The organism is Ruegeria marisflavi (assembly GCF_025673445.1).
In the GTDB taxonomy this organism is placed as follows: domain Bacteria; phylum Pseudomonadota; class Alphaproteobacteria; order Rhodobacterales; family Rhodobacteraceae; genus Ruegeria_B; species Ruegeria_B marisflavi.
This window is the reverse complement of sequence record NZ_JAOVQN010000009.1, coordinates 1-54,664: the sequence shown is the minus strand read 5'-3', so window position 1 is coordinate 54,664 and position 54,664 is coordinate 1. Positions and strand designations below refer to the sequence as shown.

Sequence of the window (54,664 nt, the reverse complement as noted above, 5' to 3'; positions counted from 1 at the left end):
AGGCGCAGAACTTGTCACAGCCTTCCTGCACGGTCAGGAACGCTGTCGGACCGCGTTTCGCCTTGGGGCGGCTCTTGAGTTTTTCGAACTTGTCTTCCTCGGGGAAATCGGTGTCGAGCGCCTTTTCCCCGGCGCGCGCCTTGGCCTCCAGTTCGGGCAGGCGGTGATAGCTTTGCGGGCCGACCACCAGATCGACCAGCGGCTGGCGGCGCATGATCTCTTCGCCCTCGGCCTGGGCGACACAGCCCGCAACCCCGATCTTGAGATCGGGTTTGGCGGCCTTCAGCCCCTTGAACCGTCCCAGTTCGGAATAGACCTTTTCCGCCGCCTTTTCCCGGATGTGGCAGGTGTTGAGCAGGATCATGTCGGCGTCTTCGGCGCTCTGCGTCTCGACATAGCCCTGCCCGCCAAGCGCTTCGGCCATACGCTCGCTGTCATAGACGTTCATCTGGCAACCATAGGTCTTGATAAACAGCTTCTTGGGGTCTGACATCGGGCGGGCCTTTGTTTTCGCGGGATCAGCGGCGGCGTCTACAGGGATCGGGCGTCGCTTGCAATGCACGCGCAATTAACCGAAGTTGGCCCAGAATGCCAGACAGGCAAGGGTGGAAGACAGGCATGGAATACGCATCGCTGGACCATTTCCTGAAAACCGGGGCCGAGGCGCTGGCCAAGGGACCGGTGGCGATGATCTTTGTCGAGGACGATGTGGAACTGGCCACCACCATGCGCCATCACATCCAATCCGGGTTCAAATCCGTTCTGGTCTTTATGCCCGATGCATTTGTCCTGCCGAAAGATGTCGAGGCGCGCATTCACCGCATCCCGTACGACTGCGGGCCGCGTAACGCGGTGGTCAATGCGATCAACCGGATCATCGCGGCGGCGCCGGGCATCTGGATGTATTACTGCTACAATGCCGAATACCTGTTCTTTCCCTTCTGCGAAACGCGCAGCGTGGGCGAGATGCTGACGTTCCACGGCGAGGAACGGCGCGACGCGATGCTGACCTATGTGATCGACCTTTATGCCGACGATTTGCAGGCCTGCCCCATGGGCGTTTCGCTGGACCGGGCCTTTCTCGACCGATCGGGGTATTACGCCCAGGCGCGCAAGGACCCGGAAACCGGCCACCCGCGCGAACGCCAGCTCGACTTTTTCGGCGGGGTGCGCTGGCGGCACGAGGAGCATATTCCGAAAGACAGCCGCAAGATCGACCGGATCGCGCTGTTCAAGGCAAAACCCGGACTGAAGATCCTGCCCAATCACACGTTCGAGGATCAGGAGTACAATACCTATGCCTGCCCCTGGCACCACAACCTGACGGCGGCGATCTGCTCATTCCGTACCGCCAAGGCGCTGAAGAAGAACCCGGGCTCGACCTTCGAGATCCACAGTTTCCGCTGGCACAATTCCACGCCTTTTGAATGGCATTCGCGCCAGCTGCTCGATCTTGGCCTGATGGAGCCGGGACAGTGGTTCTGACCTAGAACGACACGTGCCAGCTGTTGCCGGTGCCGATCGAGATGTAACCTGGCCCACAGCTGCGCCCGACCGAGACACCGCCGGTGGCACCGCCGGATCCAACCCCGACGCCGACATTCACATCCGCCGGGGAATTGCATTTCTCACACCCGGCGACGACCATGCCCGCCAGGGCAACACATAGAATTGCACGCATCACAATGTTCCAATCAAATCCGCAGTTCAGACAGGAACCGATGATGCGTGCTCAGCGCCGGGGCGTCAATCTTGGGCGCCGCGCCGGAACAGGACTGGGAACCAGTCCTCGCGCAGGCGCTGACCCGGCACCATGTCGTGACCAGGATAGGGCGGTGAGGTGCGGCCCGGACGTTCGACATAGCGCGCATCGTCACCGACGAGGCGGAGGGAGAAGGCGCGGCGGCGCGAAGTGCTGGTATTGCCACGCGCGCCATGCAGGGTCTTGTAATTGAAGGCTACGGCATCGCCCGGCTGCATCTCGAACTCGACAATGCGCATGCCTTCGGCCTCGGGGTCTGGGATGGGCATGTACTGCCCCTCGTCGGGGAAAAACCCCTCTTCGCTGACCCAGCGGGTCGGCAACACCTCTTTTTCCCACAGGTGGGACCCGGCGACACAGCGCAACGTCGCCTCTGTCACCGGATCGAGCGGCGACCAGAAACTGATGGTCTGGAGCCCGTCGACAAAGTAGTAGGGCCCGTCCTGGTGCCAGGGAGTCGCCATCGAGGTGCCCGGCTCCTTGACCAGAACATGATCGTGAAACATCTGTGCGGTCCGCGATTGCATCAGCTCGGCGGCGATCTCGGCGGCGGGTGAAGTTTCGATCACCTCGCGAAACTCCGGGATGCGATCCCAGTTGCAATAGTCGTCAAAGAAGAGACCCTTATGCCCTTGTTTGCGGTTCTCCGAGGCGTAGGGACCGGGTGCCGCCATGTTCGACTCGATCCCGGCGCGCAGGGTGTCGACGTGATCGGCGAACAGGCCTTTGACAAGGACCACGCCGTCGCGCTGGAAGGTTTCGATCATCTCGGGCGTAACAAGCGGGTGCGGCATTTCGGGCTCTCCGGTGGCTGAGGTTTGCCTGTGGTTTTCACCGGAAACACCCCCCTGTTCAAATCATATCTTAAAAACTAATAAATAAACCCATGTTATACCTTACGCTTCGGCAATACGAATATGTCTGTGCCGTGGGCCGCCATGGCAGCCTGTCGGCGGCGGCCGCTGCGCTGCATGTCTCGCAGCCCGCACTTTCGGCGGCGCTGGCCCGGATCGAGGAACATCTGGGCCATCCGCTGTTCATCCGCAGGCGCGGGTCGGCCATGGCCGTCACGCCCGAAGGGCGACATTTCATCGCCTCGGCCGAGGCTTTGCTGGCCGACGCGGCCCGGATTGAGGACCCGGCGCATCCGCGCCCTGGGCAGCAGCGCCTGCATCTGGGATGTTTTGCCGATCTGGCGCCGTTCCTGCTGGCCCCCGCGCTGCGCGCCTTGCGCCAGGCCATGCCTGATGTGACCGTCAGCTATCGCGCCGAGGCGTTCGAAGCGCTGATATCCGGCCTGCTCAAGGGGCAGGTCGATCTGGCCTTGACCTATGACTTGGGACTGGATGCGGGATTTCACCGCGAAGCTCTGTATCACAGCCACCCGCATGCGGTGATAGCACCGGACCATCCCCTGAGCCACGGGGCGGCGCCCAATCTGGCAGCCCTTACCGGCTTTCCCCTGATCCTGTCGGACGAGGGGCTGTCGGCGCAGCACATGTTGGGACTGTTCCGCGACCGGGGCCTGAACCCGGTCGTCGCACACCGCGCCGCCACGCTGGAACTGCTGCGAAGCCTGGCGGCGCATGGCGAGGGGGTGGGGATCAGCTATGCCAACCCGCCGCACACGACCAGCTATGACGGGATGCCATTGCTCAGCCGCAGGATCGCGAACCCCGATCTGGGCGAAGACGTGATCCTTGTGCGCCATGGCACCGGACCGGCGGATAGCACCACCGGGCGGGCATGGCAGGTTCTGGCAAAGCTGTTTCGCGGGCGCTGATCAGGATTTACGCCGCAGCCGGATCACCACATCGACCGAGGCGATCTCGACCCCGTCGGGCGCGTCGGGCAAGCGGTGGATCACCAGTTGATCCGAGGGTGCGTCGGAAAGACGCCCCTCGTCTTCCCAGAAGAAATGCGGATGGTCGTAGGTGTTGGTGTCGAAGTAGCTTTTCGATCCGTCCACGGTGATCTCTTGCAAAACGCCGGCCTCGCAGAAGGCGCGCAAGGTATTGTAGACCGTGGCCAGCGATACGGCTGCGCCACGGGACTTGGCCGAATCGAACAGGCTTTCGGCCGTCACATGACGATGCTTGCCATCGCCGACCAGCAACTCGGCCAGGGCAACCCGTTGACGGGTAGGACGCAATCCCGCGGCAACCAGCCAATCGGTGGCGATCTCCTGTGATTTGGGCGTCATCATGCTGTCCTGTCTACGGCTGAATGCATATATAAGGCCCCCGGGGCATAGAATTCAAATGAATTTCATTCGCATCTTCCCCCGGGGCGTCCGGTCACATCTGCCGCTGCCACCCTTGCGGGACAAGGTTGGGCGATGCTAGAGGGGGCAAGTTACCGCAAGAATACCCATGCAGGAGACCAGGGCAGATGGCGCAATTCCCAAGCAGTTTTGACAAGGACGATCTGCTGAAATGTGCGCGTGGCGAGTTGTTCGGCCCGGGCAATGCACAACTTCCGGCGCCGCCGATGCTGATGATGGACCGGATCACCGAGGTTTCCGCCGATGGCGGCGCCCATGGCAAGGGTCACATTCGCGCCGAATTCGACATCACCCCCGACCTGTGGTTCTTTGACTGCCATTTCCCCGGCAACCCGATCATGCCCGGCTGCCTGGGTCTGGACGGACTGTGGCAACTGACCGGCTTCAACCTCGGCTGGCGCGGCTGGCAGGGGCGCGGCTATGCGCTGGGTGTGGGCGAGGTGAAACTGACCGGTATGGTACGGCCTGACCGCAAGATGCTGACCTACAAGGTGGATTTCACCAAGGCGATCCAAACCCGCCGCCTGACCATGGGTGTGGCCGACGGCATTGTCGAGGCCGATGGCGAGGTTATTTATCAGGTCAAGGACATGAAGGTCGCGCTCAGCGAGAGCTGACCAGCCTTTCGGTCCGCTCCGCCCGCCATTCCCGCAACCGAAAGCACAGCTTTCGGTGACCCTTTACTTGCACCCCGTTGCTCCACTGGCCTAGATAGACGGAAGAAGTAGATAAGGAGTACACGCATGCGCCGTGTCGTCGTCACCGGGTTGGGCATTGTATCGTCCATCGGGAACAATGCCGAGGAAGTCACCGCCTCTCTCAGGGCTGGGCGCTCGGGGATCGAGGCTTGCCCGGAAATGGCGGAACACGGGTTTCGCAGCCAGATCGCCGGAACTCTGAAGATCGACGTCAAGGAACATGTGGACAAGCGCACCTTGCGGTTCATGGGGCCGGGCGCGGCCTTTGCCCATATCGCCATGAGCCAGGCGATTGCCGATTCCGGTCTGACCGAGGATGATATCGTCAACCCGCGCACGGGCCTGGTCGCAGGTTCGGGCGGGCCGTCGACCAGCGCCATGCTGGCGGCGCATCAGGCGGTGTTGAGCAGCGGTGCGACCAAGCGGATCGGGCCCTTTGCGGTGCCCAAGTGCATGTGCTCGACGATTTCGGCCAACCTCGCCACCGCGTTCCGGATCAAGGGCCTGAACTATTCCATCACCTCGGCCTGCTCGACCTCGCTGCATTGCATCGGCAATGCCGCCGAACAGATCATGATGGGCAAGCAGGATGTGATGTTCGCCGGGGGCGGCGAGGAGTTGGACTGGACGCTTTCCTGCCTGTTCGACGCGATGGGCGCGATGTCGTCGAAATACAACGACACGCCCGAGAAAGCCTCGCGCGCGTTCGACCAGGATCGCGACGGGTTCGTGATCTCAGGCGGCGGCGGCATCGTGGTGCTGGAAGAACTGGAACACGCCCTGGCGCGTGGCGCCAAGATCTATGCCGAAGTGACCGGCTATGCCGCGACCTCGGACGGGCATGACATGGTGGCGCCTTCGGGTGAAGGCGGCGAACGGGCGATGCGGCTGGCGGTGTCCACCCTGCCCGAGGATCGCAAGATCAGCTATATCAACGCGCATGGCACCTCGACCCCGGTCGGTGACTTGGGCGAGGTCGAGGCGGTGCGCCGTGTCTTTGGCGAGGGTCGCGTGCCGCCGATCAGTTCGACCAAATCGATGACGGGTCACGCACAGGGGGCGGCGGGCGCGCTCGAGGCGATTTTCTGTCTCTTGATGCTGGAACACGATTTCATCACGCCCTCGATCAATGTCGAAACGCTGGCCGAGGGCATTCGCCCCGGCGAGGTTGCGACCAAATACGTGGAAAATGCCGGATTGGATTCGGTCATGACCAACAGTTTCGGCTTTGGCGGCACCAACGGTTCGATGGTGCTGAGCAAGTTCAGGGGGTAAGGACGCATGTCGGACATACTAAAGGGCAAACGCGGCCTTATCATGGGCGTGGCCAACGATCATTCGATTGCCTGGGGCATTGCGCGGGCAATGCACGAGGCGGGGGCCGAACTGGCCTTTACCTATCAGGGTGAGGCATTCGGCAAACGGCTGGAGCCGCTGGCGGCAAGCATCGGCAGCGATTTCATGGTCGATGCCGATGTTACCAATGACGAGTCGCTTGACCGCGCCTTTGCCGAGCTGTCGGCGCGCTGGCCGACGATCGACTTTGTCGTGCATGCGATCGCCTATTCGGACAAGTCGGAACTGACGGGGCGGTTCCTAAACACCACCCGGGCGAATTTCAAACATTCCATGGACGTGTCGGCCTACAGTTTCATCGAGGTGGCGCGCCGCTCCTATCCCTTGATGCAGGAAAACGGCGGCTCGCTGCTGACTCTGACTTATCAAGGGTCGAACCGGGTTGTGCCGAATTACAACGTGATGGGCGTGGCCAAGGCGGCACTGGAATCGGCGACGCGGTATCTGGCCAACGATCTGGGTCCGGACGGCATCCGCGTGAACGCGATCTCGCCCGGCCCGATGAAGACGCTTGCCGGCGCCGCCATCGGCGGGGCGCGCAAGACCTTCAAGTTCTGCGATCAGAACGCACCGCTCCGTTCAAACGCAACGCTGGAGGCAGTGGGCGGAACCGCGGTCTACCTGGCATCCGACGCGGGCGCCTGCACCACGGGCGAGATCATCCGGGTCGATGGCGGGTTCCATGTTCTGGGCATGCCGCAGCCCGAATCCATGTAGCGCCACAGAGCCGCGTAACAGCCAGAGATGAACAAGGCCCTGCTCTATCCGAGCAGGGCCTTTTGCTTAGTTGATCGACACGATCTCGATATCGAAGATCAGGTCCTGACCGGCCAGCGGATGGTTGGCGTCAAGAGTCACGGTCGCCTCAGTCACCTCGACCACGGTGACCGGGATGATCCGGCCATCGGGGGCCTGCATCTGCAACTGGGTTCCCAGATCCACCGGAATGTCGTCTGGGATACCTTCGCGCGGGATCGCCTGGCGCGCTTCGGGATTGAGTGGGCCATAGGCCTCGACACAGGCGATTTCCACCCGCTTCTTTTCGCCCACCGCCATACCGGGCAACGCCTGATCGAGACCGGGAATGATCTGGCCAGACCCCACCTCAAACTGCAACGGGTCGCGCCCTTCGGAACTGTCGAAGGTGTTCCCGTCGAGCAGGGTTCCGGTGTAGTGGATGCGTACCGTGTCGCCTTGTTTGATCTGGGTCATGCCGTCCTTGCCTTGTATTCGCTGAAAGAACGGCCAGCCTAAGGTTTGTCACACCAATGTAAACCCCGGCCCCTTTTACCCGGTTTCAACCTGTGCAAATCTTCGCCGCAATCAGGAGGAGCCACATGCCGATCACAACCTGCGTCTTCGACGCCTATGGCACGCTGTTCGACGTGGCGGCTGCCGCCCGTCAGGCCGCGTCTGAACCCGCCTATGCCGCGATGAAGGATTGCTGGCCGCAACTGGCGTCGCATTGGCGGCTGAAACAGCTGCAATACAGCTGGCTGCGCGCGATCACCGGGGCGCATACGAGTTTCTGGGAGGTGACCCAGAACGGGCTCGACTGGGCACTGGATGCGGTCAACCTGGCCGGAGATCCGGTCCTGCGCCAGCGGCTCTTGGATCTTTACTGGGAGCTTCAGGCCTATCCCGAGGTGCCGGATATGCTCAAGGCGCTGAAGGCGGCGGGCAAGCAGACCGCGATCCTGTCGAACGGATCGCCTGACATGCTGGACGGCGCCGTGCAATCGGCGGGTCTGGGTGCGGTGCTGGATGATGTCCTGTCGGTCGAAAGCGTGGGCATCTTCAAGCCCGACAGGCGGGTCTATGACCTGGTCGGGCAACGCTTCAGCTGTGCCCCGGACGAGGTGCTGTTCGTTTCGTCAAACGGCTGGGATGCTGCCGCCGCCGCAGGGTACGGCTTTCGCACTGCCTGGGTGAACCGCGCGGGCGAACCGGTGGACCGCCTGCCCTGGATCCCGGACACGATCCTGTCGGACCTGACCGGTGTACCTGCCCTGGCGGAGGTGTGATGCCGGATTTCAGGACCAGCGACGGGCTGCGGCTTCATTTCGAGGATGAAGGCAGTGGGGCCCCCTTGTTGTGCCTGGCCGGTCTGACCCGGTGCAGCCGCGATTTCGAATTCCTGCGCCCGCATGTGCGTGACCTGCGCCTGATCCGGCTGGATTACCGGGGTCGGGGTCGCTCGGACTATGACCCCGACTACATGAACTACAACGTCCTGCGCGAAGGTCACGACGCGCTGGAACTGCTGGATCATCTCGGGCTTGAAAAGGTCACGGTGCTAGGCACCTCGCGCGGCGGAATGATCGCAATGACATTGGCCGCCAGCCACCCTGAGCGTCTGTCCGGCGTCATCCTCAACGATGTGGGACCGGTGATCGAACCGGCCGGAATTGCCCGAATCATGGAGTATGTGGGCCGCAAGCCGGTCTCGAAAACCCATGAACAGGCGGCGCAGGTCCTGAAGGACGCGATGGAGCCGCAGTTTCCTGGCGTTCCGCTGGAGATCTGGCGCAAGCAGGCCGAGATCCAATACGTGGCGACCGAGGATGGTTTGGCGCTGCGCTATGACGACCACCTGCACAAGGCGTTGCTGGAACAGGCGGCGGCGGGGGCGATCCCGGATCTGTGGATGTTCTTCGAGGCGCTGCGCAGTATCCCCACCGGCGTGGTGCGAGGAGCGAATTCCGACATCCTGGGGGCGGCGACCCTGGCAGAGATGCACCGCCGTCACCCGGGGCTGATTTCGGCCGAGGTGCCCGACCGCGGCCATGTACCATTTTTGAACGAGCCGCAATCGCTCGACATCATCCGCCGCATTCTGGAGGCCGCATGTGTTCCATTGAGATGATCGAGGCCGCAGCTGCGCGGCTTGCCGGTCATGTCCGCCGTACGCCGCTGCTCAGTTCGCCTTTTCTGGACGAGATCGCCGGACGACGCCTGCTGGTCAAGCCGGAGTGCCTGCAACATACCGGCAGCTTCAAGTTTCGCGGTGCCTGGTCGGCGATCTCGGCGCTCGACCCCGAGGTCCGAGCCCGCGGTGTCATCGCCTTTTCCTCGGGCAATCACGCGCAGGGTGTGGCCCATGCCGCCACGCTGCATGGCATATCCTCGGTCATCGTGATGCCATCGGACGCCCCAAAGCTGAAGATCGAGAACACCCGCGCATTGGGGGCCGAGGTCGTGCTGTACGACCGGGGTCGCGAAAGCCGCGAAGAGATCGGGGCGAACCTGGCAAGCGAACGCGGCCTGACCCTGATCAAACCCTATGACGAGCCGCAGGTCATCGCGGGCCAAGGAACCGTCGGCCTGGAAATTGCGCAGCAGGCGGCCGAAATAGGCATCAAACGCGCCGAGGTTCTGGTCTGCTGTGGCGGCGGTGGTCTGACTTCGGGGGTTGCTCTGGCATTGCATCATCATGCCCCCGATATGCGCGTCAGACCGGCCGAGCCCGAAGGGTTTGACGACACCCGGCGTTCGCTGGCCAGCGGAACGATCAGCCGCAACGCCAGCGAGACCGGCAATATCTGCGACGCCATCCTGACCCCGCAACCGGGGCAGATCACCTTTCCGATCCTGCAACGTCTCTGCGGACCGGGACTGGCGGTGAGCGAGGACGAGGCTCTGCATGCGATGGCACTGGCATTCCTGCGGCTGAAGATCGTTCTGGAACCCGGCGGCGCGGTTGCACTGGCCTCGGCCCTGTTCCGCGGCAGCGCATTGCAGGGAGATACGGTTATCGCAGTCGCATCCGGCGGCAATGTCGACGCCGGCGTGTTCCGGCAGGCCCTGGACCGCTACGCATGATCCATAGGCTTTCGGCGAATTGACGCCATGCGGCGTCAATTCAACTTTACCTGACCCAAGGGCAATTTGTAGGCTAAGTACCAAGAAACGGGGAGACGAGCCATGCGATTTGCCGATCTGGGTGACATACGGCTGCATTACAGAATCGACGGCGACCCAGACGGCGCGCCGGTGGTGTTTGCCAACTCGCTTGGCACCGACCTGCGGCTCTGGGACCCGATCCTGCCCTATCTGCCCGCCGGGCTGAAGCTCATCCGCTACGACAAGCGCGGCCACGGGCTGAGCGACGCGCCCGCCGCGCCCTATACGATGGGGGCGCTGGTGCGCGACGTCGAGCGGCTGCTTGACATGCTTGAGGTGCGCGATGCCCTGTTCGTGGGCCTGTCCATCGGCGGCATGATCGGTCAGGGATTGGCGGTCAAGCGGCTCGATCAAATCCGCGCACTGGTCCTGTCGAATACCGGCGCCAAGATCGGCACCAAGGAGATGTGGGACCAGCGGATTTCCGCGGTGCAGTCGGGTGGCATCGAATCCCTGGCCGACGCGGTGATGGAGCGCTGGTTCTCGCGCGCGTTCCGCGCCACGCCCGAACTGGGCCTGTGGCGCAACATGCTGGTGCGGCAACCGGCGCAGGGCTATGCCGGGTGCAGCGCGGCGATTTCCGGTACCGATTTCTATACGCCCACCAGCGGGTTGCGCCTGCCCTGCCTGGGTATCGCCGGGGATGAGGATGGCGCGACACCGCCAGATCTGGTGCGCGAAACCGTGGACCTGATCCCGGGGTCGCAGTTCCACCTGATCCGCAAGGCGGGCCACCTGCCCTGTGTGGAACAGCCCGAAAACTATGCCGCGCGGCTGGTGCAGTTCCTGCGCGACACGGGTCATATCTGAGTAGGAGAAGCATACATGGCCGATTTCCTGTTGGTGCATGGATCCTGCCACGGAGCGTGGTGCTGGCGCGACCTGATCCCCGCCTTGCAAGAACGCGGCCATACCGCACGCGCGATCAACATGCCCAGCCACGGGTCCGACGTAACACCAATCGCCGAGGTCACGCTGGAGAGCTGCCGCGACGCGGTGCTGGACGCCAGCACCCCCGATACCTTGATCGTGGGGCACAGCTGGGGCGGCTACCCGATCAGCGCGGCGGCGGAACATGACCCGCAGGCGATGCGCGGGCTGGTTTACTTGTGTGCCTATGTCCCGATCTCGGGCCTGTCGATGGTCGAGATGCGCAAGCGGGCAAAGCGGCAGCCGTTGTTGCAGGCGGTGATGAAATCCGACGATGGCCAGTCCTTTACCATCGACCCCGAGCAGGTACCGGCGCTGTTCTACCACGACTGCCCGCCCGAGCGGGTGCTCTACGCGCAACCGCGCCTCTGCCCGCAGGCGATCAAACCGCAAAGCACACCGCTCACCGTGACCGATCGTTATTACGGGGTGCCCAAGGCCTATATCCGCTGCGCCGACGACCGGACCATTCCCCCCGAATACCAAGAGGAGATGACCACGGACTGGCCATTGGACAGGGTTCATGTCATGAACAGCTCTCACTCGCCGTTCTTTGCCGACCCGCAAGGTCTGGCGCGTCTGCTGACCCGGATCGAAGGACAGTTCTGATGGCCGCATCGGTCTTTGACGGCGCGCATCTAGCACGCCTATTTCCGACCGCCGAAGTCGGGCGCCTGTTCACCGACGGGGCGGAACTGCGCGCCATGCTGCTGACCGAAGGGATGCTGGCCAAAGCGCAGGGCGAGCTGGGCGTGATCCCCAAGGACAGCGCAGGCGCGATCCAGCGCGCGGCGATGGAAATCCACCTTGACCCCGGCGCGCTGGCCCAGGCGACGGGTGCCAACGGCGTTTCGGTCCCGGCGCTGGTGGAGGCCTTTCGAACCGAGATGCAGGCCCCCGAACATGCGCAATATGTGCATTGGGGCGCGACCTCGCAGGATATTCTCGACACCGGCCTGATGCTGAGGCTGCGGCAGGCGGTGTCAGTTGTCGAACGTGATCTGGTCCAGATCCTGACCGCACTGGCCGGACTGGCGGAGACACATGCTGATTTGCCCATGGCCGCGCGCACCTATGGTCAGCATGCGACGCCGACCAGTTTCGGCGCGTTGGTCGCCGCCTGGGGCGAGCCGTTGATCAACCTGTTGGGTGAACTGCCCGAGTTGCGTCGGGCCTGCCTTGTGGTCTCTTTGTCCGGGGCGGCGGGCACCTCTTCGGCACTTGGCCCCAAGGCCGCCAAAACAAGGGCGGCGCTGGCCAGGCTGCTCAATCTCGGCGATCCCGGCCGCAATTGGCACACCGACCGTACCCCGGTCCTGCGACTGGCAGACTGGTTCACCCGCATCGGGCTGGCGCTTGGCAAGATGGGCGAGGATCTGACCGAACTGACCCAGACCGGGATCGGAGAGATTTCTCTTGGTGGTGGTGGTTCGTCGTCCACCATGCCGCAAAAACAGAACCCGGTCGGTCCCGCCGTGATGGTGGCGCTGGCCCGGCAGGGCGCCGGGCTGCTGGCGGTTCTGCATGGAGCGGCAATGCACCGACACCAACGCGACGGGGCGGCATGGTTCACCGAATGGATGTGTCTGCCGCAGATCGTACTGGGCGCTGCGGCGGCGGCACAGACGGCTGTCGAGCTGAGCGAAGGGCTGAAGCCTGACGCACAGGCAATGGCCGATGCCCTGACCGGGGGCCTCGATCTGATCCATGCCGAGACGCTAAGCTTTGCGCTGGCCGCGCTGATGCCACGCCCCGAGGCACAGGCCAGAACCAAGGCCTTGTGCAAGAAGGCTGCCGACACGGGCACACCGCTGAAGCAGATGATTGCGCGCGACTGGCCGCAGCTGGACGCCGAGACGCTAACCGACCCCGCACAGCAGATGGGCAGCGCACCGGAAGAGGCCCGCGCCTTTGCCGCGCGTGCCCGGGATCTGACCCTGGAATAGAGGGTTTGCAACCGCCGGGCGCCCGGCTAGTGTCCGGGAAACTAAACCGGACGGTTCAGAATGCGGCTGCCCTTCCTCTTTATCCTGATCACGGTGATGATCGACGCGATGGGTATTGGCCTGATCATGCCGATCATGCCCGACCTGATCGTCGAGGTGCAGGGCGGCACACTGGCCGATGCCGCGTTCTGGGGCGGTATCCTCAGCACGGCTTTCGCGGCGATGCAGTTCCTCTTTGCCCCGGCGGTAGGCAGCCTCAGCGATGCGGTGGGACGGCGACCGGTGCTGCTGGTATCACTCTTCGTCATGGCGCTCGACTATGTGGTGATGGCGCTGGCCGGGACGATCTGGCTCTTGCTGCTGGGGCGGCTGGCGGGGGGCATCACTGCCGCCACACATTCCACTGCCGCAGCTTACATGGCCGACGTATCCTCTGCGGAGCAGAAGGCCGCCCGGTTCGGTCTGCTGGGCGCGGCCTTTGGCCTGGGCTTTGTTCTCGGGCCGCTGGTCGGCGGGTTGCTGGGTGAGTTCGGCACGCGTGCCCCGTTCTGGGCGGCGGCAGTGCTGGCCGGGCTGAACTTTATCCTTGGTTTGTTTGTGATGAACGAGACGGTGACCGACGCCAACCGGCGGCCTTTCAACTGGTCCAGCGCCAACCCGCTGGGCGCGTTCCGGATGCTGGGCAAGGTGCCCGGCCTCAAGGGGCTGTTGTGGGCCTATTTCCTCTATTCCGTGGCGATCTATGTCTATCCTGCGATCTGGTCCTATTTCTCGCAAGAGCGGTTTGGTTGGTCGCCGCGCATGATCGGCCTGTCGTTGGCGATCTTCGGGTTCCTGATGGCCGTCGTCCAAGGCGGACTGCTGCCACATATCACCCGCCGCATCGGCGAGAGGCGCACGGTGATCTGGGGCCAGGTGTTCGACTTTGCCGGGTTCGGCGCGCTGGCCTTCATCACCAGCGGCACGCTGGCGCTGATCCTGATCCCGATTACCGCGATGGGTGCGATCGTGCCACCCGCCTTGCAGGCGATCATGTCGCGCAGCGTGGCCGATGACCAGCAGGGCGCGTTGCAGGGCGTGATGACGGCAGTGCATGCCCTGTCGATGATCGTCTCGCCCTTGTTGATGGCCAGCGTGTTCGCCCGGTTCACCGGGCCGGATGCGCCGATCTATCTGCCCGGCGCGCCCTTTCTGGTTGCGCTGGCCCTGATGGCGGGCGGGCTGGTGATCTTTCTGCGCACCAGAACTGCCGCCGCGTAACACAAACGTATCTGCCGGTTTCCGCCTTGCGGCATGGACCCCAAGCGTTCACCCTGTCGGCAAAACATTTCGGGGAGAAGACAGGTATGCAGACCATCCGTGCCGCCGTATGCCACGCGTTCAAGGAACCTTTGGTGATCGAGGACATCCTGCTGGCCCCGCCCCGCACCGGCGAGGTCGAGGTGACGCTGGACGCGGTCGCGATCTGCCATTCCGATATTTCCTATGCCGAGGGCGCGTGGGGCGGGCATCTGCCCGCGGTCTATGGGCACGAGGCAGCCGGAACCATCAGCGCGGTCGGCACCGGCGTGCAGGGGTTCGAGATTGGCGATCCGGTGGTGGTGACCCTGATCCGGTCCTGCGGCACCTGCCCCAACTGTGCCGGTGGCAAGCCCACGATCTGCGAAAGCCCCTATGACGGGGTCAAGGGGCCACTCAGAACCACCGACGACCAGCCGCTGCTCCAGGCGATGGCTTGCGGGGCCTTTGCCGAAAAGGTGGTGGTCAGCCAACGCCAGATCGTCAGGATACCCGCCGATATGGGCCGGGACGTGGCCTGTCTGCTCTCCTGCGGAGTGATCACCGGGGTTGGCGCGGCGGTCAATGCCGCGCAACTGCGCGCCGGGCAGGATGTGGTGGTGATCGGTGCTGGCGGTGTCGGGCTGAATGCGATCCAGGGCGCTCGCATCGCGGGAGCACGCCGCATCGTCGCTGTGGACATGACCGAAGAGAAGCTGGAAATCGCCCGCGCGTTCGGCGCCACCCACGGCGTTCTGGCGACCGGTCAGAAACCCTGGCGCGCGGCCTACAAGGCGCTTGGCGGGCGCGGTGCGGACGCGGTGCTGGTCACGGTCGGCGCCGTGCGTGCCTATGACGAGGCGCCCAAGTACCTGGGCTGGGGCGGCCGGGTGGTGATGATCGGCATGCCCCATTCGGGCGGCATGGCGCAATACGAGCCGATGGGGGCCTCTTTCCAGGGCCATGGCTTCATCGGGTCCAAGATGGGCGATGTGGTGATCCAGCGCGATATCCCGTGGATGATCGACCTCTACCAGCAAGGCCGCCTGAAACTGGACGAGCTGATCTCGGGCCGCTGGACGCTGGAGCAGATCAACGAGGCGATTGCCGACACCAAGACCGGCTCGGCAAAGCGCAACGTGATCCTGTTCAACCGCTGAGGGGCGTTATTGCCTGCCGATCAGCGCGGCATAGAAATTGATGCCGCGTTCGATGTTGGCAATCGACAGGCGCTCATCGATCCCGTGGAACCGGGCCAGGTCATCGCCTTCGATCTGGAACGGGTTGATGCGATAGGCGGCATCTGCGGCCTTGGCATAGTGGCGCGCATCGGTTGCCGCGATGGTCAGACCCGGCACCGATGCAATCGGGCCGAACACTTCGCGGATCGATGCCTCGACATCCTTGAACCCGGGGCCTTGCGAATCCGACACCGGCGAGGCGGGCGAGGCCAGGTCACGATCGGCAACAATCTCGATCCTTTCGTCGTCTATCGCGGTTTTTACATGCGCCAGAACGTCGTCGATACTGTCACGCGGATGCAGGCGGAAATTGATCGTCGCCACCGCCCGCGTCGGCAGCACATTTTCCTTGGGCGAGCCTTCGAGCATCGTCGGCGCGGTGGTTGTGCGCAGCATGGCATCGGTCGAGGGCGAACCTGACAGGATGCCTTCGAGCACCGGATCGAACAACCAGCGATTGGCAAAGATGGCGCGTTTGTCGAGGGTGAAATGGCGCCCGAGCGCATCGAAGAACTCGGCCGAAACCCCGGTCAGCCCACCGGGCATCGGGGCCTCCTGCAAGCGCGCCACGGCGCGGGCCAACTGCCCGACAGCGGTCTGACGTGGCGGCATCGAGGAATGTCCGCCCTCGGCATGGGCGACAAGCTGGATGGTCAAATATCCCTTTTCCGCCAGATTGATACTAGCCACCGGCACGTCGAGGCCGGGGATGATCTTGTCCAGCACGAACGACCCCTCGTCCAGCACCCAGGCCAGTTGCACCCCCTGCCCGCGCAGGTGATCGGCCACCGCGATGGCCCCCAGACCGCCGGTTTCCTCATCCCCGCCAAAGCTGAAATAGATCGTGCGTTCCGGCGTGAACCCGTCCTTGATCAGCTTCTCGGCGGCAGTCAACGCGGCAATCAACGCCCCCTTGTTATCCAATGTCCCGCGCCCCCAGACGAAACCATCGGCCACCACACCGGCAAAGGGGGGATGGTCCCATTCGCCCAATGTGTCTTCGGTTACCGGCACCACGTCATAGTGCGCCGCGAGCATCACCGGCGGCAGGTCCGGGTTCGTGCCCTGCCACTTGTAGAGCGGTGTCACAGGCTCCAGCAGGGTACGCTGCATCACCCGGTGCACGGCGGGGAACCTTTCCTGGAGAAACGCCAGGAAGCCCGGGAAATCCGGATGCGACATATCCGTGGACACGGTGCGGAACCGGACGGCCTCGGCCAGATCCTGCGCCGCCTGACCGACATCGGCACCAACGGAGAACGGCTCGGACGCTGCAACCTGCGCGGGCCGGTATTGAACCGTCTTGACGGCGATCACCGCTACAAGGATCACCAGCAGCAGCGCCAGCCCGGCCAGAATGCGTTTGATCATGACATGCGTCTCCCAGTGTCGCCGTCGGTTGATGGACACCGCGCCAGACTGCCCAAAGCCTGACGGCAAGTCACCCCAGACGTGGCGTTAGCGATTTGCGCCAAAAGTGCATTGGCGACACCGCTTGCCGCATTCGGTATTGCGTAACGGCCAAGCCACCTGCACCCTCGCCCGCAAAAGGGAGACACATATGCGTCTGCAAGACCTCGACATCATTGTCACAGCGCCCCCGGCACCGGGTTGGGGCGGGCGCTATTGGATCCTCGTCAAGGTGACCACCGATACCGGCATCACCGGCTGGGGCGAGTGTTATGCCTCGTCCGTTGGGCCGCAGGCGATGACCCATGTCATCCGCGACGTGTTCGACCGGCACATGGCGGGCGAGAACCCCGAGAATATCGAGTTGATGTTCCGCCGCGCCTATTCCAGCGGCTTTACCCAGCGGCCCGACCTGACCGTGATGGGCGCCTTCTCGGGGCTGGAAATTGCCTGTTGGGACATCCTGGGCAAGGATCGCGACCGGCCGGTTCATGCCCTCATCGGCGGGCGGATGAACGAGCGCATCCGCGCCTATACCTATCTCTACCCGTTGCCGCATCACGAGCAGGGCCCGTTCTGGACCTCGCCCGATCAGGCCGCCGAATGCGCCGCCGAAATGGTACGCCGGGGCTATACGGCGGTCAAATTCGACCCGGCCGGACCTTATACCATCCGGGGCGGGCATATGCCCGCGATGACCGACATTGCCCTGTCGGTGGCCTTTTGCAAGGCAATCCGCGAAGCGGTGGGCGACAAGGCGGACTTGCTCTTTGGCACGCACGGCCAGTTCAACACCGCGGGCGCAATCCGGCTGGGACAGGCGCTGGAGCCCTACTCGCCGCTCTGGTTCGAGGAACCGACCCCGCCCGACAATATCGAGGATATGGCCCGCGTCGCCCGCAATGTGCGCATCCCGGTGGCCACCGGTGAGCGCATGACCACCAAGGCCGAGTTTGGCGCTGTGCTGCGCGCGGGCGCGGCCGAGATCCTGCAACCGGCACTGGGGCGCGCGGGCGGCATCTGGGAGATGAAGAAGGTCGCCGCCATCGCCGAGCTGTTCAACGCGCAGATGGCGCCGCACCTCTATGCGGGGCCGATCGAATGGGCGGCCAACATCCAGTTTGCGGCGTCGATCCCGAACATCCTGCTGCTTGAAAGCATCGAGACACCGTTCCACGATGCGCTGATCAAGGGCTCGATCCGGGTCGATAACGGATTTGTGATTCCGTCCGATGCCTCTGGCCTGGGGATCGAGGTCGACGAGGAACTTGCGCGTGCACACCCGTTTACCGGCCATGACCTGCATCTGAACATGCAGGAAGCCCCCTGCGACTATCTGAACGGAAACGCGTTCCAGGGGGGTGCCCCCGCAATGGAGGGGTGACAGCCTGCCGGTCCTTGATGCATATTATCGCCGTTATACAACAGGACCATTGGCGTGACGCTCAGTACCCCGCAACTCATCAAACCCGAGATACCACAAGACATGGAAAGCCGCGCGGCACATGCCGCCGCCTTTCTCAAGACACTCGCCCACGAAGGGCGATTAATGATCTTGTGTCACCTTGGGGCGGGCGAAAAATCGGTGGGCCAACTGGAAAACCTGCTGGACATCCGGCAGGCGGCCGTCAGCCAGATGCTGGCCCGGCTGCGCGAAGAGGGGCTGGTTTCTACCCGCCGCGAAGGCAAGACCGTTTTCTACTCGTTGTCGGACACCAATACCGAACAGCTGATCGGCCTGCTCTATTCGCTGTTCTGCGGCACCGAGTAAGGCCGGGCAACCGCCGGATCAGAACTCTGAAACCCGGTAGGCGCGCGGTGTCAGCCCAGTCCAGCTGCGAAAGGCGCGGATAAAGGCGCTTGCCTCGCTGAACCCGGTGCGTTCGGCGATCTCTTCGACCGCGGCGTCGGTTGTTGTCAGCAGCCTGACGGCCATGTCGCGCCGGACCTGCTTGCGGATGTCGGAGTAATCGACCCCGTCGCGTTTCAGACGGCGGCGCAGTGTATGCGGCGCGATACCCAGCGTGGCCGCGATCAGCGCCATATCCGGCAAGGTCCCATCGGCGCTGAGCAGGGTCTCGACTGCAACAGCGACCTCCAGCGGCAGACCAGCGGTGCCATCTTGCGGCAGGAACGCATCAAGCGGCGTGCGCCGGGCATAGGCGGCGGCCTGCTCCTCGGTCCGCAGGACGGGCAGACGGCACAGCGAAAGCGGGATCGCAATCCCGCTGCCGGCCTGTCCGAATTGCATCGGGGCCCGATGGAACATGGCGCGATATGCCGACGCATGACCCGGTGCGGGATAGTCGAACCACGCGCCATTGATCGCGCCACGATTGCCCACCATCCAGGCCAGCATCCGGCTGACCAAGACCAGCACCATCTCGACCGCCGCGTTATTGAGTACCTCGCGCCCCGGAATGCGCGTCATCTCGAACAGCAGGTTGGCGCCGTTCTCCCGCAGCGAATAGCGAAAGGAGTTGTCCATCAGGTCCATGAAAGTAGCCGCACGGGCATAGGCCGCGCCCAGCGTGTCGGCATGGCTGACATGGGCGGCCATGATCGCATGTGTCCCCACCCGCTGCGGGCGCTGCTGCAATCCGGCCAGTTCGTCATCCAGTGTCAGCGTCACCGCCCTCACCAGAAGCACGAAATCCGGCGCCTCCAGCGCACCGACAACACCCGGCAGCCCCGCCCGCACCAGAATACCCGCCGGATCGGCCCCGCGCGCCACCGCGCCTTCGAGGATGTTGGCGACAATCGTCGCCGGGATCGTGACCGCCATACCTGTCACTTAATGTCTATTTTTCTGCACGGCCAGATCATTGTTTTTGCACCGCCCCCACCCCTAGGCTGTCGCCAAACCTTCAGGAGGAATGGTCATGGCAACATCCGCCTATATCTATGACGCCCTGCGCACGCCCCGCTCGCGCGGCAAGTCCAGCGGCGCGCTTTACGAAGTGAAGCCGATCCAGCTGGCCGCCGGTCTCTTGCGCGAAATGCAGGCACGGCATGACATGGATACCGCGCGCGTGGGCGACGTGATCCTGGGCTGCACTGCGCCGGTGGGCGATCAGGGCGCCTGTGTCGCCAAGGCCGCCGTGCAGGCGGCCCATTGGGACGAGGCGGTGCCGGGTGTCCAGCTTGACCGCTTCTGCGCCTCGGGGCTTGAGGCGGTGAACATGGCCGCCGCCAAGGTGGGTTCCGATCAAGAGGAGCTGGTGGTCGCGGGCGGTATCGAATCGATGAGCCGCATCCCCATGCTCAGCCAGGGTGGCGCGATGTTCACCGACCCCGATTTCGTGATCGACCAGAACTCGGCCCCGCAGGGCATCGGCGCCGACCTGATCGCTACAATCGACGGTTACAGCCGCGAGGATGTGGACGCGTTCGCGATGGAAAGCCAGCGCCGCGCCGCGCATGCGCGCGACAGCGGCTGGTTCGACCGCTCTGTGGTGCCGGTGAAGGATGAGAACGGCCTGACCATCCTGGAGCGGGACGATTTCATCAAGCCCGATACAGACATGCAAAAACTGGGCGCGCTAAACCCCTCTTTCGCCGGGATGGGCGCCTTTGGCTATGATGACATGGCGCTGGCCAAGTATCCCCAGGTGGCCCGCATCAACCATGTGCATACGCCCGGCAACAGTTCGGGCATTGTCGACGGGTCATCCGCCGTGCTGATCGGCTCGGAAAAGGCAGGCCGAGATCTGGGGCTAGAACCGCGCGCGCGCATCGTCTCGGCCACCGTCATCGCCACCGATCCGGTGATCATGCTGGCAGGTCCCGGCCCTGCGGCCAAGAAATGCCTCGCCAAAGCGGGGTTGAAGGTCTCGGATATCGACATCTGGGAAATCAACGAGGCCTTTGCCTCGGTCGCACTGCGCTACATGAAGGATCTGGATATCGACCACGAGATCACCAATGTGAACGGCGGCGCCATCGCCATGGGCCACCCGCTGGGCGCAACCGGGGGCATGCTGGTTTCGACCGTGCTGGACGAGTTGGAGCGCCGGGGCGCCAAACGGGCGATGATCTCGCTCTGTGTCGGTGGCGGCATGGGCATCTCGACCCTGATCGAACGTCTGTAAGGGAGCGGCAGAATGGGTGACTTTCACTACACAAAGGATGCCGATGGCATCGTCACCGTGACCATGGACATGGACGGGCCGGTCAACGCGATGAATGCCGAGTTCTGGCCGCTCTTTGCCGCGACCATGGACCGGCTTGAGGCGGAACCGGAGCTGAAAGGCGTGATCTGGACCTCGGCCAAGGACACTTTCTTTGCCGGGGGCGATTTGAAGATGCTGAAAAGCATCGAGCCTGAAGGAGTCGAGGCGTTGTTTGCATCGGTCGAGGCGACCAAGGCCGTGATGCGGCGGATGGAAAAGCAGCCAGTGCCCCATGTCGCCGCGATCAACGGCGCCGCACTGGGTGGCGGGTTCGAGATCTGTCTGGCCTGCAATCATCGTATCGCCGCCGACAATCCGAAAACCAAGATCGGCCTGCCCGAGGTCACGCTGGGCCTGTTGCCCGGCGGCGGCGGCGTCGTGCGCCTGACCTGGATGCTGGGGCTGGAAGGCGCGATGCCATTCCTGCTCGAAGGGCGGCAGGTGTCGCCCGACAAGGCGCTGAAGGCCGGGCTGATCCACGAGGTGGTGCCTGCTGATCAACTCCTGACCCGCGCTAAGGAATTTATCCTGTCGGTGCAGGGGGATGCGGCGGCGGTGACCCAGCCCTGGGATACCAAGGGCTACAAGATCCCCGGCGGACCATCGACCGCGCCGCATAACATGACCCGCATCGCGGGTGCCGCCGCGATGCTCTACAAAAAGACGCGCGGGCTGATGCCTGCGCCCGCGCGTATCCTCGACATCATGACCGAGGCAGCGGGCAAGGTCGATTTCGACACTGCGACCCGGTATGAAAGCCGCCGTTTCGTGTCGCTGACCCCGCTTGCCAGCACCAAGAACATGATCGAGACGCTGTTTTTTGGCATGAACAAGGTCAATGGCGGCGCCAGCCGGCCGAAAGGCGTTCCGCCCTCCAAGGCGCAGCGCCTGGGCATCCTGGGCGCCGGCATGATGGGACAGGGCATCGCCTATTCCGCCGCCACGGCGGGGCTGCCCGTGGTGCTCAAGGACCAGACGATGGAAGCTGCCGAGCGCGGCAAGGCCTATACCGCCACTCTCTTGGACAAGCGGATGAAACAGGACCGGATGAGCGCCGGGGAGCGCGAGGCGGTGCTGGCCTTGATCACCCCGACCAACAAGGCCGACGACCTGAAAGGCTGTGACCTGATCATCGAGGCTGTGTTCGAAAAGATCGACATCAAGGATGCGGTGCTGGCCGAGCATGAGACGCTGTTGGCCGAAAATGGCATCTGGGGGTCCAACACCTCGACCCTGCCGATCACCCGGCTGGCCACGGGCGCCGCGCGGCCCGAGAATTTCGTCGGCCTGCATTTCTTTTCACCCGTCGACAAGATGCCGCTGTTGGAGATCATCGCGGGCGAGAAGACCTCGGACGAGACGCTGGCGCGCGCCTTCGACTTTGCCCGCCAGATCCGCAAGACCCCGATCATCGTGGGTGACAGCACCGGCTTTTACACCTCGCGCACCATCGGAACCAAGATCATCGAGGCGGTGGAACTGGTGGCCGAGGGGCATGACCCGGTGCGCGTCGACAACCTGTCACGCCTCACCGGCATGCCCACCGGCATGCTGTCGCTGCTTGACGAGGTGCAGATCAAGCTGGTGACCGACATCTACAACACCCAGGTGGAAATGGGCCTTTTGGACCCTGACAAGGAACAGAACCCCGCCGCCCGCGCCATGCTGGCTGAAATGATCAGCCAGCACGGTCGCCATGGTCGTGCCACCGGCAAGGGGTTCTATGACTATGACGAACAGGGCAAGACGATCTGGCCGGGGTTGGCCGCCTGGCGCAAGGAAGGGGCCGATATCCCTGACGCCGATATCAAGGACCGCATCCTGTTCCGCGCAGTGCTGGAAAGCCTGCGCTGTCTGGAGGAAGGCGTGCTGCGCACGGTCGAGGATGGCAATATCGGCTCGATCCTGGGAATCGGCGCGCCGATTCATACCGGCGGATACATCCAGTACGTCAACACCTATGGCCCGGCCCGGTTCCTGGCCCGGTGCGAGGAACTGGCGGGCAAATACGGAGACCGGTTCGCGCCGCCCGAGATCCTGAGGAAACACGTGGCCGAGGGCCGCGCCCTGGCCTGACCCCTTGGGCGCGGGGGCACCCGCGCCCTACCCTTTCAACGCCTCATCCAGCAAGATGCGCGCCGTCTCCTTGGCGTCGCAAGCGGGCTGCGCTGTGCCCAAGAGCGAGGAGGTGACGATCGCCCCCTCCTTCAGCAACAGGATCCGGCATCCCAATAACTCGGGGTCGCGGGCGCCGGCCTGCCGGGCCAAATTGGTGAAGTAATCCAGCAGGACCTGTTTGTGATGCGCGGCCTCCTGCCGGATCGGATCATCCTTGCAATTGAATTCGGCGCCCGCGTTGATGAACATGCAGCCGCGATAGCTGTCTTCCTCGAACCATTCAACAAGCGCGTCGAAACTCGCCAGGATCTTGTCGGCAGGCGTATCGGCCAGTTCGTCCACCCGCCTTTCGAACCATTCGCGAAAGCTCTCGTCGCGCAGTTTCAGCACCGCGACGATCAACTCCTCCTTGGTGCGAAAATGCTTGTACATCGAGGTCTTCGACACCCCGGTCTCGGCCACCAGCTTGTCCATACCAGTGGCATGAAACCCATCACGGTAGAACACCGTCAGGGCCTTTCGCACCAGTTCGTCTTTCTTGTTGGGCCGCATGATTCGTCCTTGGGTTACTGATCGGTACATAAACACGAAGGTCGCGATGTGCAAATCACCACCGGTAACCATTTGTCACGAAATGAAGTTTTTCCGCCACGCCCCCTGCCACGAAAAAATCTGCACAAAAGGACTTGCAAAAGTTTACCGATCTGTACACTTTTGGGATAAGTTAACAGATCGGTGCACCTAAGGATTAACGCCATGCGACGCCGCTATGCCCTTTTCCCGACAAGACATGTTCCCCTGCTTCTGACGCTGGCAATTCTGGCCGCCTCCATCGCCTGACACGGGATACCCCCCAATGACACGCCCCCCACTGCCCCCCTTCACCGCCGAAACCGCCGCTGAAAAAGTGCGCCTGGCCGAAAACGGCTGGAACAGCCGCAGCGCCGATGTGGTGACGCCCGCCTATTCCGAGAACAGCCGCTGGCGCAACCGGGCCGAGTTCGTCACCGGACATGACGATATCCACGCCTTTCTGACCCGCAAATGGGACAAGGAGCTGGAGTATCGCCTGATCAAGGAGCTGTGGGCCTGGTCCGGCAACCGCATCGCGGTGCGCTATGCCTATGAATGGCACGACGACAGCGGCAACTGGTTCCGCTCCTACGGCAACGAGAACTGGGAATTCGACGAGGATGGCCGCATGTCGGCCCGCCACACCTCGCTGAATGACCTGCCGATTACCAAGGGCGAGCGCCTGTTTCACTGGCCCCTCGGGCCGCGCCCCGAGGTCCATCCCGGCCTGACCGACCTTGGCCTCTGAACGGAGATAGAACGATGCCCCGCGCCTTTTCCCAGCTGACCTTCACCCCTGCCGTTCGTGCCCATCAGGAACGGCTCGGCTCTGCCCGCAGCTATGCCAAGTTCATCGAGGGCGGCCCGCAGCAGGGGCATGAGATCGGGCCTGCCGAACAGGCCTTCATCGAGGCGCGAGACGGGTTTTATCAGGCCACCGTGTCCGAGACCGGCTGGCCTTATGTGCAATATCGTGGCGGGCCTGCCGGGTTCCTTCGGGTGCTGGGGCCACGCAAAATCGGCTATGCCGACCTGTCGGGTAACCGCCAGTATATCTCGCGCGGCAATCTGGACGGCAACGACCGGGTGGCGTTGATCCTGATGGATTATGCCAACCAGCGGCGGCTAAAGATCCTCGGCCGGATGACATTCACCGAAGGACCCGAGGCCGCCGCCAGCCTGCTGCCCGCCGGGCAGACCCACCCAGCCGAACGCGCCGCCATCATCTCGGTCGAGGGGCTGGACTGGAATTGCCCACAGCACATCACCCCCCGGTACACCGAGGCCGAACTGGCCCCGCATCTGAACGCGCTTGGCGCCGAGCTGGCGCAGCTCAGGGCGGAAAACGAAAAGCTGAAACAACAGCTGTCCGAGCAGGATTAGGCCGGACCAACCGGCCCCGCCTCTTCAAGTTCCAAGACCAAACTCAACTCATTGTCAGAGGAAGCTTTCGACATGCTTCGCACATTGCTCAATACCGCTGCCACCATCACCGCCGGGTCCCTGTTTTCCGCCGGGGTCATGACGCTGGGCTTCTACATCCTGCCCTCCAGCCTGCTTGCGGACGAACCCGCGCAAACCCAGTTCCGCGCCGAGACGCTGGAGGGGTTGAAGATCGCGTATCGCGAGGCGGGCGACCCGGCCAATCCGACCGTGCTGCTTCTGCATGGTTTTCCGACCTCGTCGCATATGTTCCGCAACCTGATCCCGGAATTGGCCACCGATTATCACGTGATCGCGCCCGACTATCCGGGTTTTGGCGCCTCGGAAATGCCGGATGCGGCGGAATATGACTACAGCTTTGCCGGCACCGCGCAACTGATGACCCAGCTCCTGGATGCCAAGGGCGTAGATGACTGTGCCGTCTATCTGATGGATTACGGCGCGCCCGTCGGCTATCGCATGTTCGCCGAAGACCCCGAGCGGGTTACCGGTTTCATCATCCAGAACGGCAATGCCTATGAAGAGGGCCTGCGCGAGTTCTGGGACCCGATGAAGGCCTATTGGGCCGACCCCTCGGTTGCCAATGGCGATGAGTTGCGCGCCTTTCTGACCATGGACGCCACCAAATGGCAGTTCACCCACGGCACCCAGAACCCCGACGCGATCAGCCCGGACGATTTCTGGCACGTGCAATACCTGCTCGACCGTCCGGGCAATCAGGAAGTGCAACTGGAAATGTTCCTCGATTACGGCTCCAACCTGGCCAAATACCCGAAATGGCAGGCGCTGTTTCGCGAACATCAGCCGCCCGCGCTGCTGATGTGGGGCAAGAACGACGTGATCTTTCCCGAGGCAGGGGCGCATCCCTACAAGGACGACCTGACCGATCTGGAGTTCCACATCCTCGATACCGGCCATTTCGCGCTTGAGGAATACGGAACCGAAATCGCCGCCGAGATGAAAGACTTTCTGGCGCGCATCAACTAAGGACCAGGGTCCCGCTCTGGCGGGACCCGCTCCCACAGGAGGATTTGACATGACAGCACATGTGGACCGGATCGCCGCCTTTTCCGACGGCACCCACGGCGGAAACCCTGCTGGTGTGGTGATCGCCGAGCAGATGCCCGCCGAAGACGAGATGCAGCGCATCGCGGCCGAGGTCGGCTATTCCGAGACCGCCTTTGCCGCGCCAGAGGGTGCGGGCTGGCGGGTGCGCTATTTCGCGCCGGTGGGCGAGGTCGCATTCTGCGGCCATGCCACCATCGCCCTGGGGGCGACGCTTGCCGGTCGGTTCGGCGACGGCACCTATGCCTTGCAACTCAACGATGCTGGTATCTCGGTCGAGGGGCAGCGCCACGGCGACCGGGTGCAGGCGGCGCTGATCTCGCCCCCCACCCGCAGCGGTGCTGTAGAGGCCGAGGTGCTGGAGGCGGCATTGGCGCTCTTTGGTCTCGATGATAGCGATCTGGACCCGACCCTGCCCGCCGCCGTGGCCAATGCGGGCAACGATCACCTTGTGCTTGCCTTACGCGACCGCACCCGGCTGGCAACGATGGAGTACGATCTGAACCGGGGCGCCGCCTATATGCGGCTGAACGGGTTCACCACCATCAATCTGCTCTGGGTCGAGACCCCGCAGCGGTTTCACAGCCGCAACGCCTTTGCCATCGGCGGTGTGCTGGAGGATCCGGCAACCGGTGCCGCCGCCGCCGCGCTGGCGGGGTATCTGCGCGATATCGGCTGGCCGCATGGCGGCACGATCGACATCGTGCAGGGCGAGGATATGGGCGCCCGCTCGCTACTCAGGGTTGAGATCGGCGACACCCCCGGCCAAGGCGTCCGCGTTTCGGGCAGCGCCCGCAGAATCTGACATCGATCAGGCCGTCACCACTGCGGCCTGCGATTTCAGCCAATTCACGAAGGTCTTGACCGCTGGACGCAGGACGCCTGGCCGCGTTTCGATGTAGTAGACACCGAACAGTTTCTCTGAAAACAGCTCGACCATACGTCCAGCCTCGATATCCTTTTGAAAGAACGCTCGACTGGTAAAGGTGATGCCATCCCCTCGCCTTACCGCGCTCATGATTAGGTTGCCCGGCATCTGGTGGACCACAAGCGAACGATCAGGAACCACACCATGATAGGTCAGCCACTCGGCAGCCTCGTTGGTTCCCAGTTCTTGTAGCCAAGGCAGGTCCATCAGATCGGCGGCGTGTGACAGTTTTCTTCCCGCAACCAATTCGGGTGCGCCTATCAGAACCATGTCAGACAGCAACAACGGCTCGATATCGCCGACGGGGCGACGCTTGTCCCGGTACCTGATCGCAACATCAACGCCACCGGGCTTGAGTTCGACAAGATCAGCGGTCGGGTTCAGCATCAACGTGATGTCGGGATTGGCCTGTTGAAACGCGGCTATGCGCGGCAACAGCCATTCAACCGCAAAAGCAGGCGACATGGTGATTTGGACTGGCCGGTTGGACAATCCGTCGGTCAGACGCTCGACACCGCGCCCGATGGTGGCAAACCCGATTTCCAGATCCCGGGCCAGCGCCGCGCCTTCCTCTGTCAGTTCGATCCCGCGACCGACCCTGTTGACCAGCGGTGTTCCCAACCGGTCCTCAAGCAGCCGTACCTGCTGGCTGACAGCGGCATGAGTGACATTCAGCCGCTCGGCGGCAAGCGTGAAACTACCCGCCGCAGCCACTGCCGAAAAGGCACGCAATCCGTTCAGAGAGGGAAGCTTCATCCAATCCATTTGTAAGTTTTTCTAATATACTGCCAAATTAATTATGTTGCACGAACCATAATTTCACTCAAGATTTATAAAATCCAAAGATGGTCTCATCGACAAATAGTGAAAGACAAACTTGCCTAACCTGCCCGGCAAAGGAGGCTTTAGATGATGGTCAGTTCAACCTGTCACGAAGGCGGATGTTACTGCGGCGCCATAAGATACCGGATCGACCGCGTCCCAGAGTTTTCCGCCCATTGCCACTGCCGGTCGTGCCAGATGGCCCTAGGTGGCGCCTTTGCGACCTGGGCCAAGGTTCCCGCCAAGGAATTCTCGGTCACCAAAGGCCAGATCAAGCAATGCGAAAAAACCCCGGGCGTCAGGCGTGGCTTCTGCGGCGATTGCGGCACCACCCTGACCTATGCCGCCGACACCGAGGTAGAGGGCCAGAACTGGTCGCAAGACGCCTGGTTTGCTGCGGTGACACTTGACGATCCATCAATCGTAGCGCCGCAAAACCATGTGTTTGTCTCGCACAAGCAACCATGGATCACCCTCCCCGCCGACGCGCCGGCTTTCGAGGAATTCTGACATTTCCCAAAACCTGCGAAAGGAGCACGCGATGTCAACGTCATTTTCTTACGCCTGCAAGGACTATCCCGGCATGGAATCCTGCCCCGGCAAGGTGGTTGCTCAAACCGAAGACGAGGTCTGGAAACTCATGGAGCTTCACGCGGTAATCGCTCATGGCGAGGATCCGTCCCTGTGGACCGATGAGGATCGCGCAGAATTGGCCAAGCTGATAACGCCAGAGTAGGGGATCACAGCTTTCCACGCTCTGTATTTGCCAGACGAAAGGCGCCCCAAGCGCCTTTCGGTCAAAGCACTCATCCCATCCAGCGGCGGACGGGGGCGTTGCTTTCCTCCAGCGGCTGGGTGATCACGTCGACCAGAGTGGGCCCGTCATGGGCAATCGCCTCGGCCAGCACACGCTCCAGATCGGCTGGGTCCTCGACCCGCCAGGATTTCACCCCATAGGCCGCCGCGATGGCCGCGTTGTCGGTGCGGTTGAAATCGACGTTGTAGTAGCGCGCGTCCTTGTCGGCGAACTGGCTGGCCTTGATCCAGCCGAAAGTCGCATTGGAAAACACCACATAGGTGATCGGCGCCCGCGACCGGCAGACCGTCTCCAGCTCGCCCACCGTGAACCCTAACGACCCATCGCCCATCAGCGCCACGGTCTTGGATGCAGGCCGCCCGTACCAGGCGCCCAAAGAGGCCGACAGCGAATACCCCAGGGCCCCATGAGCGCGGTTGGTGATGAAATGCCGCCCTGGGCGCGGCAATTGGTAATAAGCCGAGAAATAGGGGCAGCTGGTGCCGGGATCGGACACCACGGTCGCATCCTCGGGCAAGGTGTTCATCAGCGCGCGGATCACCCGCTCGGGCCGGATCGGCGCCTGATCGGAACGTGCCAGAACCTCGAACGCCTCGAATTTGCGCCGTTTCCTGTCGGCAATCGCCGCCGCGCCGCCAAAGGTATCGGCCCCCTGTGCGCGGGCGTCCAGCACCGCGTTCACCTCGGTCAGCGCCAGCCGCAGGTCGCCCACCACCGCGACCTCGGTCCGGTAATTGGCGTTCATCACCATCGGGTCATTGTCGAAATGCACGATCCGGGTGCCCGGTTTCGGTGCCTCCCACCGCGCCGTTGTGGTGGATCCGGCCCGGCAGCCCATGAACACTACCAGATCGGCGGCCTCCATCATCTCCCATGTCTCGTCGGTGCCACCGTTCGAGCCCACGACGCCCAGGCAGTTGGGATGGGTCTCGGCCAGCGATCCCTGCCCCGAGATCGAGGTGGCCACCGGGATATCCAGCCGGGTTGCCAGCCGGTCCAACTCCTCCCAGGCCTGGGCGATCACCACGCCGCCACCGCAGACGATAAGCGGGTTTTTCGCCGACAGCATCGCCTCCACCGCCGCCTGCGCCGCACCGGGCGCGGGCGCTTGCGGATAGGCGGGATAGCTGGCAGTCGCAGGATCGGCCCAGATGTCGGCGGCATCCACCGGGTCATATTGCACGTCATAAGGCAGGCCGATATGCGCCGCCCCAGACCGCCCTGTTGTCATCGCGCGAAACGCCGCCCGCATCATGCGCGGGATATGATCGGCCCGGCTGATCACCGTGTTCCACTTGGTCAGGGGCGCCATCAGTGCCTTTTGGTCCACCTCAGTCAGCGGGTATTTGCCGTAAGAGGCGACCGAGATATCGGTGGTGATCCCCAACACCGCATAAGAACTTTCCGACGCCTCGATCAACCCGGGCAGGATATAGGTGGCGCCGCCGCCCGACGGCCCCTCGGCTACGCCGACGCGCCCCGTCACGCGGGAATAGCCGTCGGCCATATAGGTGGCACAGCGCTCGTCGCGGGTCAGCACATGGGTGATCTTGTGATCCAGCCGCAGCATCGCGTCGTAAAACGGCAACGTCGTATCGCCGCAGAGACCAAAGATATGCCGAACGCCCTGCGCCTCCAGCATCCGCACCATTGCTTCGGCGCCGTTCATTTGATTGCTCATCCGATTCCCTCACACAGCCCTGCGCTCATCTCTGTATACAGTTTTGCATTACATCTTGCGCACAAGTCAATCCGGCAATATCCTGCGGCAAAATCAGGGGCAGAGATGGCCAAGACCGAAAGCAATGTTGACCGGCTTTATGATGCGCTCCGACGCATGGCGACGGACTTCTCCTTCAAACCCGATGCGCGCATCAACGAAAGCGCGCTCGCGGCCCAACTCGACGCCTCCCGCACCCCGATCCGCGAGGCGCTGAACCGGCTGGTGGCCGAAGGTTTCCTGACCTTCCAGTCCGGCCGGGGTTTCTTTTGCCGCTCACTCTCGCCGGAACTGGTGATGGATCTTTACGAGGCCCGCGTCGCGGTCGAAGTCGAAGCGGTGCGCCTGGCCGCCCGGCGGGGCGACGAACGCGACATCGCCGTGCTGATGCAGGAGTTGGAGGACATCGCGCCCGATTATACGTCAGAGGCCGACACCGAAGCACTGCTGGCGATGGACGAGCGGTTTCACACCCAACTCTGCGCACTGTCCGGCAATGCCGAATTGGCGCGCATGCTCGCCAATCTCAACGACCGCATCCGATACTTGCGGCTGATCGATCTGCGGCGGTTACAGGCCATCGGCCCGCATGGTCAGACCATGGTCTCGGCCCATCAGCGCATCCTTGATGCCGTCGCCCGGCGCGACGCCGAAGGGGCCATGGCCGAGATGCGCGCCCATATCGAACGGCGCCGCGAAGGGGCGACCCAGGCGGTGCGCGATGCCTATGCACAATTGTACGTTCCGGAACATTGAGGACAAAATGTTAGTACAAAATGGTGGAAAGACGGTTTTCGGGGCCGCAGTCGGCATCCTGATGCTGGAAACCCGCTTCCCGCGCATTCATGGCGACATGGGCAATGCGATGACCTGGCCCTTCCCCGTTCACTACCGCGTGGTGCGCGGCGCCTCGCCCGACCGTGTGGTGCGCGGCGACCCCCGCGCGCTGCTCGACACCTTTGTCGAGGCAGGTCGCGATCTGGTGGCCACCGGCGCGGACGGGATCACCACCAATTGTGGCTTTCTCGCCCTGGTGCAGGACGAATTGCGGGCCGCGCTCGGGGTTCCGGTGGCTACCTCGTCGCTGATGCAAGTCCCTATGGTGCAAGCGCTTTTACCGCCCGGAAAGAAGGTCGTGATCCTGACCATTTCCAAGGCCACGCTGACCCCTGCGCATCTTGCGGCGGCCGGAGTACCGCTCGACACACCGGTCTACGGTACCGATGCGGGCCGCGCCTTTACCCGGGACATCCTGGGCGACGCGCCGACGATAGATTTCGACCTTTGCCGCCAGGACATGCTGGACGCCGCCGACGAGATCATGGCGCAAGAACCCGACGCGGGCGCCATAGTACTGGAATGCACCAACATGGTGCCCTACGCCGCCGACCTGCGCAAACGCACCGGCCTGCCAATTTATTCAATCTATTCGATGGTTACATGGTTCCAGGCTGGCCTGATGCCGCGCCGGTTCGAACCGGTCCTGGACGATCCGCGAGGTTGAAAGCGCAGTAAAGGGGCGCTGCCCCCGTCACCTTTGGTGACACCCCCCGGGATATTTTCGGCAAGAGGAAAGAGCAGAAGCCCCTTGCTTCTTTCTGGTCCAAAATACTCCGGAGCGCGAGGCAGCGCCTCGCAAAGTCCCGCCGCGCAGCGGCGCCCGGCCCAACGCCCGCAGGTGTCCCGTCAGGGGTTGCCCAAGGGGGGCGGGAGTTCACCCGCCCCTGATCCGTTGCATCAGATAGACTTCGGCACCGTCCGGGATCGGTTCCGTCAAACCCGACGCGATCACGCGACCGTTGATCGTGACGGATACTCCTGCGTCTATCGGCGCCTGCAATTGCGGATGCGCGCGGGTCAGCGCGCGCAGCATCTCGCCGGTGTCGGTGGCCTCGACCTCGACCACCTCCAGCCCACCGGTCAGTGCCCGCAGGCCGGACCAGAGATGAACCTCAACCATCCGCCTTGAGCGCCGACAGGATGCGCGGCGGCGACATCGGCAAGTTGCGCATGCGCACACCGGCAGCGGCCGAAACCGCATTGGCAATGGCCGCCAGCGGCGGGCAGATCGAGGTTTCACCGACCCCACGGACACCAAACGGGTGGCCGGGGTTGGGTACTTCGACGATGACCGTGTCGATCATCGGTAGGTCGGAGGCGACGGGAATGCGATAATCGAGGAAGACGCTGTTCTGCAAACGCCCGTCTTCGCCATAAATGTATTCCTCGTTCAGCGCCCAGCCGATGCCCTGTGCGGCGCCGCCCTGGTACTGACCTTCGACATAGGTGGGATGGATGGCCTTGCCGGCATCCTGGATCACGGTATAGCGCACGACGCGCGTCTTGCCGGTTTCCGGATCGACCTCGGCATCAACGATATGGGTGGCAAAGCTGACACCGGCCCCTTCGGGTGTCGCTTCGAAATGGCCCGAGATCGGCCCGCCGGTCTGCCCCATATTCGCGGTGATATCGGCCAGTGGCAGCGGGTCGAAATCGCCCGCATTCGGGCCCGAAGGCACCGCGCAGCCGTTTTCCCATTTCACCGCATCCACCGGGATGCCCCATTTCTTTGCCGCCCGCTCACACAGTCTTTCGACCGCGTGGCGCGCCGCCTTGATTGTGGCCAACCCGCTGGCATAGGTCACCCGGCTGCCATGGCTGACATCGTTGTAACCAAGCGTAGCGGTGTCGGCGATGGTCACCCGGATATTGTCATAGGGAATGCCCAGCACCTCGGCCGCCATCAGCGCCATCGAGGCGCGGCTACCGCCGATATCGGGGGTCCCTACCATGACTTGGGCAGATCCATCCTCGCTCAGCGCCAGCGAAACCGAGGTTTCGCCGCCATGGTTGAACCAGAAGCCACAGGAGATGCCGCGCCCCTGCCCCGGTTTGAGAGGAGCCGAGAGATGCGGATGCGCCTTGGCGGCCTCCAGCGTCTGCACCAGACCGATCTGCTGGAAGCGCGGGCCATAGCTGGCCTTGGTACCCTCGCGCGAGGCGTTCTTGAGCCGCACCTCGATCGGATCAAGCCCAAGCTGGTTGCACAGCTCGTCAATCACCGATTCCACAGCGAAAGCCGCCATCGGCGAACCGGGCGCACGATAGGCCGCCTGTTTCGGACGGTTGGTCATCACGTCGTAACCCACCTGCCGCACATTGGTCAGGCTGTAGGGGGCAAAGGCGCACATGGCAGTGAACTCCGCCGGTCCACCTGGGAACGCACCGCCTTGGAGGCGGAAGATGCCCTCGGCCGCGGTGATGGTGCCGTCCTTCTTCATCCCGATCTTGATATCCATCGAGGCCGAGGCGGTTGGCCCGGTGGCGCGGAACACTTCGGACCGGCTCATCACCAGTTTTACCGGCTTGTTGGCCTTGCGCGACAGCGCCAGCGCCACCGGTTCGATGAACACGGTCGTCTTGCCGCCGAACCCGCCGCCGATCTCAGAAGCGGTCACCCGCAGGTTCGCGGTTTCGATCCCCAGAAGTGCGGCACAGGTTTTCTGCACGATCCAGTGACCCTGCGTGCAGCACCACAGCTCACCCTTGCCATCCATGCCCAGCGTGGCCAGGCAGGCGTGCGGCTCGATATAGCCCTGGTGGGTGGCTTCGGTGGTGAAATGATCCTCGACCACCAGATCGGCCTCGGCAAAGCCAGCCGCCACGTCGCCATGGCCGCTTTCGTGCATGCGGACCACGTTCGGGTGCATCCCTTCGGGCACCGAGTAGTCGGCCGCGCCTTCGCGGATCACCGGAGCGTCGGCCAGCATCGCCTTGTCCACATCGGTGACATGGGGCAGAATCTCGTATTCCACCTCGATCAGCTTGAGCGCATCGCGCGCCGCGAGTGCCGAGGTTGCGGCGACAGCGGCGACAGCATGCCCGTCATAGAGCGCCTTGTCGCCCGCCATGACGTTTTCCAGCACGTTCCAGAACTCGCCTTCCAGACCCGGCTCAAAGGGCACCTTGTCCGAAAAATCAGCGCGGGTGACCACGGCCTTCACATCCTTAAGCGCCTCTGCCTTCGACGTGTCGATGCGCAGGATGCGGGCATGGGCGTGCGGGCTGCGCAGGATGGCGCCATGCAGCATGCCGGGCGCATAGGCGTCGGCGCCGAATTTGGCACGACCGGTTACCTTGTCCAGCCCGTCGGGCCGGTTCGGGCGTGTGCCCACAAAGGCAAAATCCTTGGTCTTGAGATCGTCGAGCGCCATTATACCGCCTCCCTCATGTCCTTGGCCGTGTCCATCACGGCGCGGATGATCTTGTCATACCCGGTGCAGCGGCACAGGTTGCCGGCCAGCCAGAACCGGACCTCTTCTTCCGTCGGGTCCGGGTTCTGCTCCAGCAGCGCCTTAGCCGCGACCAGGATACCGGGGGTGCAGATGCCGCATTGCAGCGCGGCATAGTCGATGAATTTCTGTTGCAGCGGATGCAGCACATCGCCCTCGGCGATGCCCTCAACCGTACCGATTTCCTTGCCATCGGCCTCGACCCCCAACACCAAGCAGGAGCAGACCAGCCGCCCGTCGAGCGTCACCGAGCAGGCACCGCAATCGCCGGTGCCGCAGCCTTCCTTTGCCCCGGTAAGGCTGAGCTTGTCGCGCAGACAGTCAAGCAGGGTTTCGCGCGGGTCGCAGAGATACTCGACCGCATCGCCGTTGACGGTGGTGGATACGTGGATCTTGCTCATCCGTGGTGCCCCTTGATGATTTCGCCCTTGGCCCGGGCATAGGCGACGCGCGCGACACGCTTGGCGAGCACGCCCGCGACTTCGGTTCGGAATTCGATTGTGCCGCGCTTGTCGTTGATCGGCTTGCAGGCAGCGGAGGCGGCCGAGGCCAGACGGTCAAGCGCGGCGTCGTCCAGAGCGCTGCCGATGATCGCGGCAGCGGCGTCTTCGACCAACAGAACGGTCGGTGCAACGGCGCCCAGGGACACGCGGGCCTCGACAACGGTATCGCCGTCAAGCCGCAAGTTCACGGCACAACCCACCACAGCGATGTCCATTTCGCTGCGGGGAATGAAGCGCAGATAGGCGTCGCCTGCGTTTTCGCCCCGCGCCGGAATGTGCAAAGCAGAGACAAGCTCGCCCTTGGCCAGAGAGGTTTTGCCCGGGCCGGTCGGGATATCCTGAACCGCAACGATGCGATCGCCATCGGGCCCAGTCACGGTTGCGGTCATCGATGCGGCCACCATGGCTGGCACGGAATCCGCGGCGGGAGAGCCGTTGCAGAGGTTGCCGGTCAGTGTGGCGCGGCCCTGCACCTGGGTCGACCCCACAAGGTTCATCGCCTCGACAACGCCCGGCCAGTCGGCCACCAGCCCGGTATGTTCGCCAAGCTCGGCACCCGGCACGGCCACGCCAAGGGTCCAGCTGCCATCCGCGTTACGCGTGATTTCACCGGTTCCCGGGATCTTCTTGATGTCGATCAGAGTATCCGGAGTGACGATATCCGCGCGCAATTGCACCAGAACATCGGTGCCCCCCGCCAGAAACCGGGTGATGCCCGAAGCGTCAGCGGCAATTCGCGACGCCTCGGCAAAGCTCGCCGGGCTGTGATAATTCATTGTTCTACCTCTTGCCTGTAGGGCCTGAGCCATTGAGTTCGCGGCGACGATAGACCACCTAAACGGCATCGTCCATGTCCGGATCGACCAGAAATTGGCCCCTTGGATGTCGCCTTTGGGCAAACGTCCGCGCCCGATCCCGGCGCGACGGGAAAATTCGTCGAATCTTCTTGTAGCTCTTCACTCAGAGTTCGGTGCGAAGATGCCAGAGTTCGGGGAAAAGTTCGACTTCGAGCATCCGACGCAAATACTGCACGCCCGAGGTTCCGCCGGTTCCTCGCTTGAACCCGATGACACGTTCAACCGTGGTTACATGGTTGAAGCGCCAGCGGCGGAAGTAATCTTCGAGATCAACCAGTTTTTCGGCCAACTCGTAGAGATCCCAGAACTTGGCCGGGTTCTCGTAAACCATTTTCCAAGCGCGCTGCACGTCGGCATCCGCGCTATGCGGATTATCCATCCGGCGCGCTTCAGGTGAGATCGCTATTCCCGTCTTTGCCGACAGGGCGTCCAGAGCCACGTGATACAGCGAAGGCCGCTGCAATTCCTCGGCCAACATGGCATGCAGTTCCGGCCGGTGTTCGTGCACCTTCATCAGGGCGGTGTTCCGGTTGCCCAGAACATATTCGATCAACCGGTACTGGTGCGATTGAAAGCCCGAGGAATTGCCAAGCGCATTGCGGAAGGTCGTGTAATCGCTGGGGGTCATCGTGCGCAGCACGTCCCAGGCGGAGTTGAGTTGGTCAAAGATGCGGGCAACCCGGGTCAGCATCTTGAACGCCGGGCGGAAGTCTCCGCCAGACATCAGCAGCCGTCGCGCTGCGGTCAATTCGTGCAGAACAAGCCGCATCCACAATTCGCTGGTCTGATGCTGGATGACGAACAGCAATTCATCATGCGCATCCGATTGCGGGTGATGCGTGGCGAGCAGGTCGTCCATATGCAGATAGTCGCCATAGCTCATGTCCTTGGCATAGGACATCTTGGCGCCTTCCTGGCTGGGGTCATAGGCTTGGGGCATCGGATCAATCCTTGAGAAGTTCGCAAAGCAGGGCAGAGCCGGGGCGCCCCAGCTCTGCGACAACCGAGAAATGTTCGTGCCCGGCGGCAAAGACGTTAGGGACACCCCAGGCTTCGGAGAGAAGCCGGGTCTGGCGCACCAGTTCGGGCCGCTCATCGGCGCCAACCCAGCAGGTGACCGAGAGGCCCGCGCGCCGGGAAAGAAGCGCGGGGCTTTCGGCCTCGGCCTCGGCCGCGTCCAGGTGCAGCACCTCGTTCATCCGGGTGGCCAGCAGTGGGCGCAAATCGTGGATACCACTGATACTGATCACCCGGTCCAGCCGGTCAGGCTGCGGCCCGTCGGCACAAGCCATGCGGGCCACCAGATGGCCGCCGGCGGAATGGCCCGCCAATCGCACCGGTCCCGCCACATGGCGCGCCGCCTCTTCGATCGATGCACGCACTTCCTCGACCATCTGGCCCAGACGCGCCTCGGGCGCCAGCGTGTATGAGGGCACCGCCAGCGCCCAGCCCCGGCTGAGCGGCCCGGCGGCGAAATGTGACCAGAAGCTCTTGTCGAGCTTGTGCCAATAGCCGCCATGCACGAACACCACGAGGCCCTTTGCGACGCCCTCGGGGCGGAACAGGTCAAGCCGGTTGCGCGCGCCCACTCCATAGGCGATGTCAAGCGTCCCGCCCCGACTGTCGCGCCAGGCCGCCGCCGCCGCGCCCCAGGCAGCGGCCAGCCCGTCCGACCCCGGCACATAGCTGGAATTGTCGAATGCATCGTCCCAGTCGATCATCGCAGACCCTCCTGATTTGCGGATAGCGTAGATGTCGACTCGGCATATTTCAAGCTTAAAGGTTTAGGCTTGAAATATATCCGAATCCCCGTATCCTCATCCTCAATCAGCGTATCTTGCGAGGGAGGATGCAATGCGTGTCGCATGTCTGGGTGGCGGTCCGGCGGGGCTCTATTTCGCCATTTCGATGAAACTGCGCGACCCCTCGCACGAGGTCACGGTGATCGAGCGCAACAAGGGTGACGATACATTCGGTTGGGGCGTGGTACTGAGCGATGACGCGCTGGAGAACCTGGCCGCCAACGACCCCATCAGCGCCGAGACGATCCGTTCGAACTTTGCCTATTGGGACGATATCGCGGTGGTGCATGACGGGGTGCGCACCGTCTCGGGCGGGCACGGTTTTGCCGGGATCGGGCGCAAGGCGATGCTCTTGCTGCTTCAGGACCGCGCCCGCGAACTTGGCGTCGATCTGCAATTCCAGACCGAGGCACGCCCCATCGCCGAATATCAGGCGGAATACGATCTGGTGGTGGCCTGCGACGGGCTGAACTCGCGCGTGCGCAGCGATCTGGCCGCGCTTTTCAAACCCGATATCGACACCCGCCAGTGCAAGTTTATCTGGCTCGGCACCCATCAGAAATTCGACGACGCGTTCACCTTCATCTTCGAGAAGACCGAACATGGCTGGATGTGGGTGCATGCCTATCAGTTCGATGAGGACACCGCGACGGTGATCGTGGAATGCAGCCAGGAGACCTGGGACGCCTGGGGATTCGAGCATATGTCCAAGGAAGAGAGCGTCGCCACCTGCGAGCGCATCTTTGCCGCGCATCTGGGTGGCCATCGTCTGATGTCCAATGCCAGCCATCTGCGTGGCTCGGCGGTCTGGATCAACTTCCCCCGCGTTCTGTGCGAGAAATGGCACCACGAAAACGTGGTGCTTATGGGCGATGCGGCGGCCACCGCACATTTCTCGATCGGCTCGGGCTCGCGGCTGGCCTTTGACAGCGCGATTTCGCTGGCCACCTATCTGCATTCCGAACCGACGATGGAGAGCGCGTTCGAACGCTATCAGGAGGAGCGCCGGCTTGACGTGCTGCGCCTGCAATCGGCGGCGCGCAACTCGCTGGAGTGGTTCGAGCAGGTCCAACGGTATCTGGACATGGACCCGGTGCAGTTCAACTATTCGCTGCTGACCCGCAGCCAGCGGATCAGCCACGAGAACCTGCGCCTGCGCGATGCCGACTGGCTGCGCTCGGCCGAACAGTGGTTCCAGACCCGCGCAGGCGCTGCGGCCGAACCCGTACGCGCGCCGATGTTCGCCCCCTTCCGCTTGCGCGATATGGAGCTGAAGAACCGCATCGTGGTCTCGCCCATGGCTCAATACAAGGCGGTCGATGGCTGCCCGACCGACTGGCACCTGATCCATTACGGCGAGCGCGCTAAGGGCGGCGCGGGCTTGGTCTATACTGAGATGACCTGTGTCAGCCCCACGGGTCGCATTACCCCCGGTTGCCCCGGCCTTTATGCGCCCGAGCATGAGGCCGCGTGGAAACGGCTAACCGATTTCGTACATTGCGAGACGAGCGCCAAAATCTGCTGCCAGATCGGTCATTCAGGCCGCAAGGGCTCGACCCAGCTGGGTTGGGAGACGATGGATGCGCCGCTGAAGGTCGAGAACTGGGACCTGATCTCGGCCTCACCCATCCCGTGGTCCGCCAACAATGCCACCCCGCGTGAAATGACGCGGACGGATATGGACGCGGTGCGCGATCAGTTCGTCGCCGCCGCGCAAATGGCCGAGCGGGCGGGTTTCGACATGATCGAGCTGCACGCCGCGCATGGCTATCTGATCTCGTCCTTCATCTCGCCGATGTCGAACACGCGCAGCGACGACTATGGCGGAGTACTGGAAAACCGCATGCGCTACCCGCTGGAAGTATTCACCGCGATGCGCGCGGCCTGGCCCAAGGACAAACCGATGTCTGTGCGGATCTCGGCCAATGACTGGGTGGACGAGGCCGGTGTCACGCCAGAGGAGGCGGTCAAGATCGCGGCCATGTTCCACGCGGCGGGTGCCGATATCATCGACGTCTCGGCGGGCCAGACCTCGATCGAGGCAAAGCCGGTCTATGGCCGCATGTTCCAGACCCCGTTCTCGGACCGCATCCGCAACGAAACCGGTATCGCCACCATGGCGGTGGGCAATATCTATGAGGCCGACCATGCCAACTCGATCCTGATGGCGGGCCGGGCCGACCTGATCTGCGTGGGTCGCCCGCATCTGGCCGACCCTTACTGGACCCTGCACGAGGCCGCCCGCATCGGCGACCGCCACGCCGACTGGCCGCTGCCCTATCTGGCGGGCCGCGATCAGGCCTGGCGCCTGGCCGACCGTGATGCCGAGACGGAGATCCGCGCATGATGCTCGACGGCACCCATGCGGTGGTCACCGGCGGCGGCACCGGCACCGGCGCCGCGATTGCCGAGGCGCTGGCCCATGCCGGTGCCAAGGTCACCGTGCTGGGCCGCCGCGAGGGGCCGTTGCGCGAGGTGGCCAAACAGCACAAGTTCATCGGCTGGGTCACCTGCGACGTGACCGATCCGGCGGAAGTGCGCGCCGCCTTTCGACAAGCGCGCGATCTGAACGGCCCGGTCGGCGTGGTGGTCGCCAATGCGGGTGCCGCCGACAGCACACCGTTCAGCAAGATGACCGCCGAAGGGTTCCAGCAGATGCTGGACGTGAACCTCAAGGGCGTGTTCAACAGCTTTCAGGCGGGACTGGCCGATATGAAAAACGCGGGCGAGGGCCGGTTGATCGCCATCGCCTCGACCGCCGGGCTCAAGGGTTATCCCTATGTGGCGGGCTATTGCGCCGCCAAACACGGGGTGGTGGGCCTGATCCGGGCGCTGGCGGTGGAACTGGGCCGCACCGCCGTGACCGCAAACGCCATCTGCCCCGGCTTCATCGAAACCCCGATGCTGGAACGTTCCATTGCCAATATCGTGGGCAAGACCGGTCTGAGCGCGGAAGCTGCGGCAAAGTCGTTGCGCAAGGGCAATCCGCAGGACCGGTTCATCCAGGTGGACGAGGTCGCGGGCGCCGTCCTCTGGCTCTGCTCCGAGGCCGCCCGGTCGGTGAACGGCCATGCCCTTGCCCTGTCGGGAGGAGAGATATGAGCGCACCCAACCCCCGCCCCGATGCCGGGCCGGACAGCAAGGCGCGGCTGCGCCTCTGGCTGAAACTGTTAAAAGCGACGCGCACGGTGGAATCCGGCCTGCGCGAGAACCTGCGGACCGAGTTCGCCTCGACCCTGCCGCGGTTTGACGTGATGAGCGCGCTGGCCCGCAACGCGGGCGGGCTGAAGATGAGCGAGCTGTCGGGCCTGCTCAAGGTGTCGAACGGCAATGTGACCGGCATCATCGAACGGCTGGTCGAGGATGGCCATGTACTGCGCGAACCGGTGCCGGGCGACCGCCGCGCCAACCGGGTCCGCCTGACCCGCAAGGGCGAAGAGGAATTTGCCCGGCAAGCCGCGCGCCACGAGGCCTGGGTCGACGATCTGCTGGGCGCGCTCAACGCCGACGAGGCGCGCGCGATCACCGCAACGCTGGACCGCATTCTGACAGAGGGAAAATCATGACCGCCGCCGACACCACACATTTCCTGTGCACCATCGAGGACGGCATCGCACGCATCGCGCTGGACCGGCCCGAGCGCAAGAACCCGCTGACCTTCGACAGCTATGCCGAGCTGCGCGACTGGTTCCGCGACCTGCATTACAACGACGACATCAAGGCGGTGGTCTTTGCCTCGAACGGCGGCAATTTCAGCTCGGGCGGCGATGTGCATGACATCATCGGGCCGCTGACCCGGATGAACATGAAAGAGCTGCTGCAATTCACCCGCATGACCGGCGATCTGGTCAAGGCGATGATCAATTGCGGCAAGCCGGTGATTGCCGCCATCGACGGCATCTGCGTGGGCGCGGGCGCGATCATCGCCATGGCCTCTGACCTGCGTATCGCCACGCCCGAGGCCAAGGTGGCCTTTCTCTTTACCCGCGTTGGCCTCGCTGGCTGCGACATGGGCGCCTGCGCCATCCTGCCCCGGATCATCGGCCAGGGCCGCGCGGCGGAGCTGCTTTATACCGGCCGCGCGATGAGCGCCGACGAGGGTGCCGCCTGGGGCTTTCACAACCGGCTGGTGGCGGCGGACGCGCTGGAGGGTGAGGCCCGCAAACTGGCCCAGCAGATCGCGGCGGGCCCGAATTTCGGCCATATGATCACCAAGACCATGCTGGCGCAGGAATGGTCGATGTCCATCGAACAGGCGATCGAGGCCGAAGCGCAGGCACAGGCGATCTGCATGCAGACCGGCGATTTCGAACGTGCCTATCGTGCCTTCGTCGCCAAGGAAAAACCCGTCTTTATGGGTGATTGAGGTCGGACCGGGGCGCTGCCCCGGACCCCGGAGTATTTGGGGCGGAATGAAGCCCCTTGGGAGGAATGAGATGGCAGACCGCAGCTTCCTGAGCTGGCCGTTTTTCGACGAGACCCATCGCGCCCGCGCCGAGGCGATGGAGGGCTGGTGCGCGCGCCTGCATGTGGATCACGGCAACATTGACGCGGCCTGCCGCAAGCTGGTGGCGGATCTGGGCGCGGGCGGTTGGTTGCAGGCCACCGGGGCTGCCGAGGGTGAGCGGCTGGATGTGCGGACCTTGTGTCTCAGCCGCGAGATCCTCGCCCGCCATGACGGGCTGGCCGACTTCGCCTTTGCCATGCAGGGGCTGGGCACCGGGGCGATCTCGCTTTTTGGCACCCCGGCGCAGCAGGCCGAATGGCTGCCGCTCACACGCAGCGGTCAAGCGATCTCGGCCTTTGCGCTGACCGAACCGCAATCGGGTTCGGACGTGGCCAATTCCACCATGACGGCCACCGCCGATGGTGACGATTACGTGCTGAACGGCGAAAAGACCTGGATTTCGAACGGCGGCATCGCCGATGTCTATACGCTCTTTGCCCGCACCGGCGAGGCACCCGGCGCGCGCGGGCTCAGCGCCTTTGTCCTGCCCGCGGGCCTGCCGGGGTTCGAGGTGGTCGAGCGGCTGGAGGTGATGGCGCCGCACCCGCTGGCGCGGCTGCGCTTTAGTGACGTGCGGGTGCCGAAATCGGCGCTTCTGGGCGCACCCGGAGAAGGGTTCAAGGTGGCCATGGCAGTGCTCGACGTGTTCCGCTCGACCGTGGCGGCGGCGGCGCTGGGATTTGCCCGCCGCGCGCTGGACGAGGCGCTGGCGCGCGTCACCACACGGCAGGTGCAGGGCGCACCGCTCTTCGATCTGCAGATGGTGCAGGGCCATATCGCCGATATGGCGCTGGATGTGGATGCCAGCGCACTGCTTACCTATCGCGCCGCCTGGGCCAAGGACATGGGCGCCCCGCGCGTCAGCCGTGAGGCGGCGATGGCCAAGCTTTATTCCACCGACCACGCCCAGCAGGTGATCGACCGCGCGGTGCAACTGTTCGGTGGCGACGGGGTGCGGCGCGGCGAAAAGGTCGAGGAGCTGTATCGCGATATCCGCGCCCTGCGCATCTATGAGGGCGCCAGCGACGTGCAGCGGGTGGTGATCGCCCGCCAGGTGTTGGCGCAAGGATAAGACCAAAACGTCAATGGGAGGAGAGACCATGACCCAGGATCTGGAAAAGGGCATTACCGAAAACGGCACCGGTTATGACGGTGTGGTCTGGAACATACTGGGCCAGACCTATTACCCCAAGGCGGTTTGCGAGACGACCTTTGCCTTTGAGACGAACTCGGAACCGGGGCAGTTCGTGCCGGTACATGTCCACCCCACCCAGGATGAATTCATCCTGGTTCAGGAGGGCGAACTGGACCTGAAACTGGACGGTGTCTGGACCAAGGCGCGCGCCGGCGATCTGGTGCGCATGCCCAAGGGCATCCCGCATGGCTATTTCAACAAGTCCGACAAACCGGCCCGCGCGCTGTTCTGGGTCTCGCCCGCGCGCAAGCTGAAAGAACTGTTCGAAGCGCTGGACAATCTGGAGGATGTCGAACGGGTGGTCGAACTCTCGGCCCAGCACGAGGTCGATTTCCTGCCGCCCGAGGCGAATGACTGAACCATGCTGGGACCAAGCGCACATATCGACACGTTCACCCGGGACAACCTACCGCCGCCCGAGCAATGGCCCGATTTCCTGCTGGACGGGTTCGATTATCCCGAGCACCTGAATGTCGGGGTCGAACTGACCGATGCCATGGTCGACAAGGGGTTTGGCGACCATACCGCGCTGTTCGGCAATGGCCGGCGGCGCACCTACAAGGAACTCAGCGACTGGACCAACCGGCTGGCCCATGTGCTGGTCGAGGATCTGGGCGTGAAACCGGGCAACCGGGTGCTGATCCGCTCGGCCAACAACCCGGCCATGGTGGCCTGCTGGCTGGCCGCGACAAAGGCGGGCGCGGTGGTGGTCAACACCATGCCGATGCTGCGCGCCGGTGAATTGGGCAAGATCATCGACAAGGCCGAGATCACCCATGCCCTGTGCGACACGCGGCTGATGGAGGAGCTGGTCACCTGCGCCAAGACCTCAAAACACCTGCGCACGGTGGTGGGCTTTGACGGCACCTCGAACCACGATGCCGAGCTGGACCGGCTGGCGCTGCAAAAACCGGTACGGTTTCAGGCAGTCGCGACCGGGCGGGACGATGTGGCGCTGTTGGGGTTCACCTCTGGCACCACGGGCGACCCCAAGGCGACGATGCACTTCCATCGCGACCTGCTGATCATCGCCGACGGTTACGCGCGCGAGGTTCTGGGCGTTACGCCGGATGACGTGTTCATCGGCTCGCCGCCGCTGGCCTTTACCTTTGGGCTGGGCGGTCTGGCGGTGTTCCCGCTGCGCTTTGGTGCCGCCGCGACCCTGCTGGAACAGGCAAGCCCGCCCAACATGGTCGAGATCATACAGCAGTATGGCGCCACCGTCTGTTTCACCGCGCCCACCGCCTATCGCTTCATGCTCAAGGCGATGGAGGAAGGCGCAGACCTCAGTTCGCTGCGGGCGGCGGTTTCGGCGGGCGAGACCCTGCCCGCCCCGGTCTATGACGAATGGATCGCCAAGACCGGCAAGCCGATGCTCGACGGGATCGGCGCCACCGAGATGCTGCATATCTTCATCTCGAACCGGTTCGATGACCACCGCCCGGCCTGTACCGGCAAGCCGGTAACGGGGTACGAGGTGCGGATACTCGATGCCGAGGGCAACGAAGCGCCGCGGGGTGAAGTCGGGCGACTGGCAGTGCGCGGTCCGACCGGTTGTCGCTATCTGGCCGACGACCGGCAGGCGGGATATGTCCAGAACGGCTGGAACGTGACCGGCGACAGTTTCGTGATGGATGCCGATGGATATCTGCATTTTGCCGCCCGCAGCGACGACATGATCGTCAGCTCGGGCTACAACATCGCCGGGCCCGAGGTCGAGGCGGCGCTGCTGTCGCATCCGGCAGTGGCCGAATGCGGCGTCATCGGCGCCCCGGACGAGGCGCGGGGCCATATCGTCGAGGCCCATGTGGTGCTGGCGCCGGGCCATACCGGCGACGCGCTGATGGTCAAAACCTTGCAGGACCACGTCAAGGCGACCATCGCCCCCTATAAATACCCGCGCAGCGTCCGGTTCATCGACGCGCTGCCAAAGACTCAGACCGGCAAGATCCAGCGCTTCCGCTTGCGCACGGACGATCAATAGACGGAGGCCAGAAATGACCCACAAGACCATCCAGCCCGAGGGCTGGGCCCCTGCCAAGGGCTATGCCAACGGCATGCTGACCCGCGACGGGCATCTCTATGTCGGCGGGCAGATCGGCTGGAATGCGCAGCAGCAGTTCGAAAGCCACGATTTCATCGGCCAGATGGAACAGGCGCTGAGCAATATCCTCGACGTGGTCGAAGCGGCCGGAGGCCGGGCCGAGCACATCACCCGGCTGACCTGGTACGTGACCGACAAGAAGGAATACATTGCCCGCCAAGCCGAGATCGGCGCCAGCTATCGCAAGGTGATGGGCCGGCATTTCCCGGCCATGGCGATGGTTGTGGTGGCAGGCCTTGTCGAGGACGATGCGCTGGTCGAGATCGAGGCCACCGCCGTCATCGACTGATCCGGGCCGCCGGAAGGCCCGGCTGGACAGGGGGGAGCCAACTGGCTACCCATTGGTCGTTCGAAAAAGCGGCAGGTCGGGACATGAGCAGGCAAGGCAACGTTCTTTTTATCATCATCGACCAGTTGCGCGCCGATTGCCTATGGGGCGGGCTGGCGGGTCATGTCGATCTGCCGCATCTGCGGGCGCTGGCCGAAGATGCGGTCAGCTTTCGCCGCCACTATTCGGTGACCAACCCCTGCGGCCCCTCGCGCGCCTCTATCCTGACCGGGCAATACGCGATGAACCACCGCTCGGTCCGCAACGGCACTCCGCTGCGCCATGACACTCCCAATATCGCGACCGAGATGCGCAAGGCGGGCTATATGCCGCTGCTCTTTGGCTATACCGATACCTCGCAGGATCCACGCGCCTACGACGCCAACGATCCGGCGCTCAAGACCTATGAGTTCCCGATGATCGGGTTTCACGAAGTAACCGAGATGCGGCTGGAGATGTCCTATCCCTGGCAATCGCATCTGAAGAACCGCGGTTATACCTTCGACGATTACGCGCAGGTCTATGTACCCCGCCCCGATGCCGACGGCGCCCCACGCCTGAACGGCCCGGCGATGTACCGGGCCGAGGACAGCGATACCGCCTTTCTGACCGATCAGTTCCTTGCCAACATGCCCGCATGGGCCGGGCAGAACTGGTTCGCGCATCTCACCTATATCCGGCCGCACCCGCCGCTGGTAGCGCCCGCGCCCTATAACACGATGTACGATCCCGCCAAGTTACCCCTGCCCGCGCGGCTGTCGACGCGCGACGACGAGGCAGGCGAACACCCCTTCTTGGGCCCCGCCACCCGCTATTCCAGCCCGGCCAGTTTCGTGTTGGGCTTCCCCGATCTGGAGCCCACCGACGAGACCATCCAGACTTTGCGCGCGGTCTATCTTGGCCTTGCGACCGAGGTCGACACTCATATCGGTCGGGTGATCGCGCATCTGAAAGAGACAGGCCAGTATGACGACACCCTGATCGTGGTCACCGCCGATCATGGCGAGATGCTGGGCGACCGCCATAGCTGGGGCAAGATGACGGTCTATGACGCCGCCTATCACACGCCGCTGATCATCCGCGCACCGGGCTGCAAACCGGGCCATGTGGTCGAGGCCCCGACCGAATCAATCGACCTGATGCCCACCATCCTTGAGTGGGTCGGGCAGGAGGTTCCGAACTCGGTCGATGGCTGCTCGCTCAGGCCCTTCCTGACGGGCGAGGCGCCCTCCGACTGGCGGCAGTACTCCTTTTCCGAGCTGGATATCTCGGCCCCGCTGACGCCAACTCTCTGGCAGCAGGAGTTCGGCTTTGGCCCCAGCGCGGGCGCGGTGGCGATCCTGCGCGATGCGCGCTTTACCCTTGTCGAATTCGCCGCCGATCTGCCGCCGATGCTGTTCGACCATCAAGGCGAGGGCGAGTTCCGCAACGTGGCGGGCGACCCCGACCATGTCGCGGATCTGGCGCGGCTGTCCCGGCAGATGCTGCGCCACCGGATGCGCAACATGGACCATACGCTGTCGCTCTGCACGATCACCCAGGAGGGGGCCAAGACCCGGCGCCGCTACGACTGAACCGGGGCTTCCGAGCCGTGATCGGTCAGACATTCGGCATGGTCGCGCAACACTTCGAGAACGCGGCAATCGCTGCCGCGATGACCGTCGCAACTGTCGATCATCCGCTGCAACTCGGTCTCCAGCGCGCGTAGCCGGGCCAGCCGCTGTTGCACCTGCGCCAGTTGCCGCCGGGCAATGGAATCCGAGGTCGAGCAGCTTTGCCCCGGTTGGTCGTTCAACGCCAGAAGCTCGCGGATCGCATCCAGGCCAAAGCCCAGTTGCCGCCCGTGGCGGATAAAGGCTAACCGGTCCAGCGCGGCCTCGTCATAGCGGCGCTGCCCGCCTGCGGTGCGCCCAGCCTCGGGCATCAGCCCGATCTGCTCGTAATAGCGGATGGTCTGCACCTTGGTGCCGGTTTTGCGGGCGAGGGTTCCAATCGTGTACATGTGGGAAAATCTACAGCTTATGTAGGTAATGGACCAGAGCTTAGGTCCCTTTGCCGACCAGCCCCCGCGCCACCCAATCGTCGAACACTGCCAGTGCCCGGTCCGAGAATTCGGCATCGTTGATATGGGCGTCCAGCTCGATCAGTTCGGCATTGGCCGGGCAAGCACTGCGGATCTCGTCACAAAAGGCCGCCAGCCCGTCCGCATCATGCAGCGGCGCGCCGGAGCGATCCCATTCATTGCAGCCCCCGGTGGGCAGCATCAGCGTCAACGGACCCTGAGCGCCCGCTAGTTTCTCACATATGGCCCGGGCAACCTGCCGCCGCTCGTCCGCGTCCAGCACTGCCGAGGTCAATAGACGGTTATGGGCATGGCTGGGCCGGTCGGCCAGCGCGGGGGGCGGCGCCTGCCAGCCGACATAATCAACCAGATCGTAACAGCCTGGCGCCACCAGTTGCGGGATGCCGCGTCGCCCGGCGTTGGTCATGCGGTCTTCGCCAGCGGACAAGCCGCCAAAGATGTGATTGGCCACTTCCTGAGGCGCGAAATCGAACACGGCGGCAAAGGCGCCCTCGGCCGCAAGGCTCTCGAACGCGCGCCCCCCCATGCCGGTGGCATGGAACACCGCCACCTCATATCCGCGCGCCTCCAGCGCCGGTTTCAGGCTGACCATGTATCGCAGCACCGTCTTGCCAAAGCTGGTCATGCCGATGAGGGGCCGGTCGCGGATCGGGGCCTCAACCGCCCGCGCCGCGCCCAGCACCGCTCCCGCCGCCTGGCTGAGCGAGGCCTGGCAAATCGAATTCAAGCCGTAGAGCCCCCCAGCCCAGAGGATCATCTGCACATCCGCCGGGATGCGGTCGGGTGGCAGCAAGGGTGAGAACGAGACAGTTGAGACGATGTATTTGGGGACCCCCAACGGCAGTGCCGAACACAGGTCCAGCGCCAGATCGGTGCCCATGGTGCCGCCCAGCACGATCACCCCATGGACGCGGCCCGCTCGGTACAACTCCAGCGCCTTGACCGCAGCACCGCGCGCCATGATCTGCATCGCGACATTCTCGTCACCGCTGTCGATCGCCGCCTGAATCGAGCTTCCGCCCGCCTCGGCCACCGCGTGTTTCGAGACATCCGTCGGCCGGGACGGATCGCCCAGCACGCTGACATCCATCGAGAGGACACTGCCACCCTGCCCCCTGGTCACGTTGGCCAGATAATTCAGCTCGTCATCCTTGGTGTCATAGGTGCCCACGATCAGGATCGTCTTGTCGCTCATCAGTGTTTCTCCTCCATGAATTCCTTCACCAATCGCAAGGCGGAATCGAGCATTCGAACCGACCTTTCTCGGCCGCCCGGCTCGTCAAGGCGTGACATGATCCAGCCCAGATAGGTCAGCGCCCGCAACAACAGCATGAAATCAAGTGTCTCCGGGTCCACTCTGCGCCGAACTGCGTACCCATCCAACAGACTTGCGCGAAGCGGACCGTACTGCGGTTGCCCGATGAACTTGACCAGAACCGTTGCAATATCGAAGTCCCTGTATCCCCATGCCCCATCGTCGAAATCTATGAACGCCACTGTCTGCTGGTCGACCAATACATTCTCGGCCACCAGATCGGCATGGATCAACCCTTCGTCCGAATCGGGCGCAAAATCCTCGAAACCGGCCAACGCCCAGTCGCGCGCGGCGATCAACAGCTGGCGCTGCTCCGCGTTCAGGTGCGGATGCTCCCAGAATCGCCCCCATAACGGCTCGGATCCCAGCAATCCCGCACAGCGCCAATCGGGGCGCTGAAACCCCTCTGGCGGCGTCCAAGCGTCTGACAGATCGTGCATCCGCGCCATTTGTGCCCCGACCATCCGGCCTACATCCTCTGGGTCCAGATCTGGTGCCAAGCATCCCATCTTACCCAGCGGACGGCCGTCGAGCCAAGTGAGCAGGCTGACATGTCGCCCCTCGATCTGGCCCAGCAAAGAACCGTCCGGCAGGCGCAACGGTTGCGGCACAACCAGTCCCGCCTGCCCCAACATTTCCATCCAGACCAGTTCCGAGCGCAGCTCGGCCTCGGTCCTGTACCCTTGTCGATGAAACCGCAGCGCAAGACGGCGCACGCCATCCGACACCTGCCAGACTTCGTTTTCCCGCCGCGCGGCCAGCGTGAAACCGGCCCGTTCCAGACCCCAAAACTGCAATGCACGGAGGACAGTCGCGGTCACGGTAGAAGCGGAGTGTCAGAGAGGACACCGTCAAGCGTTTCGATCAACTGATCGGCATTGTCACGGCTGAACGGCATGGGTGGACGGATCTTCAGCGTGTTGTAATGGATGCCCAGGAAATTCAGCAGAACGCCCCGTTGCCGCATTGCGTTGGCGACACGTTTGGCAAAGGCGGTGGCAGGCGTCTTGTCGGTTCGGTCCAGTACCATCTCGGCCCCGAAGAAAAGCCCCGACCCGCGCACATCGCCGATGCATTCATGCTGCGCCGCAAGCTCACGCAATCCCTCGCGGGCATACTCACCCACCGCGCGCGAGTTCTCCATCAACCCTTCGTCCTGCACCACCTTCAGCGTTGCAAGCGCTGCAGCGGCAGAGACCGGGTTGCCGCCGAAGGTGTTGAAATAGCGGAACCGCTCGCGAAACGCGGCCATGGTTTCGGGGCCGGTCACCACCCCGCCCACCGGATGGCCGTTGGCCATCGGCTTGCCCAAGGTCACCACGTCAGGCAGAATACCCGCCTTCTGATGCCCCCAGAAATGGCTGCCCAGACGGCCGAAACCGGGCTGCACCTCATCCGCGATCACGATACCGCCTGCACAACGCACGGTCTCGACTGCGGGGGCAAGCCAACCCGCTTCCAGCGATGGGAAGCCTTCGTTTGCGAAATAGGGGCAAAGGATCAGGCAAGCCAGCCGGTGGCCGCGTTCGGCCAGTGCCTCGATCTGTCCCTGCACGGCGGCGGCAAACGCCTGTGCGTGCGCCGGGCCCGGAACGCCGCCCAGGGGGCGATAGCTGTCGGGTGCGGGCACAAAGGCCATGTTGTCCCAATATCCGCCCGGCGGCGGGTTGGTGCGCGAGAGTTGCGACACCGCCATCGTATTGCCGTGATAGGTGTGATCGGTCGCGATCACCCCGGTATTGCCGGTAACCGCCTGCGCCATGCGCAGCGCGATATCGTTCGCCTCTGAGCCGGTGCAAGTCAGGATCGCGGTGTCCAGCGGCGCATCGAATGTCGCCGTCAGCGCCTCGACATAGTCGAGGATACCCTCGTGCAAGTAGCGGGTATGGGTGTTCAGCGTCGCGGCCTGCATCGCAATGGCCTCGACCACGCGCGGGTGACAATGTCCCACATGGGGCACGTTGTTATAGCAATCGAGGTACTTGTTACCGTCACTGTCCCACAGCCAGACCCCCTGCCCCCGAACCACATGTACCGGTTCGTCATAGAACACGCTGACATTCGGCCCCAACAGGCGTGCACGGCGGTCGAGAAGGGCCTGGGTCTCAGGCGTCATAGCTGCATCCAGGCGGTCTTCAGATCCACGTATTTGTCGAGCGCATGAAGGCTCTTGTCATGGCCGTTGCCCGACTGGCCGACGCCGCCCAAGGGCACGGTGCCATCCGCGCCGCCATAGGTGTTCACATGCACCACACCGGCGCGGATGGCGCGCACCACCCGATGGGCGCGGCTGAGGTCCGAGGTCCAAAGGCCCGAAGCCAGACCATAGACGGTGGAGTTGGCCAGATCGACCGCCTCTGCCTCTGTGTCAAATGCGCTCACTGCCAGCACCGGGCCGAACACCTCTTGCTGGTTCAACGTCGCGTCGCGCGCCACACCGGTCATCACCGTGGGCTGCATGTAATATCCGCCCGTCTCCTCCAGAATGCGATGGCCGCCCAGGGCGCAATCGGCGCCCTCGGCCAAGGCGGTCTCGACAAAGCGCAGGTTCTGCTCTAGCTGCGCCGCCGAATGCACCGCCCCCACCGAGGAGCCCAGATCGAGCGGATCGCCTACCTTCAGCGCACTGGCATGGCGGCAGAGCGCATCCACGAACTGATCATGGACCGACCGCTCCACGATCAGACGCGAGCCCGCGACACAGACCTGCCCCGAGTTGCGAAAAATGCCCGCCGCCGAGACCTTGGCCGCATGATCCAGATCGGCCACATCCGCAAAGACCACGTTGGGCGACTTGCCGCCCAGTTCCAGATAGCAGCGTTTCAGGTTCGAACGGGCGGAGTATTCCAACAGTCGCCGCCCGACCGCACCCGAGCCGGTAAAGACCAGAATGTCGATCTCCATCGACAGGCCCATCGCCTCGCCCACTTCGGACCCTTTGCCGGTGACCACGTTGAAGACGCCTTCGGGCAACCCCGCCTCCAGCGCCAGTTCCGCCAGCCGCAGGATCGAGAGCGAGGCGCTTTCGGCGGGTTTGACCACGATGGAATTGCCCATGGCCAGCGCCGGAGCGATCTTCCACGCGCCGATCATCAGGGGGAAATTCCACGGCAGGATGGCGCCCACCACGCCCACCGGTTCCTTGTGCACGAGGCCGAGGATATCGCCCCCCGTTGGGGCAATCTCGCCATAGACCTTGTCCAGCGCCTCGGCGTAGTAGCGAAAGGTCCCGGCGGCCGACCCGCTTTCGGCCTTGAAGGCCATGGAAATCTCGGTGCCGTTTTCGCGCACCCCTTGCACGGCAAGGTCCAGCGCCTCCGCCTCAATCAACTCGGCCAGACGGGTGAGCACCTTCTTGCGGGCGGCGGGCGACTGTCCGGCCCAGACGCGGGTGTCAAAGGCACGCCGAGCAGCGGCAGTTGCCTGCGCGACTTCCCGGGCGCCACCTCGGGCAATCTGGGTCAGTACGCATCCGTCGATGGGTGAGATCACGTCGAGCGTTTCGCCCCTGGTCTCGATCCGACCGTCGATCAGTTGACCACGTCGAGGGATGGCCCGGTTCCGCAGCATGTCGATACTTGATTGATCCAAGACCATCTCCCTCATCGGTTCATTATTCAAACCATCGTTTCAAAAAATTCTTGTCACAGGAGGTTCGCTGTGTCAAGCATGAGAGCCAAGGGGTAGCTCGCCGAAGAAGGAGAGATGTGGATGAAAAACGCAAACTTCATCAGGGAACAGAACGCCCGCCAGTTCTGGCAGCCGATGACGCATCCCGCCGACGCCCAGGCATATCCGCCTAAGATCATCACCGGCGCGTCCGGTGTCCGCATCCGCGATATCGACGGGCACGAGACCATCGACGCGGTCGGCGGGCTGTGGAACGTCAATCTGGGCTATTCCAACGACGCGGTGAAGCAGGCCATTTCAGGGCAGCTCGACACCCTGCCCTATTACTCGACCTTCCGCGGCACCACCAACGACGCCGCCATCGAACTGGCCTATGACCTGTGCGAATTTTTCACCGAGGAAGGCATCCAGCGGGTATTCTACACCTCGGGCGGCTCGGACAGCGTGGAAACCGCCCTGCGACTGGCGCGACAATATCACAAGCTGCGTGGGCAGCCGCAGCGGACCAAATTCCTGTCGCTAAAAAAAGGGTACCACGGCACCCATTTCGGCGGCGCCTCTGTCAATGGCAACAACAAGTTCCGCACCGATTACGAACCGCTGCTGCCCGGCTGTTTCCACATCCCCGCCCCCTATACCTATCGCAACCCGTTCAACGAAACCGACCCGGCGCGGCTGGCACAGCTTTGCGCCCAGGCGTTGGAGGACGAGATCGCCTTTCAGGGGGCCGAGACGATCGCGGCCTTCATCATGGAACCGATCCTGGGCGCGGGTGGAGTGATCCCACCGCATGAAAGCTTCATGCCGATGGTGCGCGAGATCTGCAACCGGAACGGCATCCTGCTGATCGCCGACGAGGTGATCACCGCATTCGGCCGCACCGGTGCCTGGTCGGGGTCGCGGCTCTGGGGGGTGCAGCCGGATATGATGTGCACCGCCAAAGCGATCACCAATGGGTATTTCCCCTTTGGCGCAGTGCTGATCGGCGCCCGGATGACCGAAGTGTTCGAGGGCGATGCCAGTGGCAAGGGCGCGATAAGCCACGGCTATACCTATTCCGGTCACCCGGTCGGGGCGGCGGCGGCAGTGGTCTGCCTGAAGGAAACGGTGAAGGCCAACGTGGCGAGAAATGCCGCTACGCGGGGCGCCGAGTTGTACAGCGGCCTGCAAACGCTGGCGGCGAAGCACGAGGTGATCGGCGATGTGCGCGGCGGTCACGGGCTGATGGCGGCGGTCGAGGTGGTCGCCGACCGTGCCAGCAAGGCCCCCGCCGGAGCGGCAACGATGAACACCGTCTATGAGACCGCGTATCAGGCCGGGGTGATGCTGCGGGTTTCAGGGCCGAACATCATCCTCTCACCGCCGCTGGTATTGAGCGATCAGGATGTCGCCGATATCCTGTTGGCGATGGACGCAGGATTTGCCGCGCTGGGGTAAGGGCGAGAGGGGGCGCTACCCCCGTCACCTTCGGTGACTCCCCCGGGATATTTTCCGCAAGAGGAAGAAGTTCGTCCTGAACAACTCCCATCGGGTTGATTTTGTTTTGAAATATTACGGTATCTCTCGCGATCAGCTGCAGGGT

General features: G+C 63.5%; 56 protein-coding genes (1 of these 56 cut by a window edge). 35 read left to right on the top strand and 21 right to left on the bottom strand.

The features are described from left to right. A protein-coding gene (gene miaB / locus OEZ49_RS10340) for a tRNA (N6-isopentenyl adenosine(37)-C2)-methylthiotransferase MiaB (protein WP_263388229.1) crosses the window boundary here: on the bottom strand, positions 1-493 show its 5' end (the start). The gene continues 827 nt to the left of window position 1, outside the view; the window shows 493 of its 1,320 coding nt (coding positions 1-493); it begins with the start codon at positions 491-493; its stop codon lies beyond the left edge, outside the window. 125 nt (positions 494-618) lie between these two features. Between miaB and OEZ49_RS10335 the strand changes: the two genes are divergently transcribed. Continuing rightward, positions 619-1,485, top strand: a complete 867-nt coding sequence (locus tag OEZ49_RS10335; protein ID WP_164132164.1) for a hypothetical protein — start codon at positions 619-621, stop codon at positions 1,483-1,485. Position 1,486: 1 nt separating this feature from the next. Here the strand turns inward: OEZ49_RS10335 and OEZ49_RS10330 are convergent, their stop codons facing one another. Beyond that, positions 1,487-1,681, bottom strand: a complete 195-nt coding sequence (locus tag OEZ49_RS10330) for a hypothetical protein (RefSeq protein ID WP_164132163.1) — start codon at positions 1,679-1,681, stop codon at positions 1,487-1,489. A gap of 65 nt (positions 1,682-1,746) precedes the next feature. After that, positions 1,747-2,556, bottom strand: a complete 810-nt coding sequence (locus OEZ49_RS10325; protein ID WP_263388228.1) for a phytanoyl-CoA dioxygenase family protein — start codon at positions 2,554-2,556, stop codon at positions 1,747-1,749. A 92-nt stretch (positions 2,557-2,648) separates the two neighbouring features. On the opposite strand from OEZ49_RS10325, the gene OEZ49_RS10320 reads away from it, so the two are divergent. Beyond that, on the top strand, positions 2,649-3,545 hold the full coding sequence (locus OEZ49_RS10320) for a LysR family transcriptional regulator (RefSeq protein ID WP_263388227.1): 897 nt from the start codon (positions 2,649-2,651) through the stop codon (positions 3,543-3,545). Here OEZ49_RS10320 and irrA read toward each other — a convergent pair whose 3' ends face one another. Beyond that, on the bottom strand, positions 3,546-3,965 hold the full coding sequence (gene irrA / locus OEZ49_RS10315) for an iron response transcriptional regulator IrrA (protein WP_263388226.1): 420 nt from the start codon (positions 3,963-3,965) through the stop codon (positions 3,546-3,548). It abuts the gene before it with no gap. Positions 3,966-4,153: 188 nt separating this feature from the next. Between irrA and fabA the strand changes: the two genes are divergently transcribed. The 3 genes from fabA (at position 4,154) to OEZ49_RS10300 (ending at position 6,817) form a co-directional block, all read left to right on the top strand. After that, positions 4,154-4,663, top strand: coding sequence for a bifunctional 3-hydroxydecanoyl-ACP dehydratase/trans-2-decenoyl-ACP isomerase (gene fabA / locus OEZ49_RS10310; RefSeq protein WP_263388225.1), 510 nt, complete (start codon positions 4,154-4,156; stop codon positions 4,661-4,663). 126 nt (positions 4,664-4,789) lie between these two features. Continuing rightward, on the top strand, positions 4,790-6,019 hold the full coding sequence (fabB, locus tag OEZ49_RS10305; protein WP_263388224.1) for a beta-ketoacyl-ACP synthase I: 1,230 nt from the start codon (positions 4,790-4,792) through the stop codon (positions 6,017-6,019). Between the two features lie 6 nt (positions 6,020-6,025). After that, positions 6,026-6,817: an enoyl-ACP reductase FabI gene (locus OEZ49_RS10300; RefSeq protein WP_263388223.1), complete on the top strand. Its 792-nt coding sequence runs from the start codon at positions 6,026-6,028 to the stop codon at positions 6,815-6,817. A 66-nt stretch (positions 6,818-6,883) separates the two neighbouring features. On the opposite strand, the gene OEZ49_RS10295 is transcribed toward OEZ49_RS10300, so the two are convergent. Beyond that, positions 6,884-7,312 carry an FKBP-type peptidyl-prolyl cis-trans isomerase gene (locus OEZ49_RS10295; protein ID WP_263388222.1) on the bottom strand — a complete coding sequence of 143 codons (429 nt, stop codon included), beginning with the start codon at positions 7,310-7,312 and terminating at the stop codon, positions 6,884-6,886. 125 nt (positions 7,313-7,437) lie between these two features. On the opposite strand from OEZ49_RS10295, the gene OEZ49_RS10290 reads away from it, so the two are divergent. From OEZ49_RS10290 to OEZ49_RS10255, 8 genes are all read left to right on the top strand, one after another. Continuing rightward, entirely contained in the window at positions 7,438-8,124 is a 687-nt protein-coding gene (locus OEZ49_RS10290; protein ID WP_263388221.1) for a haloacid dehalogenase type II, read from the top strand. Further along, the gene (locus OEZ49_RS10285) at positions 8,124-8,966 is read left to right on the top strand and encodes an alpha/beta fold hydrolase (protein ID WP_263388220.1); all 843 of its coding nucleotides are present in this window, start codon (positions 8,124-8,126) and stop codon (positions 8,964-8,966) included. The genes OEZ49_RS10290 and OEZ49_RS10285 overlap by 1 nt, the downstream gene beginning before the upstream one ends. Next, a complete protein-coding gene (locus OEZ49_RS10280) occupies positions 8,948-9,922 on the top strand; it encodes a threonine ammonia-lyase (RefSeq protein ID WP_263388219.1) in 975 nt (324 codons plus the stop codon). Before OEZ49_RS10285 ends, OEZ49_RS10280 begins: the two co-directional genes overlap by 19 nt. A gap of 102 nt (positions 9,923-10,024) precedes the next feature. After that, complete coding sequence (gene pcaD / locus OEZ49_RS10275; RefSeq protein ID WP_263388218.1) at positions 10,025-10,813, top strand: 3-oxoadipate enol-lactonase; 789 nt, start codon at positions 10,025-10,027, stop codon at positions 10,811-10,813. Positions 10,814-10,828: 15 nt separating this feature from the next. Continuing rightward, positions 10,829-11,542 carry an alpha/beta fold hydrolase gene (locus OEZ49_RS10270; protein ID WP_164132149.1) on the top strand — a complete coding sequence of 238 codons (714 nt, stop codon included), beginning with the start codon at positions 10,829-10,831 and terminating at the stop codon, positions 11,540-11,542. Next, positions 11,542-12,879, top strand: a complete 1,338-nt coding sequence (locus OEZ49_RS10265) for a class-II fumarase/aspartase family protein (protein ID WP_263388217.1) — start codon at positions 11,542-11,544, stop codon at positions 12,877-12,879. The genes OEZ49_RS10270 and OEZ49_RS10265 overlap by 1 nt, the downstream gene beginning before the upstream one ends. 60 nt (positions 12,880-12,939) lie before the next feature. Further along, the gene (locus tag OEZ49_RS10260) at positions 12,940-14,139 is read left to right on the top strand and encodes a TCR/Tet family MFS transporter (RefSeq protein ID WP_263388216.1); all 1,200 of its coding nucleotides are present in this window, start codon (positions 12,940-12,942) and stop codon (positions 14,137-14,139) included. An 86-nt stretch (positions 14,140-14,225) separates the two neighbouring features. Further along, positions 14,226-15,317: a Zn-dependent alcohol dehydrogenase gene (locus tag OEZ49_RS10255; RefSeq protein ID WP_263388215.1), complete on the top strand. Its 1,092-nt coding sequence runs from the start codon at positions 14,226-14,228 to the stop codon at positions 15,315-15,317. Positions 15,318-15,323: 6 nt separating this feature from the next. On the opposite strand, the gene OEZ49_RS10250 is transcribed toward OEZ49_RS10255, so the two are convergent. Further along, positions 15,324-16,769, bottom strand: coding sequence for a M20 family peptidase (locus tag OEZ49_RS10250; protein ID WP_263388214.1), 1,446 nt, complete (start codon positions 16,767-16,769; stop codon positions 15,324-15,326). 190 nt (positions 16,770-16,959) lie between these two features. Here OEZ49_RS10250 and OEZ49_RS10245 point away from each other — a divergent pair, with 190 nt between their 5' ends. After that, positions 16,960-18,192 (top strand): mandelate racemase/muconate lactonizing enzyme family protein, encoded by a 1,233-nt coding sequence (locus OEZ49_RS10245; RefSeq protein ID WP_263388213.1) that lies wholly within the window; start codon positions 16,960-16,962, stop codon positions 18,190-18,192. Between the two features lie 102 nt (positions 18,193-18,294). After that, positions 18,295-18,579, top strand: coding sequence for an ArsR/SmtB family transcription factor (locus tag OEZ49_RS10240; protein WP_164132270.1), 285 nt, complete (start codon positions 18,295-18,297; stop codon positions 18,577-18,579). Positions 18,580-18,597: 18 nt separating this feature from the next. On the opposite strand, the gene OEZ49_RS10235 is transcribed toward OEZ49_RS10240, so the two are convergent. Continuing rightward, positions 18,598-19,593 (bottom strand): AraC family transcriptional regulator, encoded by a 996-nt coding sequence (locus OEZ49_RS10235; protein ID WP_263388212.1) that lies wholly within the window; start codon positions 19,591-19,593, stop codon positions 18,598-18,600. 97 nt (positions 19,594-19,690) lie between these two features. Here OEZ49_RS10235 and OEZ49_RS10230 point away from each other — a divergent pair, with 97 nt between their 5' ends. Together OEZ49_RS10230 and OEZ49_RS10225 are read left to right on the top strand one after the other, a co-directional pair. Continuing rightward, positions 19,691-20,899 (top strand): acetyl-CoA C-acetyltransferase, encoded by a 1,209-nt coding sequence (locus tag OEZ49_RS10230; RefSeq protein ID WP_263388211.1) that lies wholly within the window; start codon positions 19,691-19,693, stop codon positions 20,897-20,899. Between the two features lie 12 nt (positions 20,900-20,911). Beyond that, positions 20,912-23,056, top strand: coding sequence for a 3-hydroxyacyl-CoA dehydrogenase NAD-binding domain-containing protein (locus OEZ49_RS10225; protein WP_263388210.1), 2,145 nt, complete (start codon positions 20,912-20,914; stop codon positions 23,054-23,056). Between the two features lie 27 nt (positions 23,057-23,083). Here OEZ49_RS10225 and OEZ49_RS10220 read toward each other — a convergent pair whose 3' ends face one another. Then, positions 23,084-23,650: a TetR/AcrR family transcriptional regulator gene (locus OEZ49_RS10220; protein WP_263388209.1), complete on the bottom strand. Its 567-nt coding sequence runs from the start codon at positions 23,648-23,650 to the stop codon at positions 23,084-23,086. Between the two features lie 304 nt (positions 23,651-23,954). Here OEZ49_RS10220 and OEZ49_RS10215 point away from each other — a divergent pair, with 304 nt between their 5' ends. From OEZ49_RS10215 to OEZ49_RS10200, 4 genes are all read left to right on the top strand, one after another. Further along, a complete protein-coding gene (locus tag OEZ49_RS10215) occupies positions 23,955-24,419 on the top strand; it encodes a nuclear transport factor 2 family protein (protein ID WP_263388208.1) in 465 nt (154 codons plus the stop codon). 14 nt (positions 24,420-24,433) lie between these two features. After that, positions 24,434-25,054 carry a pyridoxamine 5'-phosphate oxidase family protein gene (locus OEZ49_RS10210; RefSeq protein ID WP_263388207.1) on the top strand — a complete coding sequence of 207 codons (621 nt, stop codon included), beginning with the start codon at positions 24,434-24,436 and terminating at the stop codon, positions 25,052-25,054. Between the two features lie 72 nt (positions 25,055-25,126). After that, entirely contained in the window at positions 25,127-26,101 is a 975-nt protein-coding gene (locus tag OEZ49_RS10205; RefSeq protein WP_263388206.1) for an alpha/beta fold hydrolase, read from the top strand. Positions 26,102-26,150: 49 nt separating this feature from the next. Next, entirely contained in the window at positions 26,151-26,984 is an 834-nt protein-coding gene (locus tag OEZ49_RS10200) for a PhzF family phenazine biosynthesis protein (RefSeq protein ID WP_263388205.1), read from the top strand. A 6-nt stretch (positions 26,985-26,990) separates the two neighbouring features. Here OEZ49_RS10200 and OEZ49_RS10195 read toward each other — a convergent pair whose 3' ends face one another. After that, the gene (locus OEZ49_RS10195) at positions 26,991-27,863 is read right to left on the bottom strand and encodes a LysR family transcriptional regulator (RefSeq protein WP_263388204.1); all 873 of its coding nucleotides are present in this window, start codon (positions 27,861-27,863) and stop codon (positions 26,991-26,993) included. Between the two features lie 153 nt (positions 27,864-28,016). Between OEZ49_RS10195 and OEZ49_RS10190 the strand changes: the two genes are divergently transcribed. Continuing rightward, positions 28,017-28,439, top strand: coding sequence for a GFA family protein (locus OEZ49_RS10190; protein WP_234221018.1), 423 nt, complete (start codon positions 28,017-28,019; stop codon positions 28,437-28,439). A gap of 31 nt (positions 28,440-28,470) precedes the next feature. Further along, on the top strand, positions 28,471-28,665 hold the full coding sequence (locus tag OEZ49_RS10185; RefSeq protein ID WP_263388203.1) for a DUF1059 domain-containing protein: 195 nt from the start codon (positions 28,471-28,473) through the stop codon (positions 28,663-28,665). 70 nt (positions 28,666-28,735) lie between these two features. Here the strand turns inward: OEZ49_RS10185 and OEZ49_RS10180 are convergent, their stop codons facing one another. Then, complete coding sequence (locus tag OEZ49_RS10180; RefSeq protein ID WP_263388202.1) at positions 28,736-30,427, bottom strand: thiamine pyrophosphate-binding protein; 1,692 nt, start codon at positions 30,425-30,427, stop codon at positions 28,736-28,738. Between the two features lie 105 nt (positions 30,428-30,532). Between OEZ49_RS10180 and OEZ49_RS10175 the strand changes: the two genes are divergently transcribed. Continuing rightward, positions 30,533-31,222: a GntR family transcriptional regulator gene (locus tag OEZ49_RS10175; RefSeq protein WP_263388201.1), complete on the top strand. Its 690-nt coding sequence runs from the start codon at positions 30,533-30,535 to the stop codon at positions 31,220-31,222. A 7-nt stretch (positions 31,223-31,229) separates the two neighbouring features. Then, a complete protein-coding gene (locus OEZ49_RS10170) occupies positions 31,230-31,970 on the top strand; it encodes an aspartate/glutamate racemase family protein (RefSeq protein ID WP_263388200.1) in 741 nt (246 codons plus the stop codon). A 210-nt stretch (positions 31,971-32,180) separates the two neighbouring features. Here the strand turns inward: OEZ49_RS10170 and OEZ49_RS10165 are convergent, their stop codons facing one another. The 6 genes from OEZ49_RS10165 to OEZ49_RS10140 all read right to left on the bottom strand — a co-directional run bounded on the left by OEZ49_RS10165 (position 32,181) and on the right by OEZ49_RS10140 (position 37,839). Next, on the bottom strand, positions 32,181-32,426 hold the full coding sequence (locus OEZ49_RS10165; protein WP_263388199.1) for a MoaD/ThiS family protein: 246 nt from the start codon (positions 32,424-32,426) through the stop codon (positions 32,181-32,183). Beyond that, a complete protein-coding gene (locus OEZ49_RS10160) occupies positions 32,419-34,680 on the bottom strand; it encodes a xanthine dehydrogenase family protein molybdopterin-binding subunit (protein ID WP_263388198.1) in 2,262 nt (753 codons plus the stop codon). Before OEZ49_RS10160 ends, OEZ49_RS10165 begins: the two co-directional genes overlap by 8 nt. Then, positions 34,680-35,159 (bottom strand): (2Fe-2S)-binding protein, encoded by a 480-nt coding sequence (locus OEZ49_RS10155; protein WP_263388197.1) that lies wholly within the window; start codon positions 35,157-35,159, stop codon positions 34,680-34,682. The genes OEZ49_RS10160 and OEZ49_RS10155 overlap by 1 nt, the downstream gene beginning before the upstream one ends. Next, positions 35,156-36,037: an FAD binding domain-containing protein gene (locus OEZ49_RS10150; protein WP_263388196.1), complete on the bottom strand. Its 882-nt coding sequence runs from the start codon at positions 36,035-36,037 to the stop codon at positions 35,156-35,158. Before OEZ49_RS10150 ends, OEZ49_RS10155 begins: the two co-directional genes overlap by 4 nt. A gap of 184 nt (positions 36,038-36,221) precedes the next feature. Next, the gene (locus OEZ49_RS10145) at positions 36,222-37,058 is read right to left on the bottom strand and encodes a tryptophan 2,3-dioxygenase (RefSeq protein ID WP_263388195.1); all 837 of its coding nucleotides are present in this window, start codon (positions 37,056-37,058) and stop codon (positions 36,222-36,224) included. Positions 37,059-37,062: 4 nt separating this feature from the next. Further along, positions 37,063-37,839 (bottom strand): alpha/beta hydrolase, encoded by a 777-nt coding sequence (locus OEZ49_RS10140; protein ID WP_263388194.1) that lies wholly within the window; start codon positions 37,837-37,839, stop codon positions 37,063-37,065. Positions 37,840-37,972: 133 nt separating this feature from the next. Between OEZ49_RS10140 and OEZ49_RS10135 the strand changes: the two genes are divergently transcribed. From OEZ49_RS10135 to OEZ49_RS10095, 9 genes are all read left to right on the top strand, one after another. Continuing rightward, a complete protein-coding gene (locus OEZ49_RS10135) occupies positions 37,973-40,267 on the top strand; it encodes a bifunctional salicylyl-CoA 5-hydroxylase/oxidoreductase (RefSeq protein WP_263388193.1) in 2,295 nt (764 codons plus the stop codon). Beyond that, the gene (locus tag OEZ49_RS10130) at positions 40,264-41,022 is read left to right on the top strand and encodes an SDR family NAD(P)-dependent oxidoreductase (RefSeq protein ID WP_263388192.1); all 759 of its coding nucleotides are present in this window, start codon (positions 40,264-40,266) and stop codon (positions 41,020-41,022) included. Before OEZ49_RS10135 ends, OEZ49_RS10130 begins: the two co-directional genes overlap by 4 nt. Beyond that, a complete protein-coding gene (locus OEZ49_RS10125) occupies positions 41,019-41,486 on the top strand; it encodes a MarR family winged helix-turn-helix transcriptional regulator (protein ID WP_263388191.1) in 468 nt (155 codons plus the stop codon). The genes OEZ49_RS10130 and OEZ49_RS10125 overlap by 4 nt, the downstream gene beginning before the upstream one ends. Continuing rightward, complete coding sequence (locus tag OEZ49_RS10120) at positions 41,483-42,286, top strand: enoyl-CoA hydratase family protein (RefSeq protein WP_234168076.1); 804 nt, start codon at positions 41,483-41,485, stop codon at positions 42,284-42,286. The genes OEZ49_RS10125 and OEZ49_RS10120 overlap by 4 nt, the downstream gene beginning before the upstream one ends. Before the next feature lie 70 nt (positions 42,287-42,356). Continuing rightward, positions 42,357-43,499: an acyl-CoA dehydrogenase family protein gene (locus OEZ49_RS10115; protein WP_263388190.1), complete on the top strand. Its 1,143-nt coding sequence runs from the start codon at positions 42,357-42,359 to the stop codon at positions 43,497-43,499. A gap of 28 nt (positions 43,500-43,527) precedes the next feature. After that, complete coding sequence (locus OEZ49_RS10110; RefSeq protein WP_164132118.1) at positions 43,528-43,980, top strand: cupin domain-containing protein; 453 nt, start codon at positions 43,528-43,530, stop codon at positions 43,978-43,980. A gap of 3 nt (positions 43,981-43,983) precedes the next feature. Next, positions 43,984-45,606: an AMP-binding protein gene (locus OEZ49_RS10105; protein ID WP_263388189.1), complete on the top strand. Its 1,623-nt coding sequence runs from the start codon at positions 43,984-43,986 to the stop codon at positions 45,604-45,606. A 13-nt stretch (positions 45,607-45,619) separates the two neighbouring features. Next, a complete protein-coding gene (locus OEZ49_RS10100) occupies positions 45,620-46,015 on the top strand; it encodes a RidA family protein (RefSeq protein WP_263388188.1) in 396 nt (131 codons plus the stop codon). Between the two features lie 83 nt (positions 46,016-46,098). Further along, positions 46,099-47,628 carry a sulfatase-like hydrolase/transferase gene (locus tag OEZ49_RS10095; RefSeq protein WP_263388187.1) on the top strand — a complete coding sequence of 510 codons (1,530 nt, stop codon included), beginning with the start codon at positions 46,099-46,101 and terminating at the stop codon, positions 47,626-47,628. Here OEZ49_RS10095 and OEZ49_RS10090 read toward each other — a convergent pair. Genes OEZ49_RS10090 through OEZ49_RS10070 form a run of 5 tightly spaced genes read right to left on the bottom strand, consistent with a single transcriptional unit; the run spans position 47,619 to position 53,043 of the window. After that, the gene (locus OEZ49_RS10090) at positions 47,619-48,056 is read right to left on the bottom strand and encodes a MerR family transcriptional regulator (RefSeq protein ID WP_263388186.1); all 438 of its coding nucleotides are present in this window, start codon (positions 48,054-48,056) and stop codon (positions 47,619-47,621) included. The two genes, OEZ49_RS10095 and OEZ49_RS10090, sit on opposite strands and share 10 nt — an antisense overlap. 40 nt (positions 48,057-48,096) lie before the next feature. Beyond that, positions 48,097-49,332, bottom strand: coding sequence for a Tm-1-like ATP-binding domain-containing protein (locus tag OEZ49_RS10085; RefSeq protein ID WP_263388185.1), 1,236 nt, complete (start codon positions 49,330-49,332; stop codon positions 48,097-48,099). Further along, positions 49,332-50,273 (bottom strand): phosphotransferase, encoded by a 942-nt coding sequence (locus tag OEZ49_RS10080; RefSeq protein WP_263388184.1) that lies wholly within the window; start codon positions 50,271-50,273, stop codon positions 49,332-49,334. Before OEZ49_RS10080 ends, OEZ49_RS10085 begins: the two co-directional genes overlap by 1 nt. Further along, positions 50,270-51,568 (bottom strand): aspartate aminotransferase family protein, encoded by a 1,299-nt coding sequence (locus OEZ49_RS10075; RefSeq protein WP_263388183.1) that lies wholly within the window; start codon positions 51,566-51,568, stop codon positions 50,270-50,272. The genes OEZ49_RS10080 and OEZ49_RS10075 overlap by 4 nt, the downstream gene beginning before the upstream one ends. After that, the gene (locus OEZ49_RS10070) at positions 51,565-53,043 is read right to left on the bottom strand and encodes an aldehyde dehydrogenase (protein ID WP_263388182.1); all 1,479 of its coding nucleotides are present in this window, start codon (positions 53,041-53,043) and stop codon (positions 51,565-51,567) included. Before OEZ49_RS10070 ends, OEZ49_RS10075 begins: the two co-directional genes overlap by 4 nt. A 120-nt stretch (positions 53,044-53,163) precedes the next feature. Between OEZ49_RS10070 and OEZ49_RS10065 the strand changes: the two genes are divergently transcribed. After that, positions 53,164-54,519 (top strand): aspartate aminotransferase family protein, encoded by a 1,356-nt coding sequence (locus OEZ49_RS10065; RefSeq protein ID WP_263388181.1) that lies wholly within the window; start codon positions 53,164-53,166, stop codon positions 54,517-54,519. The last annotated feature ends 145 nt before the right edge of the window (positions 54,520-54,664 follow it).

Bases quoted from the DNA above. Each gene is read 5' to 3' on its own strand.
- OEZ49_RS10335 (WP_164132164.1), top strand. From the start codon at position 619: ATGGAATACGCATCGCTGGACCATTTCCTGAAAACCGGGGCCGAGGCG.
- OEZ49_RS10330 (WP_164132163.1), bottom strand. From the start codon at position 1,681: ATGCGTGCAATTCTATGTGTTGCCCTGGCGGGCATGGTCGTCGCCGGG.
- OEZ49_RS10325 (WP_263388228.1), bottom strand. From the start codon at position 2,556: ATGCCGCACCCGCTTGTTACGCCCGAGATGATCGAAACCTTCCAGCGC.
- OEZ49_RS10320 (WP_263388227.1), top strand. From the start codon at position 2,649: ATGTTATACCTTACGCTTCGGCAATACGAATATGTCTGTGCCGTGGGC.
- irrA (WP_263388226.1), bottom strand. From the start codon at position 3,965: ATGACGCCCAAATCACAGGAGATCGCCACCGATTGGCTGGTTGCCGCG.
- fabA (WP_263388225.1), top strand. From the start codon at position 4,154: ATGGCGCAATTCCCAAGCAGTTTTGACAAGGACGATCTGCTGAAATGT.
- fabB (WP_263388224.1), top strand. From the start codon at position 4,790: ATGCGCCGTGTCGTCGTCACCGGGTTGGGCATTGTATCGTCCATCGGG.
- OEZ49_RS10300 (WP_263388223.1), top strand. From the start codon at position 6,026: ATGTCGGACATACTAAAGGGCAAACGCGGCCTTATCATGGGCGTGGCC.
- OEZ49_RS10295 (WP_263388222.1), bottom strand. From the start codon at position 7,312: ATGACCCAGATCAAACAAGGCGACACGGTACGCATCCACTACACCGGA.
- OEZ49_RS10290 (WP_263388221.1), top strand. From the start codon at position 7,438: ATGCCGATCACAACCTGCGTCTTCGACGCCTATGGCACGCTGTTCGAC.
- OEZ49_RS10285 (WP_263388220.1), top strand. From the start codon at position 8,124: ATGCCGGATTTCAGGACCAGCGACGGGCTGCGGCTTCATTTCGAGGAT.
- OEZ49_RS10280 (WP_263388219.1), top strand. From the start codon at position 8,948: ATGTGTTCCATTGAGATGATCGAGGCCGCAGCTGCGCGGCTTGCCGGT.
- pcaD (WP_263388218.1), top strand. From the start codon at position 10,025: ATGCGATTTGCCGATCTGGGTGACATACGGCTGCATTACAGAATCGAC.
- OEZ49_RS10270 (WP_164132149.1), top strand. From the start codon at position 10,829: ATGGCCGATTTCCTGTTGGTGCATGGATCCTGCCACGGAGCGTGGTGC.
- OEZ49_RS10265 (WP_263388217.1), top strand. From the start codon at position 11,542: ATGGCCGCATCGGTCTTTGACGGCGCGCATCTAGCACGCCTATTTCCG.
- OEZ49_RS10260 (WP_263388216.1), top strand. From the start codon at position 12,940: ATGCGGCTGCCCTTCCTCTTTATCCTGATCACGGTGATGATCGACGCG.
- OEZ49_RS10255 (WP_263388215.1), top strand. From the start codon at position 14,226: ATGCAGACCATCCGTGCCGCCGTATGCCACGCGTTCAAGGAACCTTTG.
- OEZ49_RS10250 (WP_263388214.1), bottom strand. From the start codon at position 16,769: ATGATCAAACGCATTCTGGCCGGGCTGGCGCTGCTGCTGGTGATCCTT.
- OEZ49_RS10245 (WP_263388213.1), top strand. From the start codon at position 16,960: ATGCGTCTGCAAGACCTCGACATCATTGTCACAGCGCCCCCGGCACCG.
- OEZ49_RS10240 (WP_164132270.1), top strand. From the start codon at position 18,295: ATGGAAAGCCGCGCGGCACATGCCGCCGCCTTTCTCAAGACACTCGCC.
- OEZ49_RS10235 (WP_263388212.1), bottom strand. From the start codon at position 19,593: ATGGCGGTCACGATCCCGGCGACGATTGTCGCCAACATCCTCGAAGGC.
- OEZ49_RS10230 (WP_263388211.1), top strand. From the start codon at position 19,691: ATGGCAACATCCGCCTATATCTATGACGCCCTGCGCACGCCCCGCTCG.
- OEZ49_RS10225 (WP_263388210.1), top strand. From the start codon at position 20,912: ATGGGTGACTTTCACTACACAAAGGATGCCGATGGCATCGTCACCGTG.
- OEZ49_RS10220 (WP_263388209.1), bottom strand. From the start codon at position 23,650: ATGCGGCCCAACAAGAAAGACGAACTGGTGCGAAAGGCCCTGACGGTG.
- OEZ49_RS10215 (WP_263388208.1), top strand. From the start codon at position 23,955: ATGACACGCCCCCCACTGCCCCCCTTCACCGCCGAAACCGCCGCTGAA.
- OEZ49_RS10210 (WP_263388207.1), top strand. From the start codon at position 24,434: ATGCCCCGCGCCTTTTCCCAGCTGACCTTCACCCCTGCCGTTCGTGCC.
- OEZ49_RS10205 (WP_263388206.1), top strand. From the start codon at position 25,127: ATGCTTCGCACATTGCTCAATACCGCTGCCACCATCACCGCCGGGTCC.
- OEZ49_RS10200 (WP_263388205.1), top strand. From the start codon at position 26,151: ATGACAGCACATGTGGACCGGATCGCCGCCTTTTCCGACGGCACCCAC.
- OEZ49_RS10195 (WP_263388204.1), bottom strand. From the start codon at position 27,863: ATGAAGCTTCCCTCTCTGAACGGATTGCGTGCCTTTTCGGCAGTGGCT.
- OEZ49_RS10190 (WP_234221018.1), top strand. From the start codon at position 28,017: ATGATGGTCAGTTCAACCTGTCACGAAGGCGGATGTTACTGCGGCGCC.
- OEZ49_RS10185 (WP_263388203.1), top strand. From the start codon at position 28,471: ATGTCAACGTCATTTTCTTACGCCTGCAAGGACTATCCCGGCATGGAA.
- OEZ49_RS10180 (WP_263388202.1), bottom strand. From the start codon at position 30,427: ATGAGCAATCAAATGAACGGCGCCGAAGCAATGGTGCGGATGCTGGAG.
- OEZ49_RS10175 (WP_263388201.1), top strand. From the start codon at position 30,533: ATGGCCAAGACCGAAAGCAATGTTGACCGGCTTTATGATGCGCTCCGA.
- OEZ49_RS10170 (WP_263388200.1), top strand. From the start codon at position 31,230: ATGTTAGTACAAAATGGTGGAAAGACGGTTTTCGGGGCCGCAGTCGGC.
- OEZ49_RS10165 (WP_263388199.1), bottom strand. From the start codon at position 32,426: ATGGTTGAGGTTCATCTCTGGTCCGGCCTGCGGGCACTGACCGGTGGG.
- OEZ49_RS10160 (WP_263388198.1), bottom strand. From the start codon at position 34,680: ATGGCGCTCGACGATCTCAAGACCAAGGATTTTGCCTTTGTGGGCACA.
- OEZ49_RS10155 (WP_263388197.1), bottom strand. From the start codon at position 35,159: ATGAGCAAGATCCACGTATCCACCACCGTCAACGGCGATGCGGTCGAG.
- OEZ49_RS10150 (WP_263388196.1), bottom strand. From the start codon at position 36,037: ATGAATTATCACAGCCCGGCGAGCTTTGCCGAGGCGTCGCGAATTGCC.
- OEZ49_RS10145 (WP_263388195.1), bottom strand. From the start codon at position 37,058: ATGCCCCAAGCCTATGACCCCAGCCAGGAAGGCGCCAAGATGTCCTAT.
- OEZ49_RS10140 (WP_263388194.1), bottom strand. From the start codon at position 37,839: ATGATCGACTGGGACGATGCATTCGACAATTCCAGCTATGTGCCGGGG.
- OEZ49_RS10135 (WP_263388193.1), top strand. From the start codon at position 37,973: ATGCGTGTCGCATGTCTGGGTGGCGGTCCGGCGGGGCTCTATTTCGCC.
- OEZ49_RS10130 (WP_263388192.1), top strand. From the start codon at position 40,264: ATGATGCTCGACGGCACCCATGCGGTGGTCACCGGCGGCGGCACCGGC.
- OEZ49_RS10125 (WP_263388191.1), top strand. From the start codon at position 41,019: ATGAGCGCACCCAACCCCCGCCCCGATGCCGGGCCGGACAGCAAGGCG.
- OEZ49_RS10120 (WP_234168076.1), top strand. From the start codon at position 41,483: ATGACCGCCGCCGACACCACACATTTCCTGTGCACCATCGAGGACGGC.
- OEZ49_RS10115 (WP_263388190.1), top strand. From the start codon at position 42,357: ATGGCAGACCGCAGCTTCCTGAGCTGGCCGTTTTTCGACGAGACCCAT.
- OEZ49_RS10110 (WP_164132118.1), top strand. From the start codon at position 43,528: ATGACCCAGGATCTGGAAAAGGGCATTACCGAAAACGGCACCGGTTAT.
- OEZ49_RS10105 (WP_263388189.1), top strand. From the start codon at position 43,984: ATGCTGGGACCAAGCGCACATATCGACACGTTCACCCGGGACAACCTA.
- OEZ49_RS10100 (WP_263388188.1), top strand. From the start codon at position 45,620: ATGACCCACAAGACCATCCAGCCCGAGGGCTGGGCCCCTGCCAAGGGC.
- OEZ49_RS10095 (WP_263388187.1), top strand. From the start codon at position 46,099: ATGAGCAGGCAAGGCAACGTTCTTTTTATCATCATCGACCAGTTGCGC.
- OEZ49_RS10090 (WP_263388186.1), bottom strand. From the start codon at position 48,056: ATGTACACGATTGGAACCCTCGCCCGCAAAACCGGCACCAAGGTGCAG.
- OEZ49_RS10085 (WP_263388185.1), bottom strand. From the start codon at position 49,332: ATGAGCGACAAGACGATCCTGATCGTGGGCACCTATGACACCAAGGAT.
- OEZ49_RS10075 (WP_263388183.1), bottom strand. From the start codon at position 51,568: ATGACGCCTGAGACCCAGGCCCTTCTCGACCGCCGTGCACGCCTGTTG.
- OEZ49_RS10065 (WP_263388181.1), top strand. From the start codon at position 53,164: ATGAAAAACGCAAACTTCATCAGGGAACAGAACGCCCGCCAGTTCTGG.